Below are 57,671 nucleotides of genomic sequence, written 5' to 3'. Positions count from 1 at the left end.
ACCTTGAACTTTGTCTCTTTTTTGTATATTGATGGAATAAAATGGAAATTAACTGCGGAAATAATCTCTCTAATTTGTCTGTTTCGGTATAGAATAATTATATTTGCCACCGATACTATAATGACAGAAGAAGGGTTTATGAGGAGAATCGGAAGAATATTATGTTTGCTGCTGCTTTTTTTGTGGCAGTACAGTTCAATGTGCTCTGCTGAAGATCGTACGTTGGATAGTCTGTTGCATCGTGCGATTGCAGCTCCGTCTGTTGACACCTATTCTGCAGTATGTCGGTTCTGTTATGTGAATGGCAATCATGCTGATATACTTTCTTCCTATGCCGATTCCCTACATTCATTGGGGTTGCGTACCCGATCTGTGCGTTGTTTCTTGGAATATTATGCTTGGAAAAGTGAGGCTCACTTTCTACAAGCCGATTACGAGCGAGGTTATGCTTTAAAGCGTAAAGCTATTGCTCTTGCTGAACGTATTGGTGAACGTCGTTGGTTGGTAGAATCAGTATCCGACTTGGCTTATTATTTTAATATTGATGCTCATTATGATTCGGCGCGTTATTATCTGAGCAAAGGGCTGGCTGCTGCTCGCGGAATATCTGAATTGGGAGAAACTTATCGGACGATGCTTACAAACTACGCCAGTTCTTTTTTATATGAAGGGCAGACCGATTCAGCTTTGGTCTATACTGAACGGGCCCGTATGGCTTCTGAAGTTGCGGGTGATACTGCCATGTTGATTGAGAACCTCAATCAGTTGGGGACTCTTTATCGCCGTCAGCGTAAGTTGGCAGAATGTTTAAGCCATTTTGAAGAGGCGCTTCGTTTGTGTGAGGCACAGAACAACTATAGAACAGCTGCTTATATCTATGGTAACCTTTCTACTGTGTACAGTGAGTGGAAGCAGTATGATGAAGCGGTGATCATGTCCCAAAAGGCATTGGAATATGCCAATCGGCTTGGAAACGATCATATGAAAGGTACTTGTCTGGTGAATCTTGGGATTGTGAAATGCTCCATCAAAGGTCGTGAACGGGAGGGAATAGCACATCTTCTTCAGGCGGCAGCTTTGCTTGAGAAGATTAATAATCGCCGTCGCTTGTGTGAAGCATATAGTTTCCTGGCCAATATTTATGTTCAAATTGGAAAGGAGGATATTGCAGCCGGTTATTTGCAGAAACTCGATCGTTTGACATCTGAAATGCATACAGATGTCGAGTTTTATCGTTACTATCGTGTGAAAGGAGTGGTGCTGCAAAGTCAGGGGCATTATGCTGAAGCTATTTCTTATTATAAAAAGTTGGTTGAAATGCTTAATGCCGGCTACCGTGACACACAGGATTATAAACTTTATGCTGATTTGTCCAGCTGTTATCGAGCCATACATAGGGAAGAAGACGCTTTACAGAATCTTCAGAAAGCCTATGCATTGCGCGATTCCATGTTTCAGGAAGAGAATACCAGTCGTTTGACGTATTTCTCGGTCAAATACGGAATGAAAGAAAAAGAACTGGAAATTTTGCGTCTTGAGCAGATGCGTGCAGAAGAACATGCCCGTTCTTTGGAACGTCGTATTATTTTCGGTACTGCTATGGGGGTATTGTTGATTGTACTGGTCTTTCTGCTTTATACCCGACAGCGGCAACGTACTAAAATGGCTCGTTTGGCTCAGGCTGTCGGGCAAAAGGAACAACAATTCCTCGCTCTTCAACAAGAAACTGAGCAGCGTCTTACCCGGCGATATATTGATGGACTTGAAAGTGAACGAACGCGTATTGCTACCGAACTGCACGATGATGTTTGTAACAACCTGCTGGCGCTCAGTATGGAGGTTCGTTCTTCTGAAGCTGCTGCTACCGGAGTTTTCGATCGTCAGTTGGGACTACTTGAAGAAACCCGACAACGTCTGCGTACGATTTCTCATGAGTTGATGCCTCCCGTCTTTCAATACGCAACACTTCATGAGATGCTTGACGATTATGTACACCATCTCCAGTTGCCTGCGACACTTTCCATATCTTATGAAGCTACTGATGGAGTTGATTGGACTTTGTTGCCGCAGGCTTTGAGTTTTGAGTTTTATCGTATTGTGCAGGAAGCGGTGGGAAATGCAGTGAAGCATGCGTCTGCAACGATGATTCGTGTGCGTCTTGCTCTCGAACAACAAGTGGTTTCTATAGAGGTTGCAGATGATGGTTGTGGTTTCGATGCTTCTCGGCGTAGCAAAGGAATCGGTTTGCGTAATATAGCCCAGCGGGTACAGGCCATTGGTGGAACCTTGACCGTCAATACGGCACTTGGAGCGGGTACGAAAATTCATGTATGTGTTAGTTTGGATAATTTTGAAAATTAACTGTTATGGAAGAGAAGAGTGTTGCGGAAATTCTTGTCGTTGACGATCATAGCCTGATACTCGAGGGAATTTGTCGTGTGTTAAATCGCATACCTGGAGTTTGTGTAGCCGATGCTGTGACATCAGGAACGAAAGCGTCCGCACTGATAGCCAAGCGTGACTACGATCTTTACATCCTGGATGTAAGCATGCCGGATATGTCAGGCTTTGATCTCATTGCATTGATACGTCAGTTGAATGCCGATGCCCGCATTATAATCAATACCATGCATGAGGAAGTTTGGATGGTCAATCGGTTGGCTAAAAGTGGTGTGAATGCTATTCTACTGAAAAGTGTGGACAGTAGTGAGATGGAAGCGGCTGTATTGCGAGTCTTGGAAGGAGAAAGTTATACTTGTGCTCGTTTTGAGTCGATTCGCCAGCAACTTCATCGCAGTTCAGCACGGATGCATGCTAAGGATAAACCTACCAATCGTGAACTTGAAGTATTGAGGGCCATTGCACAGGGGATGAGTACGCTTGAAATAGCTTCCAGTTTAAATGTGACAGAGAATACAGTAGAGACTTTTCGTCGTCGGCTTATCAACAAATTTGACGCGAAAAATAGTATTGATTTGGTTATGAAAGCAGTAGCTTCCGGTTGGATTGACATCCATTGAGCTTTTTTTATACTCTTTTTTATACTGTCACGGTTTCCCGTGATTTTTGTTTGGAAGCTATCGTGTATATTTGTTGCGAATTGAAGAATTGTTCCCCAAAGAAGGAACAGTTGCATATATGTCGCGATGATATAGTCAATTCTATTAACTGGTTTTAGTTGGAACAGGCGGCCGGAGTTTTTCCCGACCGCCTTTTTTATCCTTCAATGTTTTGTATTTCAACCTCTCTTACTTTGCGGAACAGATCAGAAGCGAAAATGAAGTTGTTCAGCCGTTCATTGGTCGATGTAAAGATGTCGTCCTTACTACCTTCCCATTCCTTGTGTCCCTGATAAATATAGATAATTTTTTCACCGATACCCATTACTGAGTTCATGTCGTGGGTATTGATGAGGGTGGTCATATTGTATTCACGGGTGATGTCCTGAATCAGCCCGTCAATCACAAGCGAAGTTTTCGGATCCAGACCGGAGTTTGGCTCGTCACAGAACAGATATTGTGGATTCAATGCGATAGCACGGGCTATGGCTACACGTTTTTGCATACCACCGCTTATCTCACCGGGAAATTTGTCTTTGGCTTCTGTCAGATTGACGCGGTCCAGGCAGAACATGGCACGGCGTGTCCGTTCGCGCAGGGTATCATTGCTGAACATGTTCAGAGGAAACATTACATTCTCCAATACTGTCATGGAATCGAATAGGGCAGCACTTTGGAATATCATTCCCATTTCTCTCCGCAGGGCTTTTTTCTCTTTTTTGTCCATTACCAGGAAATTGCGGTTATCATAGAGCAACTCGCCCCGTTCAGGAGTCAACAACCCTACAATACACTTCATCAGTACCGTTTTTCCCGATCCGCTTTGACCGATAATCAGGTTGGTTTTACCGTTTTCAAAAGTGGCGCTGATGTCGGTCAGTACGTCTTTCCCTTCGAATGACTTGCAGAGTCCTTTCAGTTCTATCATATTCTTTGATTTAATATTCAATAAAGATGGCTTAGCCCATCAGCAGTTGGGTCAGTATCAGGTCGGCAAAAAGAATCAGTACACTGCTGGTTACTACCGAGTCGGTCGAGGCTTTGCCTACCTCGATAGAACCGCCGTCTACCGTATAACCGAAAAAGGCCGATACACTGGCAATGATGAAGGCAAAAAACAAGGATTTGATGATACCGCACCAAATAAACCATTCAACAAACATGTATTGCAGACCATATTCCAAATCTGTTGCAGTCATGATGCCGCCAAACCAGCAGGTACCGAAAGCACCGATGATGCCGGAGAAGATGCTGAATATTACCAATAGCGGAATGGTTGTGACCATTGCAAAGATTTTAGGCAGTATCAGATAACTGGCAGAGTTCACACCCATAATCTCCAGTGCGTCAATCTGCTGTGTGACACGCATACTGCCCAATTCGGAAGCGATGTTCGATCCTACCTTACCAGCTAGAATCAGACACATGATGGACGAAGAAAACTCCAGTAACAGGATCTCGCGTGTCACATATCCTACTGTCCATCTTGGCATCCAAGGACTTTCGATATTCAGCTTGATTTGGATAGTGATGACGGCGCCGATGAAGAACGATATCAGCAGTACGATACCGATGGAGTTTACGCCCAGCTTTTCTATTTCGTTGAGGTATTGGCGGAAGAACATGCGCATGCGTTCGGGACGTGAGAATGTGCGTCCCATCAGCATGAAGTATCTTCCAACCGTTCTTAGAGCCTTTATCATAATCTAATAAGTATTTGTGTGCAAATGTACGGCTTTATCTTTTATTTTTGTTACATTTGCGGCAAATTAACGCAAGTATGGAAGAGAAGAAGATGGTGCTTCGCACGGAAGATCTGGTGAAGAAATACGGGAAACGTACCGTAGTGAGTCATGTTTCGTTCGATGTCAAGCAGGGCGAAATCGTCGGATTGCTGGGACCGAATGGAGCAGGTAAGACAACGTCGTTCTATATGACGGTTGGATTGATTACGCCGAATGAAGGACGCATTTTTCTCGATGACCTTGACATTACCAATTATCCTGTCTACAAACGTGCGCAGACGGGAATCGGTTATTTGGCACAAGAGGCTTCCGTATTCCGCCAGATGAGTGTGGAAGACAACATTGCTTCTGTTCTTGAAATGACCAACAAACCCTTGGATTATCAGAAGGACAAGTTGGAAAGCCTGATTGCCGAGTTTCGTCTTCAGAAAGTGCGTAAGAACAAGGGTAACCAACTTTCGGGAGGTGAGAGGCGTCGTACGGAGATTGCCCGTTGCCTGGCCATTGACCCCAAGTTCATCATGCTGGACGAACCTTTTGCCGGTGTAGACCCCATTGCGGTGGAAGACATCCAGCAGATTGTCTGGAAACTGAAGGACAGGAACATCGGTATTCTGATTACCGACCATAATGTACAGGAGACGCTGAGTATTACCAGTCGCGCCTATTTGCTTTTCGAAGGAAAGATTCTGTTCCAAGGTACACCCGAAGAACTGGCCGAGAATCAGATTGTACGTGAGAAGTATTTGAGTAACAGTTTTGTATTGCGTCGGAAAGATTTTATGGTGTAACTATGTTTTTAATGCCGTTCTACGGTGCTTTTTAGACCTTATACGATTGGATGATACTGATGAAAAGACTTTGGTTTCTGATATTTTTTTCTATAATGTCCCGTTTGCTGTGTGGTAATGTTTATTTCAAGCATCTGGGCAAGAGCGACGGCCTTTCGCAAATTTCAGTCGTTTCCATCTGTCAGGACGAACTGGGGCGTATGTGGTTTGGTACACTCGAAGGTTTGAGTTGTTACGATGGCAATGGAATGACCGTTTATAAACCTTCTTTGATAAGAGATAATAGTTTCCTGGGAAATGAAGTGCACAATCTGGTCAGTGGGCAGGGAAATGTCTTTTTTACGTCCGATGGTAATTTGGTCCGCTATGACGTACGGCAGGAAACTTTCCATGATTTGCGGCTCAAAGTCTCTTGTTTGTTCTCTGATGGTCATAATGTTTGGACGGCTGTTCGTGACAGTATTTTTCGTTGGAAAGCTTCGGAAAATTGCTTCTCATTCATTTACCGCATGCCTGCAGGTTATTCTGTTACAAATCTTTATGCAGGAAAGGATGGTTGTCTTTGGATAGGAACCATGTCCGGCTTGTTTCGAGTGTCTGATAGAGATAAGCAGCCGGTTTGTGTCTTGCCTGGAGTAAAAGTCTATTCTCTTTATCTTGACAGTAAGAATCGTATGTGGGTTGCAGCTTTTCGTGAAGGGATGTATGTGGTAGAAGCTGATTCAGGTGGCGGGTGGACGGTTCAGGATGATTTTTCTCTTTCCAGCAACGATGTCCGTTGTTTTGTGGAAGACGGTGAAGGAAGTATTTGGATCGGTACCTTTAATGGTTTGAATAAAATTAGTCAGGATGGTCAGCTAACGTGTTATCGGAAAGATATGGCACCCGGTGCTTTGAAACATTCGTCTATTTTTTCTTTGTACAAGGACAAACAGGCTACTATTTGGGTAGGAACCTATTACGGAGGCGTACATTATTTTCACCCGGAGGCTGATCTTTTCAGACATTATTCCGAAAATGTTGATGGTGGCGAAGGGGTAAGTTTTCCTTATGTTGGTAATATGGTGGAAGATAAACGGGGTAATGTATGGATTTGTACCGAAGGGGGAGGCTTGAATTGTTGGGACAAGCAAACAGATTCTTTCACACATTATTTGTCCGGAAAGAATGGAAGTCCGTTTTTCCCAAACTTGAAATGTATCGTTTACGATCCGGATTTGGATTGTCTTTATGTTGGTACGCACAAGCAAGGTTTTTTGAGCTTTGACATTCAAACAGGGCAGGTAAAGGATTTTTCAGATTTTCAAAAGAATGGTGTTTCGTTTGCAGAAATAATATTGTACGGCGATAGTTTGCTTTTGTTGTCCGACAGAGGGGTGTGGATGAAATCGAGAACAAATGATGATGTACCACACTATTTTAGTTCTGGTATTGCAGAAACCATGAGAGGAGGAGTGGCTATGTTTATGGATGAATTGTCTCGTTTGTGGATAGCCCGTCGGGGAGATGTCGTTCGGATTGATATGAAACATCCTCAGGATAAACGTATTTATGAATTGGGACAGAATGGTTTGGGTAAGTTTATGGTATCTAAAATGGCGGAGTCGGCTGACGGAACTCTGTTCTTGGGGACAACAGGTTCGGGATTGTATCGTTATGACAGAAATGCTGACCGTTTTGAGCATTGTCCCATCGCAGGTGCCGATTATATCTATAACATGCGTTTTCATGCTTCCGGCTATCTGATTCTGTTGACAGACCGTGGTGTCCTTTGCTATCATCCCCAGACGGGTGATATGAAGATACTCGATGCGGAAAACCAATTGCATTTGTCGGCCGTAAACGACGGCTGTGGCTTGCTTGTATGTCGCGATGGTGAAGTGCTGGTAGGAGGTTCGGAAGGCATGACAGCCTTTGCCTTTTCTTCGTTGTTCGAGCCTTTGCCCGAGCATAATCTGTATTTTTCGTCTCTTTCTGTCAACGGAAAGCTCATGACAGCCCATGACAAAGAAGGAGTTTTACCGGTTGCCTTGCCTTTCGTTTCGGAGTTGCATCTGGCATACGACGAGAACAACATTTCCATTTCGTTTGCCTCGAACAGCTATATCGACAACTCCGATCGGGAAATTTTTGAGTATTGTCTGGAGGGATTCGACCGGAAGTGGAATACAACTTATAGTAACACACTGTTCTATACCAATCTCGATCCGGGCAGATATATACTGAAGGTGCGCGAGAAGAAGTTGAGCGAACGTGACAAAGTTCATACTATTGAATTGCCACTGGTCGTTCATTCGCCTTGGTGGGCTACGTGGTGGGCCTATACATTGTACGTAGCCTTGTTTGTATGGATTGTCAGTTTCCTTGTTCGCAACTGGATGGCTCGTGTACACTTGCGGGCTTCTTTGGCTCAGGAAAAGATGGAAAAAGAAAAGAATGAGGAACTGATTCAGGCCAAACTTCAGTTTTTTGCCAATATCTCTCATGAGTTCCGTACACCGCTGACGCTGATTATATCGCAGCTGGAAGCCTTGTTACACTCGTCGGGGCTTTCTCCGTTTGTACGCACCCGCTTGCAGAAGGTTTATAAGAATACTTTCCAGTTCCGTGAACTGATTTCCGAATTGCTGGACTTCAGGAAGATGGAGCGTGGTAAACTGACGCTGCATGTCGGGCAGGCGGATCTTGTAGAGTATTTGGAACGGATATGCGATGATTTCCAGCCGCAAGCTCAGTTACAGCATATCTGTTTGGCTTTCCATTCGGATGTCTCTGAACAGTTCTGTTGGTATGACAGCCGCCAGTTGAGGAAGGTTGTTTCCAACCTGCTGTCCAACGCTCTGAAATATACGCCTGCCGACGGCAAGGTGGAATTGCAGTTGGTAGATGCAGGGGAATGTATCGAAATCAAGGTACTGGATAGTGGAGAAGGAATTCCTCAAGAGTCCATTCCTTTCATCTTCGACCGTTTCTATCAGGTGAATGCCGAAGTGTCGTCACCCGGTAGCGGCATCGGACTTGCTTTGGCCAAAGGCATTGTGGAGCTTCATCACGGAACGATTGGTGTGAAGAGCGCTGTGGAATATGGTAGCGTCTTTACAGTAACCTTGCCCAAAGAGAACCCTTTCCTGCGCGACGATAATGTGGTTTGGGATGCTGCGGAGCCGGAAACGGCAGACGGGTTGTCTGTCTGTTATGAAACGCAGGAAGCCGATGAGGCGGTTCTGCCTTCAGGCGGAGTGTCTGAAGAGTCGGCCGGTGAAGCTCGGGAGTGTGTCCTGTTGGTTGAAGACAACGAGGAATTGTTGCAGATACTGACCGACTTGCTGTCACCGCTCTATCGGGTCATTATTGCAATGGACGGTAAGGCCGGATACGACAAGGTGGTGGACGAAGCTCCCGATTTGGTTGTGAGCGATGTGATGATGCCTGTCATGTCGGGTACGGAGATGTGTATGAAAATCAAGAACAACTTCGACCTCTGCCATATACCGGTCATTCTGCTTACGGCCATGACTTCAGACAACAGCAAGATGGAAGGCATGCAATGCGGAGCCGATGACTATATCGAAAAACCGTTCAACAACAAACTGTTGTTGGGACGGATTGCCAATCTGTTGCGCAACCGGAAGTTGCTGAAGAAGAAGTTTGGTACGGCTGTTCCCGAACCGGTTGGCGTTGCCGAACCCGATGTACCGGCGTTGGCGTTGACACCGATAGATTCGGAGTTCTTGGCCCGTTTGGATGAGATTGTCAGGAATCATTTGTCCGAACCCGAGTTCGATGTCAACCAGTTGGCCCGTGAGTTGGGTGTCAGCCGCAGTTCGCTTTATAATAAGTTGAAAGCCCTGAGTTTTGTCACTCCGAATGAATATATCCTGAATGCACGCCTGAAGGTGGCTGCCGATTTGTTGAAACAAAATCCGGAAATGCAGATTACGGAGATTGCCTATCAAGTTGGTTTCAACTCCCTTCGGTATTTCCGCCATTGTTTCAAGGCTTCGTTCAACCGCACGCCGCAGGAGTACAGGCAGGGCTGAAGACTGCCTTGCCTCAGATTCTGCTCTTTTTCAGGAGAGACGTATTTACCAAAATGACATTTTGTATTTTCTATCGGCTGAGAATCGCGTATTTCGAGGCGCAGGGAGAGGAGTTGCAAAAGAATGAAGACGGAATGAACTTATACGCTTGTATTCAATGGAATAGCGAAATCCTTACAAATAAAATAGAGGGGAAAGTGGGTGGAAAAGTCGTTTTTCTTCGTGAAAAAGTTGTTTCTCCCCCATAAAAAGGCCGTTATTGGTTGGGAGCATACGTTCTTTTCCTCGAAAACATACGTCTTTTTGTGAGAAAACATACATTCTTCCGGCAGAAAACATACGTTCTTCTGCCGGGATTCCTGCTTTTTGTCGTCAGAATGTGCGCTTCAGGCGGGATATAAGTGCCTTGAAAGGTCTGTTTGGCGGCCTGTTTGCAACTTTTGGAAAGGAGGGTCTGTCAGCCGAACCAGTATTTTGCTGTCGTTTTGCCGCCTTTCGGGACAAAACGACAGCAAATGGTCGGGCGGTTTTCTTTGGACACGTCTGCGTCAGTGTGTCCTCGGTCAGTCTTTCAGGATGGTTTTGGCTCTTTGCTCGAAGGCTTCCAATACCTCGGGCGAGAGCTGTGCCTGCTTCTTCCAGGAGGCTTCGCCGTAGACGCCGGCTGCCGAACTGTCGAAGGGGCGGAACTTGATTTTGCGTATGTTGCGCTTTGAAGCAAAGCTATAGTCATCGTTCTGCGGGTCCTTGAAAAGCGGGTCGGCACAGATGGAATGGGGCTCTTTACTTTTCTTCCATTCTTTAAAACTTTGTTTTCCGAACGTGGGACTTCCGTTCAGATGCCAGTACAGGTTGTAATCCATGTCCGTCCGTCCCTTTTCCCATGCTCCCGAGAGAGTGGCACCGCGCTCTTGCAGGATGATGTTGTGCCTGAAGTGGAACGACAAATGCTCTTCGGGACGGGTATATTGTGCCTGGAAGTAGTGGCCGAACGCAAAGATGTTGTTCTCTATGCGGTTCTCCTTACCGTAGTGCTGGTGGAAACCTCCGCTTTTGCAGCGGTAAACGAGGTTGTTGGTCATGGTGACACCCGTCGATCCTTCGTCCGTGTAGAGCCCCCATCCGCCGTAGTCGTAGGTCAGCACGTCGTGTATCACGTTGTGGGTGATAACGGTTCCCTCCGATTCGCCAAGGGTATAGACGGCTCCCATGTCCGACAGCTCACCCCAGCCGATGTGGTGGATGTGGTTGTAGGCTATCAGGTTGCGTACGGCCGGGTTGGTCAGCTCCTTTTGCAGGTATTCCACTTCCCCCCGCAGGTTGACGTGCATGGTCCAGAGCAGCGGCGACTGGTTGTATCCCCATACCCATCCCACGGAGATGCCCGAATAATACAGGTCGGCTATTTCGTTGTGGGTCACACGGTTGTCACTGCTGTGGAAAATGGCAACGCCCACACCGCAGGGCAGCTCGCGTCCTGCATGTACGATAATGTTGTTGTCCACCGTGTTGTGGCTGCTTATCATTGTAGGGTCGTCCCTGAAGTAAGGTTCCCCTATTTTGATGCCGCCGGCTCCCAGGTCGGACAGCAGGCAGTGCTCTATCCGGTTGTGGTGGCATGCCTGTCTGAACCAGATGCCGTATCCGCCGGTATGGCTCACTTCACAGTTGTACAGGCTGATATTCTCCGCGTAGTCGAACGAGAGGGCGGCTTCTACCGGTGCGGCGGCCTGAAAAGGATCTTCGCCCTGTTCAGGCATGTTGTGCAGGGTGTGGCTGAAGACGATGTTCCGGAACGACACGCCTTTTACCACTCCTTGCTTGCTCCCCTTGACAGTGACAAGTTGGGAGAGCAGAGGAATGAAGCATTCGGCCGTTTCCATCTGTTCTTCCGGCCGGGGCATGTAGTAGAGATATCCCTCCTTTCGGTCTAGAAACCACTCTCCGGGCATGTCGAGGGCGGCCATATAGTCGTACATGACGTATCTTGAACCTTTACGGATGGGATTCCAGGGCCGCATGCCTTTGCCTTGCATGTAGATGAAGGCCGAATCCGGTTCCACATACGTTGCCTTTTGCAGGGTGATGTCCCATTTGTGGTAGAAACGGAACTTGAGGTGCGACAGCTCGTCCGTCTGCTTACCCTTTATCGTTTTCCAGTCTTCCGGCCGGAAGTTTATGCGTTGCACGGCATAGTCGGCATAGCGCACTCCGGGGGTGAACTGTGTTTCCGAAGTCCCGTCCACGTAGTACCAGCCGTCGTTCGGCGTACGGGCCAGCACGGCTCGGGTTCCGTTGACGTACAGCTGTTCGAAGTTGGTTCCATATTGCACCACTTCCGGAATGTATGCTCTGTAGAGCTTGTCTCCGTATTTTTCCCATCCGCCGACTGTGATACCACCTGAAAAGACGGGTTTGGCTTGCGGATTGTCTGCCAGAATGACGACAGGTCTGGAGTTGGCTTGTTCAATCCGGAACGGGGCTTTCATGTGGTACGTTCCTTCCATCACTCTGATGAACAGAGTGTCGTCTGCGGCTTTTCCTGTCAGCCGGTTCTCTATGGCCTTGTTCAGGGAGTAGTAGGGCGATTCTGCCGTACCTTTTCCCAGGTCGTTTCCTGCGGGCGACAGGTAGACCGTTTCGTCCGCTTGCATGCCTGTGTGGATGGACAGGCACAGGCAGAGGGTTGTGATTGTCTTTTTCATTTTATTTTTCCTTGGAGTTGGATGATATTGATCTATCTATATAAAGGTGGAACTGGTCATTTCAGATTTTTATCCAATAGTATCTCACCGTTTTTCCCGATGACCTTGATATGGATGTTGCCGTCGGCAAGGTCAAGACGGGTGGCACACATGGCTCCTTGTTCCAGTACAGGGCATTGGTTGCCAGATTCTTCAGGTTCATGATAGAAGAAACGGTGGGTGTGCCCTGCCACAATCAGGTCGATGCCGGCACGGTTCAGTATGGGCAGGAACTTCCGGCTTGCGTCTTGGCAACCTTTCCAGGTAGTTCCCTTTTCCCAATCCTTGTCGACTACCAGTGGAAAGTGCGAAATGACAATTCTGTATTTGGCTTTCTTGAACTCCTTGCTTTTTACGACTTTTTCCAGCCAGCGGGCTTGTTCACTGCGATAATTGTCAAAGTCCGTCAGTCCGGCATAGACCGGATGATTGTCAGATTTGTCTTCACCCGTGTCGAGCATGATGACCATGACGTCTCCCATCAGGTAACTGCCGTATATCTTGCCGTTCTGTTTGGGGAAGAAGGAAGGGAAGATACGGGCCATGTTTCCGCGTGTTTCGTGGTTGCCCCGCACGAACTCAAACGGAATGGAGGTGGCAAACATTTCTACGCTAGTATCGATGAACGATGTGAACGGATGTTCACCGTTTTCGGTCATGTAGTTCATCATGTCGCCGGCATAGAAGAACGAAGTACAGGTTTTATAGTCACATCGTTCCAACAGGTTTTTCAACAGCTTCGGGTTGCTGTGCATGTCACTGGTAATGAAGATGGAGCCCCCTTTCTGTTTCGGGTCAATGGTACGGAATGTATACCAGGGTGAGGCGATACTGTCTCCAAACACCACCTTGTATGGCTGGAATGATTTGATTTCCTTGGCATGTATGCGGTATTGGTAGGTCGTATTGGGTTGCAGCTCTTCGGCCCTGATGGCAAAGAAGGTTGCATCTGCCTGTTTCAGTCCATGCTGTGAACCGGCATAGTTGTTTGAATCTTCTTCACCTTCCTTTTTGAGCTCAATGAACGAGAATGAGGGCTGGGACGTCTGGAAGGCAAATGTCGCTCCGTCGGTCGTCACTTCCTGCAGGTAGGGGCCATGGGCTATTTCAAGGAATGGGCGACTACTCATGCGTACTTTGATGGTGGCATCTGGCTGGTCAAAGGTACAGTTGGCCTCGAGTATGGTTGTATTCCGTATCGGATATTCCTTGGGCGAAGTGTTCTGTGCCGGTCGCGATGTGAAAGTGGCATTCGTTGGTGAAACGATTTGTATATAAAAATGTTTGCCGTTATGGGTCAGATGTGCTTTATTGCCATTGGTCTCGACAGTTGCCTTTGTAATGACCGACCATGATACGGTTGATTGAGTATCAGAAAGCTTGATCTCATCTTTTACTTCTACGGTTTGGTCATCGGTCAGAGTAAATGTACGGAACACGGATTCGGCCTGGTTTTTATACAAGGAAGTCATGTCCAGTTTTGCGTATGGTTGGTCGATATCTGTTTTTTCCTCACAAACAAAGGCTTTTCCAGCTGCATATTGTACCTGATGGTTGATACTGATGGTGTTGTGTGACAGGTTGTTATTGCGAAAGTATTTCCAGCGTTGTCCTCCCGGTTTGTAGTCCCAAAAGCCAGGCAGGTTGTAATCGTCAGAACCCAAATCGTCTGTCCAGCGTACACCTTCACTTTCCAGTACGAATGTACCGCAGTCCATCTGTTGGTGTGCCTGCATGGGTTCTCCACCTTTGGCTGTAAGGAAAATGGAGCCTTGTACATTTCGTTTGCCATTGACTACAATGATGTCATTGATGCTGTTGTGATACACTTCCAGTTTGGGCAGTGCAGCCAGTGGATTAGGATGTGTATTGTCGTACCAGGGCAGTGAAAGATAGAATAATTGGTGTAGCGGTTGTTGTTGCCGGATAGTTTTTTTGATTTCCCCCCGATACCATTCGGCCACTTCCGATTGATGGTATAGTTTGCTGAAAAGGAAAAATGCAGGTGTGTTGAGGGCTTCTTCGTGGGCATTGGCGAAATTGAATATCCGTCCGGTCGGCGAAAGGGTGCGCTTGTAGTAGAGTGCTGTATGTTCGATACCGGGCAGTTGTCCGATTTTTCCTTTATCGCCTCCATTGTCGGTTACTGCCTTCAGATAGAGTGACAAATAACTGGCTGTATATCCCCAATAGGAGGGGCCTTCGTAACATACACCGTCCGGTGCAAAATGTTTCAGGCAGTTGGGCATGAAACGGGCGGCATTTTCCAGAATGGTACGGGCCTCTTGAGGATAATCCTCGGCTACAGCCAGTGCTCCCAGCACCATGCCGGTGTTGCACACTACGTTCCAGTTCGTCTCACGTTTGGCCCAGCTGCCCGGTCCCCCCTTCTCATATTCTTGCAATACTCTGGAAATAGCATTCTTGTAAATGCTTTTTTTGACCAGCTTTTTGGTGCTGGCAGGCAAGGCTGTATAGAGCCAGTCGTAAGCAATTGCTACTGCAGTTGTCATTTCTGCGGTGTCCAGATAGTGTTTGGGATCCCAGTTTGGATAATTGCAGACCCATTGCAATGTTTGTTCTGCTGCATTCAGGTACTTTTTCTCTCCATAAAGGCGGTAGGCCAATGCCAGTATCCCCAACCGTTCTACGTAGGCTCTGGATGTATATAGCATGTTACCGTACCTGTTCATTTCGTAAGGAATTTGTGCCAGCGTAATAAGTGAGTCTGCTCTATTTTTCAGGAAACGGGCCAATTCCTGAGCTTCTTGATTCTCCTTGATGAGCTTTCTGACTTGAATTTCTTCATTGGAGGTAAACAGCAGGCGCGGATGTTGGGGAATCCAGTCGTTCTGTGCGTACGTGGGATATGTGTAAGACAGTGTGATGAACAGGAATAATAGGATACTTTGTATTATGCCGGGCTTTATTGCCCGTCTGTAATATGTCTTGTTCTTTTCATGTAGATTGTTCATAGGTCTTCTGAATTATGTTAGTCCGTCAACAATGTGAGATTTTTTTCCGGCTTAGGATACTTTTTCCCGGCAACGTATTGTTTGGTCTCTTCAATCATCTTGGGAGTGATGTCAAACTTGTAGTTTGCGTAGTCGCCTACTTCGAATGTACCGGTCACGAAGAATCCCCACGCTTCGAAGAAATCTGTAAGGTCAGTCTTCAGCAGGTCGCATGATACTTTGATGAATTCATACATGTTGTTGATGGATGCATTGCCTCGTCCTTTGTCGGGATGGTTGCGCATGTATTCCATCAGGTCAGCATAAAAGTCTGCGTATCCCTTTTCCTGTGCATACAGATGAAGCTGCCAGAAGGGTACCAGCTTTTCAAACGGGTCCTTCACACACATGATGAACGGCTTCTCTGTGGCTTCGATTATGTTTTTGCGGGCGTTTTCGTAATTCTTGCTTTGGCTTAACCGGCTGGGCTTTCCGGCTTTGGTTGCCACGTACATCGTGAAGAGGTTGTTGCTTACCTCTGTCATGCCTCCCCAAGTGAGTTGCGGGCTCATCTGCATAACATGCCCTATTTCGTGGTTTACACCCCAGTCGCTGTAAATGTTCGGGCCGAGAGCCGATTTCATGGTACTTTCATTACCCAAAAAGGCAACGCCGTCACCGTCTCGGAACATGAAATAGTTGAAGTTGACACGTGCCAGAATACGTTTGGGAGGGATTCGGTTGTATTTCACAGCTCCATTGAAGGTATACTGCTGTTCCATGATCTTATCGTAGGCTTCGGCCAGTTCCTTCCCGTCTTCATATCTGAACTTCTTAAGGAATTCTATCGGATAGGCCAGCTGCATGTAGCGTGTCTTTACATCCATAACGGGACTTACAGCCTGGTCCAACAGACGTTTCCAGTCTTCATTGCTCTGTGTGGCTGCGTCAAAGTATCCGTTGGCTTTTCCCGTTACGAAATGGATGGTAACAGCGGGTGCGGTTTCAGGATCGTCGGCAAAATAGTCGAGATATACATTACCGGCCTTTTCTACATAAATGACGTTGACTCCTTCGTGCAGGGCTATGGTTTGTTTCTTCAGTCCCCATCCTTCCGGATCTTTGGTCGCTTCAAATCCAGGAGTCGGTTGTCTCATCCAGTTCGGGATAAGCAGACTTATGTCACGTCCGTGTAGGTCGCCCACCAGTACCACATTTTCTCCTTGCTCGAGGTATACTCCGGTGATGTTCTCATAACGGCTGTATCCGTTATAAAGTTTGAGAGATTTCTCCAATACTTTGTTTGAAGGAATGGGTTTGTAACTGTTCAGTAGATATCGGGATTGATAGGTGCCGGCCTGCAGCTGTTCGGCCAGTTGTTTCATCAGCGGACTTCTGAATCCTTTCAGTTTTTTGGTCTTGAAGCCTTCTGCCAGCTCCGAAGCGGTCCAGTCGCTGAAGAAATCCAAGTCTTCTGTGATGGCTTGGGTGGAATACGAGGGCGTTTGCCCGAAAACGGTAGTACCGATGCAACACAGTGCAGCCACGGTCCATGTCTTTAGTGTTTTCATGCCTTTTTTGAATTTTTGTTTATGCTTGTAATCTACTTGTTTGAGTTCTTCAAATATAGCCTTTAGGGAACGTTTGTTCCCTAAAGGTGAATATTATTTATTTTTATTTCATATTTGATAGTTTCCTTTTGTACAAAGGTACGTCTGTCGCTGTAATTCCACGGGAAAAGTAGTGTAAAATAAGGTACGGAAAGATGTACATTCATTCTTTTAACGTTGCAGGTGGTCGCATGTGTTTTCTTAAATCCTATGGAGCGTACCTGTAATGATGTGTTCTTCTAATATGGTTGTAAATCAGATGTTTAACATTTGTAGTATAGACGTTTTATCCCCTTTTGGACGATTGTGTACCCTCTGTCTTGAATGTTAAAAGTGATAGAACGTAAGATTGTGTACCTTGAAAAATACTCCTTGTCCCCTTTGTATAAGAATGATTTTCCATCTTTGTGATAGAAAAATCGTAAAACGGTTGAAAGAGTGTTTTTTAATTCTTATTATATAGTAATAACTTAAAATTTAATGCTTATGTATCAACGGAAACAAAAACGTATGTTGCAAGGCTGTCTTTCCGGTCTGTTGGTAGGCGGAGCTTTATGTTTGTCGGTTGTTCCGACTTATGCTTCCGATCCGGTTGCTGCAATGGGAAGGAATTTGGCTGCAACAACTTATGCTGCACAGCAAAAAGGACATGAGATTACAGGTACAGTGACGGATGCCAAGACGGGCGAACCCCTGATTGGTGTGACTGTGATGGTGAAAGGAACTCAAACTGGTGTGACGACCAACGTTGATGGTCAGTTCAAGCTTTCCTGTAAAGAGGGAGATGTTCTTCAGGTTTCCTACATTGGTTATGAAACGAAAGAAGTGAAGGTCGGTGCTTTGAAGATGTACCTGATAGAATTGGGGGAATCATCCGAAATGCTCGAGGAAGTGGTGGTTACCGCATTCGGTGTTGGTCAGAAAAAAGCCAGTATGGTGGGATCGGTTAGCCAGGTACGCGCTGAAGAACTGCAGGTGCCTTCTTCCAGTTTGAGTTCATCGTTTGCCGGTCGTCTGGCGGGTGTGATTGCCGTACAACGTAGTGGTGAACCGGGTGCCGATGGAGCTGACTTCTGGATTCGTGGTAAGTCTACGTTTAGTGGTGCAACCGGCGCTTTGATTGTGCTGGATGGTGTGGAAATCAGTGCACAGGAATTGAATGCCCTTGATCCGGAAGCTATTGAAGGATTCTCCATTTTGAAAGATGCTACGGCGACCGCCTTGTATGGTACTCGTGGTGCCAACGGTGTAATGATTGTGACTACTAAAAATGGTAAGAATTTGGATAAACCGGTTATCAACTTCCGTTTGGAGGGAGCATTGACCCAGCTGACTAATGTACCGGAAACGGCTGATGGTGTGACTTATATGAAGATGTATAATGAATCTTTGAGTCGCCCAAATTCTTCCAATATTCCATATAGTGATGATAAAATCAACGGTACTGCCCAACATTTAAATCCTTATTTATATCCGGATGTGGATTGGTATGACGAGATGTTCAAGCGGAACGCGTTTTCACAGCGTGCCAACTTCAATATTCGTGGTGGTAGCAAGAAGATGGACTACTTTATGAGTGCCGGTATTAAACACAGTGACGGTAACTTGAACTCCATGAGTCAGGATTATTTTTCCTATAACAACAATGTGAGGGTTACGAACTACGACTTCATCAACAACCTGAATGTGTATGCCACTTCTACAACTAAATTATCGTTGGGCTTGAACCTTTCGGTACGCGACTGGAAAGGTCCGGCTATGGATGTGGATGATATTTTTGCTTTCAGTTTGATTTCCAATCCGGTTGATTTTCCGATTATGTATCCGGCCGGTACAGGTGGTGTAGTGACTGAAGATATTATGTGGGGTGCCAAGTCTGGTGGTCCGTATTCGATGGGCTTTAGAAATCCGATAGCAGAATATGTACGTGGTTATAAAACCAATATGCAAAGCATTGTAACAGCTAATTTTAAGATTGAACAGGATTTGGGCATGTTGCTGCCAGGGTTGAAGTTCAATGGTTTGTTCTCTTACAAAAACAAGAATATTACGACCGTAACCCGTACCAGTGCTTACAATGGTTATGAAGTAGATTCGTATGATCCTGAAACGATGGATTATACATTAAGAAGAATCGGTAATGAGCAGAATACGGCTATCAGTACGACTGGAGGACATGGTGGCGAACGTAATATGTATCTTCAGGCTATGTTGGACTACAATCATACGTTCAATGATGTACATGCTCTGAACGTGATGTTCCTCTTTAACCGCCAGCAGTATGATACCAATATTCCCAGCGACCTCTTTTCTTCCTTGCCCAAACGTAAGCAGGGTATTGCCGGCCGTATTTCTTATGCATTTGACAACCGTTACCTGGCTGAGGTGAACTTCGGTTACAACGGTTCCGAGAACTTTGCTCCTGATAATCGTTATGGTTTCTTCCCATCGTTTGCATTAGGCTACAGCATCTCGGAAGAAGATTTTTGGGAACCGATCCGTCCGGTGGTATCCAACCTGAAAATTCGTGGTTCATGGGGATTGGTGGGTAACGACGATACCAGTTCAAGTGCAGGTCGTTTTGCGTATTTGGAAGATATATCATTGTCTGGTGGACCCAGTTATACAACTGGCATCAAGCAGAATATAACATTGAGTGGCCCGAAATGGAAACGTTATTATAATGCCCAATTGGGTTGGGAAGTCGGTGAAAAGTGGAATGTAGGTATGGACTTGCAGTTGTTCAATGCTTTTAACTTGACGTTCGATGTCTTCAAGGAAACCCGTCGCGATATTTTCCTTTCCCGTTCGGGTACAATCCCCGAATTCTTGGGTATGGCAGGAGCGGCAGTTTATGGTAACTTGGGTAAAATGAAGAACGAAGGTGTGGATTTTGCCATTGACTATAACAAGCAGGTGAACAAAGACCTGACCATTTCGTTCAAGGGTACCTTCACATACGCTCACAATACCATTCTGGAGCGTGATGAACCTCCTTTCCGTGAGTATCCCAACTTGTCTACTATCGGGCATTCTGATGGACAATATTTGCTTTACATAGCCAATGGACTCTTCCCGGACGAAGAAACCATTAAGAATAATCCGTCGCAGACTTTAGGTTTTACTCCTCAGCCGGGTGACATCTGGTATAAGAATTTGCCTAACTATAAAGGTGAATATGATGATGTTATAGACAGCAATGACCGCATGTATGTAGGCAATCCGAAGGATCCTGAAATCGTCTACGGTTTCGGTCCGTCCATCAAGTGGAAAAATTGGGATTTTTCCTGCTTCTTCCAGGGGGCAGCTAAGACAAGCATTCTGATGTCCGGCTTCCATCCGTTCGGTTCGCAGACTATCAACGGTCTGTTCCAGTGGATTGCCGATGACCATTGGAGCCCTGACAATCCGAATCCCAATGCAGCCTATCCGCGTCTGACGCAGATTGACAACCCGAACAATACAGCTTCATCTACATTCTGGTTGCGCAACGGTGCTTTCTTGAAGTTGAAGAATGCGGAAATCGGTTATACGTATAAAGGCTGGCGTTTCTACGTGAGTGGCAGTAACTTGCTGACCTTCTCGCCTTTCGACTATTGGGATCCGGAAATGGGTAGCGGTAGTGGTCTGAAGTACCCCACCCAGCGTGTGATTAATTTTGGTGTTCAAGTAACCTTTAACAACAAATAAGCAGAACTATGAAGAAAAATATATTGAAATTGATGATGGTCATGGCTTTGGCCGGGCAATTTACATCGTGTGGCTATCTGGACATTGTACCCGATGAACGGGCGGAAGAGTCAGATACTTGGAAAACACCCAGTGCGGTGAAGGGTTATCTTTATTCATGTTATGGCTATATGCCTGCGATGCGTGCATTCGGTGGCTCATATTGGCATCCGGAGGAGATGACTGCGGTAACAAAAGAATTGTGGACTGAATTCAAGTATGGTCTTTATAGTCCTTCCAGTATTGGTAATACTTCTACCACATGGGCTACTATTTGGAACGGTATTCGTCAGTGTTATAAGTTTAAAGAATCGTTAGATAATGTCTTTTCGACAGATATCAGTCAGGAAACTCTTACAACCTATCGTGCCGAGGCCGATTTTTTGATTGGTTACTTTCACTTCCTGTCGCTCCGTTCCTACGGACCGACCATGATTATTCGTGGGGTCATCGATCAGAATACACCTATTTCGGAATTCCCCGAGCGTAGCAGTTACGATGAAGTGGTGCAGTTTATCAATGATAAGTTGGATGAAGCTATTCCCAATCTTCCTAATACGTGGAGTGGTGACGACTATGGACGCGTGACCCGCTTACAGGCATTGGCACTGAAGTCGCGTATGTATCTGTATGCCGCCTCTCCGTTATTCAACGGAAATTCGGAGATGTATGCCGATTTCAAGAGTCCGGTAGACGGTCGTCCGCTGATTGCCCAGGAATATAGTCAGGACAAGTGGCAAAAAGCAGCTGATGCTTCCCTCTACGCCATTCAGGAACTGGAAAAAGCAGGTTTCCATCTGTATGGGGATGCTGAGGCGGGTACTCCGTCGGATGACAAACCCGGTCTGCCCAATGCGGCCCAGCGTCGTTTGCGTTACAACATTCTGGACTTCAACAACAACCCGGAAATTATATGGTGTGATACCCGTAAGGATGAGTATTATGGCATCCAGCGTCGTACGGCTCCCCGTATCAATTCTGGTAGCTATAAAAATATGATGAGTATGGTTATTTGTCCTACTTTACAGTCGGTAGAGCGTTTCTATACCAAGAATGGATTGCCGATGGAGATGGACAAGACATTCAACTATGACGGACGTTACGAATATATAGATGCTCCTATTAATAACGATGGTAACAATTACGACGGTGGTGTATCGGCAGGTAAGGTAATGCGTCTCTGTACGGAGCGTGAACCACGTTTCTATGCTTGGGTTACTTATCATAATGGTTTCTTTGAGTTTGGACGCTACGAGGATAAAGATCCGGGTAACGGTGATCCGGCCAAGCGCGCCATTAAAGTACAAGTGTTGAAGAATGATCCTCATGGCCGTGGTAACCGTACGGATGCCGAATATTCCATTTCCGGTTTTGGTAATAAGAAGTGGGCATTCCCTTCATATCAGGGTGCTCTGATTGAATGTCCGATGGCACAGTTCCGTCTGGCTGAGGTTTACTTGAACTATGCCGAGGCGTTGGTAGAACTGAACAAACTGGATGAGGCTAAAGTTTACCTTGATAAAATACGTGACCGTGCCGGTATTCCTTCGGTAGATGATGCTTGGGACAATTATTCTACTAATCCCGGTTATCAGAATACGCAGGAAGGTATGCGTCAGATTGTACGTCAGGAACGCATCAACGAGCTGTACTTCGAAGGACATCTCTTCTTCGACTACCGCCGTTGGAAAGTGGCTGAGGAGTTCGTCGGTATGCCAGACCGTGGTTTGAATACCAATGCTACAACGGTAGAAGAATTTACTCCGATGGACCTGCCCCTGCAGCGTAGCTTCCACAAAGGACAGTATCTGATGCCGATTCCGCAGAGCGAAATCAACAAGGCTCCGCAGTTGGTTCAGAACCCGTATTATTGATACCCTTAGACAGAATGCAAGAGAGGCTGAAGTCTGAATTTCAGCCTCTTCTTCTTTCTGTAGTTCTATACTATCTACTTTTTATTATCTGATTATCATGAAAAGACTTCTTTATCTGCTCCCCTTGTTTTTATTGACGTTGTTGCCTGTAGACGTTGTGGCTCAGGAGCCTGTTGACCTCCGGACGCAGTTGGATACCTATTTTGCAGACCCCCTTTGCACCCGTCTGCGTCCTGAAGTCAATACGCAGACGCTGAGCGGCCTGGAAGAGGGCCTGGTGCGCCGTCTGGTGGAGGCAACTCTTTCGGGCAAGTATTCCACACGTTATCGGGTCGGAACGTTCGAGGCTTACCGTACTCTCCGGAGTCTGGCAAAAGAATTGAAAACCAGCGGGTACGATCCGTACGAAAATCCTACCGGTATCTATTTCAAACAGGGTGAGAAGGTAGTGCTGCTGGTGGAAGGCATCGGTGAAGACCCGGTGGAGCTGGTCATCAAGAGCTTCGGCAAGCCGCAATATGAAGGGGAAGGATATCCCCAAAGTTCTTACCGGCTGACCAACGGCCTGAATGTGATTGAGACCCGGAACCGTGGCAACGGTTACGTGTCCTACTATACGGACAATTATCGTTCGGCACCCAAGGTACGGATTCATTTTGTCCTGGCTACGGAAAACGGCTATTTTGACCTGGGGCGCGGTGATGACAACGCGGACTGGAAGACATTGCTGGCTGCCGCCCAAAGTGATATTGTGGACATCGTTACGCCGCGCATCCATGTGGCGGCACCCGTTGAGGCCCTGAAGGCCAACTGTCCGGACGACGGTGTACGGCTGGCCCGGATTTACGATGATGTAGTGGCTTTGGAACATCGGGTGATGGGACTCCAGCTGTTCGGCCGTGAACCCAAGAACCATCAGTTTGCCCGTCCTGTCAAGGGAGGTATTTATGCCGACGGCATCGGTGCAGCCATCTGGCACGACGGTTTCGGCAGTTGGGCCAATCCCGACAAGTTCGGCTACTGGGGTTTTGCCCATGAACTGGGACACGTCAATCAGGTGCGTCCCGGTATGAAGTGGGGTGGTACGGGCGAGGTTACCAACAACATCTATTCGGCTTGGGTAAACTTCAAGTTCGACAACCTGCCCAATCTGGAGAAACGCCTCAAGGGTATCGGCGAATACAAGAATCTGAACGGAGGCCGTTTCCAGTGCTATCTGGAGGAAGGCGTACGGCAGGGCAAGAACTGGATGACGCAGGAAGGCCCCGACTATTTCGGCTCGGCTCTGAAGGACTATACCGTACAGGACGAGGACTACGACGGCCGCAAGCTGGGAGAAGTGACTGTGCCTTGGAAGAACTACGACCACTTTGTCCGTGTCGTTCCCCTGTGGCAGTTGTTGCTCTATACGGAAGAGGCGGGCAAGTCGCCCGATGCGTATGGCAAGGTGATGGAAGGCATCCGTACCTTCCCCGATGAAGAGAAACTGACCGACGGGCAGCTGCAGATCAAGTTCATGCGCAGTTTCTGCGACTCCACCCGCATCAACTTCCTGCCGTTCTTCGAGAAGGCGGGTATGCTGAAACCCTACAACCACTACTTCCGCGACTATGGCGACTATTGGCTGAAGATAAGTCAGCAGATGATTGACGAACTGAAGGAGTATATCGCCGCCAAGGGCTATCCGGAGGCCGACGGGATGCTCAACTACATCAACTGCTACAACTGGCAGGTATTCCGCGACCGGGCCCGGCTGGTGAAGAACAAGGTGGGCACCGGATGCTGCGAACACGGCACGCTGGTATGCGTCGAGAACGCGGCGTGGAAAAACGTCGTCGGCTATGAGACTTATGACAAGCGTGGCCGCCTGCTCCGCATCAGTATGCTAGGCCTGGGATGTACGGAGCCCGGCAAGACACAGACCTATACCGAAGTGCTCTGGCCCGAAGGCTCGGCCTACATCATGGCTGTGGGTTACGACGGGCGGCGTGTGAAGTGTTACAAAAAGAAATGACCAGTAGACAAATTTACTAGGAAAGGTTAGGACGAATATCGCTTGCCGACTCCTTCTCTTGTCAACTGCGGCTATAAAATAAAAGAACATTGGAATGGGTAAATATAGAGTAAGATATAAAAATATGACTAAATATATCTTTATTGTGTATCTATTATTGGTTACTTGTGAGGTTAGTGGATGTTTGTCTTCACATTTGTTACCTCAAATGACCAGAACTTTAAAAAGTGCTTCGGTAAGAACGGTTGGAGATACATTGATTGTTTCGACAGGTCGTGTGGAACGTAGATGGGTGTTGGATTATCAGGGACTTCGAACTGTTTCCTTAAAAGATTTGTCTTTAGGTAAAGAATGGTGTAGGCCAGACTCGATGGTGGGGGCGGATTGGGATTTACCTGGTGCTATAAATCGAACAACGAAAGCGGAATTCGTTTCTCAGGAAATTCGAAGAGCAGATGATGATGGTTTTATAAATGATTATCTGGAAGTTGTTACCTGTTTCCGATATGACTCGGCACGGTTGGAATTACAACATATTGTGTGGGTATTCCCCAATGCGTCTGGAGTTCGAACCCAGCTGAGAGTTAGAGCTTTGAAGGGATTTTGTGCGAAAGGACTTCCTCAAGGTGAAACGACTCGGAATTATTTTGGAAATACAATGGTTGTACCAAGTGCTCGCACTGAATACCTGCCATTAGATTATAGTATTCAGAACCGACGTAGATATTGGGGATATTACAATGATCCAGGAACGCGTCATGACCAAAGTAAGGATATGTTGCGGGAAGAAATAGTGGAAGGTTATCCTTTGTTTCAGAATGAAGATATTCACTGGGCCAGTGGAGTAAGTACTGAATATGGAAAAGATGGATGGGAAGGTGTAATTACAGTGAAAGAGTCGCATAAGTGTGTGAATCAACAGGGGCATTATACAGGTAGTTTTTATGCAGGGCCTCAAGGATTGTCGGTTACAGGTTGGGGATTGACTCCCAGTGAGATTGTGGAAGACCGTTTTCGTGAGTGTTGGGCTACTTGGACTATTGTGTTTTCTGGTGGTAATGATGGCATGCAGTTAGCCTTGAAAAGTTTTGATCGCATTCGTTATCCTGTTTTCCCGAAACGGGACATCATGATTATCAATGATACATGGGGACCGGCTAATCCTGGAGGAGCCCAGTTTGCCAAAGAAGACTATCTGTTGAAAGAAATACCTTTATTGGCAGAATTAGGAATCGATGTACTTCGGATTGATGATGGGTGGCAAATTAACCCTTGGGGGGGAGAAAAGGAGGTTTTTCTGCCAAGTTATCCAGACAAGTGGAAGAATATAACGGAAGCTTGTAGAAGAAATGGTTTGAAACTCGGATTATGGGTCGCTATACAGCGGGCTAAGCAGGACGATCTGTTGAAGAACTTAAGAGAGGCGCAAGTCGTGACGTGGAAAGTCGATTTTGACCGTCTGAAAGACAGGACTTCGTTTGAAAATCGATTTAAAAATATACGACAGATTATGAAATCAGCATGGATGGAGACACAATTCTCATTTTGTCCGGAATATGCAGATCCCCGATATGGTTGGTATTATGCAAAAGAATATGGTAGCATCTATTTTCAAAATATTCAGGAAGCTTTGCCTGAACATTTGATTATGGTGCCTTATCATGTATTGAGACAACATTGGCTGATGTGTAAGTATTTTAATAGTAATAAGTTACAAGTGTTGTTACAGAACCCAAAGAGAGTCGATAATCGGTACAGTGATGCTCCACTGCATCGACATGATTATTGTTTCGCTATGGGTTTACCCTTTATTCCTGTATTTTTTCAAAGTGCTCAATACTTGGATGAGGAAGGTAGATATGAATTGAAAAAATTAATTTCGATTTATAGGGAATATAGGGAAAAAATGTTCCAATGTTATACCTTCCCGGTTGGGGAAACACCGTCGAATGGGAGTTGGTCCGGTTTTCAGATGATTGATGAAGATATGTCGGAAGGCTTTTTCTTATTGTTTAGAGAATTGTATAATGCGGAATCAGAGAAAGTGATACAGATGAAATTTTTGGCGGGTAAATCTTTGAAAATAGAGAATCTGAGAACCGGTAGGCGTGAAGAAAAGGTCGTCGATGCTGAGGGAAATGTTCGTTTCTCAATACCGGATGCTGCAGATTTCTTGTTCTTAAGATTTCGGGTGATTAAGTAATTGCCTGTTATAATATTTTGTTTATAATAATATAAAGTAAGACTGGATTGAATGGAATAGTAAAAGGATTACAGTTACAGGATTTTTGTGAAGGTGAGCACCGTTTTGAAAAAAGCCTGGTGTCTTTTTGTATCATACTTTTTTATCCGTGAAAATATGATCGTGGATTGATAATACGATAGTATGTCGGTATGTTAATAACCGATCGCTTTTTAATTAACTTAAAAACAAAAATTTATGAAAAACAACCTCATGAAACGCGGAGCCGTTTCGCTGTTTGCAGCAGCGGCTCTTTTCGGCAGCAGTTTGCTCGTGCAGTCCTGCTGGGATGAAAACGAGTGGGAAGGTATTCCCAACGGTCCTTTTCTTCAGATTGAAGAAACGTCTCTGAACTTCGACTCCCCGGCCACTGAGTATCAGATGACGGTGAAATGCAATGAAGACTACGTCGTGGGTTTCGGCGGCGGGTTGGATACCTGGTGTACTGCCACGAAAGACGAGATGGGCGACCTGACCCTGAGTATCGCCGAAAACCCGGACAAGGACGTGCGCCGCGGCGAACTCTACATCCAGGCCGTGTCGCAGACCGATACCATCCCCGTAGCCCAGTTGGGATGGGGAAAGGCTATTCTCGTTTCCGTCTCGACGGTGAACGTCGAGGAAGCCGGCGGTGAGTTCGACCTCGCGGTGACGGCCAATACGGAATACACCTTCGACTTCAACGGCTGCGACTGGGTGGCAGAAGTGCCTTCCGTCACAACCCGTGCACACGAGACGGTGACCACGAACCACCGCTTTGCTGTCAATCCCAACAAGGGGGAGGCACGCAGTGCAACGGTAAAAGTAAGCGATGTGACCCCAGACTCGGGTATTGAAGGAACTTCGTTCACTGTCAGCCAGAAAGGGCTGGGAAGTTACGAGCCTGAAGCTCCCGAAGTAGGGAATGACATCAAACTGGCAGCCAGCAGCGTGACGGGTGACGGTGGCGAACGTCCGAACAATGTATACGGCAACATGATAGATGGCGACTCTGAAACCTTCTGGCAAAGCAACTGGACGGCACCCAAATTCCCCTGCTACATCGAATTCACTTTCGACGAACCGCAGGAGATGGATTACATTCTTTATTATCCCAGCTATAAAAGCCATTTCAAGAACATCGAAGTTCAAGTCTATTCCGATGTCAACGTAACCCGGAGCGCAGACTACCGTACTGTCTTTGCCGGTGAATTGGCCAAGGCTTCCGGAGCGACACGCATTGACTTTCAGGAATCGCAGGCCGGAGTGACCAAGGTGAAGATTACCATCACCGATACCTATGATGCCGGCGAGGCCCGCTGTACTGAAATGGAATTCTACAAGAAAGATCCTTCCAGCTTCGATTATACCACCCTCTTCGCCAATCCGTCCTGCACGGAACTGAAGGCTGGGCTTACCGAAGCCGAGATTCTGGCCTGCCCGCATTCGTTCTACAAGAAACTGGCCTGGTACATGTACAACGGCAAGTACCCCCGTGAATTCCGCATCGCCGACTTCAAGGCCTATCCCCATCCCGACGTACAGGCCAAGGAAAACAAGACCAGTACCTACAGCCTGCTGGACAACCCGACGGGCATTTCGGTGGCGGCCGACGAAAATCTGGTAGTAATGGCCGACCTGAAGGGACGCGAGTCCGTCAATATCCGTGTGCAGAACTTGGATACGCCGGGAGCCGACGGCTTTGGAGGCGAGGAATATACGTTGAAAGACGGCATCAATACACTCCGGATGAAGGAGAAAGGTCTGGTCTACGTGATGTATCATACGGCCGACTATGAAACAGCCCCAGCCATTACGCTGCACTTCGCTTCGGGCAAGGTGAACGGTTATTTCGATAGCCAGAATCCTGCGCACGAAGGTCGTTGGAACGAATTGCTCGGCGCTTCGGTAGACAAATATTTCGACGTGCTGGGCAAGTATGCCCATCTGACCTTCCCCACGGCAAAGTTCCAAAACAACACCAAGGACGGTAAGGCACTGATTGACTGGTACGACCAGCTGGTGTATCGTGAGCAGGAATTCCAGGGGCTGGAGAAGTATGGCAAGATGTTCAAGAACCGCATGTACTTCAACGTGATGTATACCTCATATATGTACTCTACCAGCTACCGCACTTCATACAACGAATCGACGCTGGATGCATTGACCAACGAATCTGGATTGAACGCCAACTGCTGGGGGCCTGCCCATGAAGTGGGACACAGCAACCAGACCCGTCCGGGCTTGAAGTGGATTGGTACGACGGAAGTGACCAACAACATCCTCTCCCAGTATATCCAGACCACCGTATGCGGCGAACCTTCGCGTCTGGATGTGAAGGACAACTATACTTCGGCCTGGAACTATATCGTTGTTCCTGGTGCTCCGCATGCCACGGGTGCCGATGCGGCCGGTGGTGAGACTCCTTTCTGTAAGGTGGTGCCTTTCTGGCAGCTGGAACTCTACTTTGGCAAGGTACTGGGACGCACGCCCATGCAACAACCCGACCACGGTGGCTTCTATTCCGACGTGTATGAATACGTCCGTACACAACCCGACCAGCCTACGGCGGGAGCCCAGCAGTTGGAGTTTGTCTACAACTGCTGCCTGAACGGACAGGCTAATCTGCTTGACTTCTTCAGCAAGTGGGGATTCCTGACACCGATTGATGCGGAAATCAGTGATTATGGAACAGAACAGATGACCATCACGCAGGCCGACATCGACAACCTGAAATCGCGTGTGGAGGCTTTGGGCTTCAGCAAACCCGATGTGGCGTTGGAGTATATCACCGATCCGCTGGTGGACAGCTATAAGAACAAGTCGGCCATGGTGACGGGCACCGCTGCACGCAACGGCAACGTGGTGACCCTGAACGGCTGGAAGCATGTAGCAGCCTTTGAGGTAAAGGATGCTGCCGGCAAGTTGGTCTATGTGGCCAGAGGTGTGGCTGCAGACGGAGCCACCCGTGAATTCACCCTGCCAACAGATTGGCAGAGCGGATATACGGTAGAAGCGGTAGCTGTGGATGGCAAGAGGAATAAGGTAGGTTTTTGAGTTAAAAACGCTATCGTTGACTATTTCTCCCCCATAAAGGGATGATTTATCCTACCGGACAGGCAAGATGCCTATAGATTTGCAACAGAAAAATCAATATACAAAATCAAAATAAACGAAACATGAATGTGAAAAAACAGTTGATTACGGCATTTTGCCTGTCCTGCCTTTTGGCTCCGGTGGCCCATGCGCAGGACTCGGAGAAGGCTTTTATTAAAGAGAACATGAACTTTGCAGCCGAGCAATACCGGCTGATGTTGAAAACGCCTGCGCAGGGTAAGGATGGAAAGGGAGTGATGCCCCATAGTATGAGGAAGGATGGTACCGTCTCCAAGGGCAGTATTTACCTGTGGACGTCGGGGTTCTTTCCCGGTTCTCTGTGGTACATCTCCGAGTATATCGGCGATCGGGCGTTGCAGGATTCCGCATTGGTTTATACTCAAAAGATGGAACCGATCAAAACCTTTACGGACAACCACGACATCGGTTTCATGATGTATTGCAGTTATGGTAACGCCAACCGTTTCGAACCGAAGCCGGAATACAAAGACATTTTGTTGGAATCGGCCCGTTCGCTTTGCACGCGTTTTCGCCCGAAGGCCGGTGTTATCCAGTCGTGGAACGGCTTCCGTTCCTGGCACGGTGACAAGGTATACGACTTTCCCGTCATCATCGACAATATGATGAATCTGGAGTTACTTTTCTATGCTTCCCGCGTGACGGGCGACGACACGTTCCGCAAGGTGGCCGTCAGCCATGCCGAGAACACGATGAAGAATCAGGTACGCGATGACTACAGTTGTTTCCACATCGTTTATTACGACAAGGAAACGGGCAAACCTATCAAGGGAGAGACTTCGCAGGGCTACAGTGACAATTCTGCCTGGAGCCGCGGGCAGGCGTGGGGTATCTATGGCTTTACACTCTGTTACCGTGAAACGAAGGACAAACGTTTCCTGAAGACGGCGCAACGTATGGCCGATTTCTATCTGGATCATCCCAATCTGCCGTCGGACAAGGTGGCTTGGTGGGACTTCAATGCCAACCAGCCGGGGTATGTGCCGGGCATCCGTTCCAATGCCAACAACGTAGTGACGAACTATCGTGACGCCTCAGCTGCCGCTTGTACCGCTTCGGCATTGTTGGAACTGAGTACATATGTCAAGGGCAGTGAGAGTGCCAAGTATCTGGAAGGCGCCAAGGCAATTCTCCATTCGTTGGGCAGCAAGAAATATCGGGCCGAGCTGGGCAAGAATGCCGACTTCATTCTGATGCACAGCACGGGAGCCATTCCTCAGAACTCCGAAATAGATGTTCCGCTGACTTATGCCGACTATTATTTCTTGGAGGCTCTGCACCGCTATGACAAACTACTGGACGGCAAACCACTGTTCTGAATCTGATTTTAAATCTGAATCTCTAAATTTCACCACAGGTTACACTACCTTTATTTATTTTATTGGGAATTGTGTGGCCTGTGGTGATTCTTTTACTGTATATTTGTGAACTGAAAAATATTAATTGACAATTGAAATCAAAATGAAAAAGTTGAATTATTGGATGATAGTACTTGCAGCAGTGTGTTTGATACCTGCATGTTCGTTGCAAGCGCGTGAAAAGAAAAACAAAAAGTCAGAAACCGAACAGACTACCGGTGCACAGGATCGTGAACAATGGGTGAAGTGGTTGTGGAAGATATCCTATCCTGTTATCCATAATTTAGCAGAAGGAACCTTGCACCAGAATATGCCGATAGAGACCGTAAATGGAAATCCGGCTGGCTATGACGAAATAACTCATCTGGAAGCTGTGGGGCGTACATTGGCCGGTGTGGCTCCCTGGCTGGCTTTGCCCGATGATGATACGGAGGAAGGCAAGCTGCGCAAGCAGATGCGCGAGGAGGTTTTGAAGGGATTGAAGAATGCGGTTGACCCCAATTCGCCTGACAAGCTGAACTTTACGAAACAGGCTCAGCCCATTGTGGATGCTGCCTACCTGGTACATGCTTTCTTGCGTGCTCCCAAAGCTTTGTGGGAACCGCTGGACAAGGTGACCAAACAACGCTATATCGATTCGTTCAAGGCATTGCGCGACCGTACGGGTGCCTATAACAACTGGTTACTTTTTACCGGCTTGACCGAAGCCTTCCTGATGCAGCAGGGCGAAAGAGCTGACCAGTTCCGTCTGCGTGTATCGAAGAACAAGATACAGGAATGGTACGTGGGCGACGGTTGGTACAGCGACGGAAGCAAGTTCAGCATGGACTACTACAATTCGTATGTGCTGAACCCCATGATGGTGGCTATGATGGAGACACTGGTTCCTTTCCGCTGGGCCAGCCAGAAGGAATACGAACAGGCTTTGAGCCGCATGGTGCGTCATGCCGAGTTCTGTGAACGTATCATCGGTCCGGACGGCACGTATCCGGCTTTCGGACGTTCGGTGACTTACCGCACGGCTGCTTTCCAGTCATTGGCCGACGTGGCGTTGCGCGGAAAACTGCCCAGCTTTATCAAGCCGGCTCAGGTACGTTGTGCCCTGACTGCGGTACATCGCAATATGTACGAAGGCAATCAGAACTTTGACAAGGACGGTTGGCTTGTGTTGGGCTTCAACGGCCATCAGCCCGAAGTGGCCGATGGATATACATCAACCGGCAGTCTCTATATGGCCACATTGAGCTTCCTGCCTCTGGGGCTTCCTGCCGACAATCCATTCTGGACCGACGAGCCGGCCGACTGGACTACCAAGAAGGCTTGGAAGGGTGAGAAGATACGCAAGGATTATAAAGTGGAGTATTAACGAAGGCAGTATTCTTCTATAGGGTATTGTACAATAGGTGTCAATACCCTATCTTTGGATAAGGCAGGCTGCACCTCGGTGGTAAAAAGCTGAAAACAATATTTTCATCTTTTGTACTTCTCTCGGTTTGCACTATCTTTGCATCATTATAAACAATGTTTGAACACCATGAAGAATAAGTTGTTGTTATCTGCATTTATTGGAGCTCTTTCGTTCGGAACTCTTTCCGCGCAGGATTTCCATTTGCAACCTACTCCCCAAGTGTATGAAACTCTCCAGGATAGCATAGCCCTGCCTGGAACTTACAGTCTTTCGGCCGATACCGAAGGGCTGGCTGCCGATGCCGTCCGTCTGCTGGGTACGCTGTTGCCTGACTGCCAAGCCAAAGCTGCTTTCCGGATAACGGTAGGTGTCAAGGGCGACAAGGCAGTACGCAAGTATGCCCGTCGGATACCGTCCAAGGCTGAAGGCTATTACCTGAAGATAGACAAGAATGAAATTGTAATTGCCGGTGCCGACGCACGCGGCGCCTATTACGGTGTACAGACGCTGGCACAGCTGTTGACCTTGCCCAAATTGCCGCTGGCCGAGATTACCGATTATCCTGACGTTCCCTATCGTGGAGTGGTCGAGGGGTTCTACGGTACCCCCTGGAGTCATGAGGCCCGTCTGCGGCAATTGGATTTTTATGGTCGCAACAAGATGAATGTGTATCTGTACGGCCCGAAGAATGATCCGTATCACAGTACTCCGAACTGGCGTAAACCTTATCCGGAGCGCGAAGCTGCCCAACTGAAGGAGTTGGTAGACAAGGCCCGCGAGAACAATGTTATCTTCTATTGGGCCATCCATCCGGGGCAGGACATCCAGTGGAATGAGGAAGACCGCCAGAACTTGCTGAACAAATTCGAAAAGATGTATCAGCTGGGAGTACGCGGCTTTGCCGTGTTCTTTGATGATATCTCGGGCGAGGGTACCCGAGCCGACAAGCAGGCCGACCTGCTGAACTATCTGGACGACCATTTCGTAAAAGTGAAAGGCGACGTGGAACCGCTCATTATGTGTCCCACGGAGTACAACAAGGCCTGGTCCAACGTGAAAGGCGGCTATCTGACTACATTGGGCGAGAAACTGAACGAAGGCATTCAGATAATGTGGACGGGTAACAGCGTAATTGCCACCATCGACCATGCGACGATGGACTTCATCAACCCGCTCCTGAAACGAAAGGCCTATATCTGGTGGAACTTTCCCGTGTCTGACTACGTACGCGACCATCTGCTCATGGGCCCTGTCTATGGCAATGCGCTCGACATCAAGGACGAGATGGAAGGCTTCGTGTCCAATCCCATGGAGCATGCCGAAGCGTCCAAAATCGCTTTGTACAGCGTGGCCGATTATGCCTGGAACTTGTCCGATTACGACAGCGACGCTTCTTGGCGGCGTGCCATCAAGGATCTGATGCCACGTCATGCCGCTTATCTGGAAACCTTTGCCGCCCATAATTCCGACTTGGGGGCCAATGGACACCGCTTCCGTCGTGACGAGTCGGTTGCCATCCAGCCGGCCTTGGAAACATTGCGTTCTACTTACGAGAAGCAGCATACGGTCGATGAAGCGGCCTGGCGTCAGGTCAGCGAGGAGTGCCGGAAGATTGTTACTGCTGCCGATGTGCTGTCAGTTTCTCAGGAGAACCAGCCGTTGGTAGCCGAAATGCAGCCTTGGTTGATGCAGTTCAAGCTGGTGGGACAATACGGCGAGGCCGTTCTGCAGATGATGCGTGGGGCTGCAACCGACAGACAGGAATTTGAAACAGCCTATGAACATGCCAAGGCATTGCAGCGCATGATGTATAAAGTGGATACCACCTACAACCAGAATCCCTATCAGCCGGGTGTGAAGAGTGGCAGCAAGGTATTGCTTCCCACTTTCTATGCCTTGTTCGAGTCGAGTGTAGGTGTTTACAACCAGACGCATCGGGCGGCTTTGGATACACGTGCTGTCTATATGCCCTACAGTTGGAGTAGCGATGTTGCTCAGTTGGCTGCTTTGCCGGTGGTACGTAAGGGAAAGAAAGGCAACGTGTCGCCGTCCAACGAAGTGATCCGTTGGCAGGCAGGAGGTGAAGCTCTGTTGACCATGGACCAGTTACGTACCTTGAAGTACCTCACTGTTGATTTCGGTACGGCCGATGCGCCGAAGCTCATCCGGCTGGAGGTGACTGCCGATGGGCAGAATTGGGAAGAAATCGCTCTTCAACCCGCCAACGGAAAGACTCGTTTCAAGGTGGATGTTGATGGCCGTAGTGTCCTGAAAATCCGTCTGACCAATGTGACCGGTCAGGAACAGAAGGTTTACTTCAAGCAGTTCAGTCTGGAGGAAAAGTAATCGTGTCGCTATTGTCATACTGATGTCTGAGGGTGCCGACGAGTGGAAGTAGCTTTTGGAAGAGTATGAAATTTTAACGCCTGGATATATTTCCATTATATCTAGGCGTTATATTGTTGTGGCGTGATCTCGAAGAACTCTAGATCTCACATCCTTATTCTCGTTTTGTAGAGGTATGATTATTCCTTTTTTGTGGCTTGCAAAAATACGCCGGTTCTCTGTTGGGTTGACTTGTCTCTTGTTTTCCCCATTCAGTGTTGGGTGTGTCCGATAAAGTCAGTTCCAGTTCTCCCCCTTTTATAATGTCATAATAATCAATGTGGCATTGAAGATGAGGCTTACCGTTCAATGTAGCGTTTTGGATGTACGGACTATTCTTGGTTTGCCTTTTTACGCGGATGGTGAAAACTTGGTCGTCTTTTACCCGGATGCGTATTTCGTCGAATAGAGGCGTACTCAGTTCCATCCGAGTGTCACCCGGACATATGGGGTGGAGACCAATCGAGGCTAATACATACCAAGCCGACATCTGACCTACATCTTCGTTGCCGACCAATCCCTTCACCTCGTTCTTGTAAGCGTTGAGGCAGATGAAATGGGTCCAGTATTGGGTCTTCCAAGGTTGTCCCAGTCGGTTGTAAAGGAAAGGAACGTGGTGAACCGGCTCGTTGGCATGGTTGTAATACTGATTCCATAAGAAATGTGAGGGTGTGTGAGCGAACATATAATCTAATTCTTCCAGTGCTTTCTCTCGTCCACCCATCAACTCGGCCAATCCGTCTATATCGTGGGGAACAAACCATCCTTGCTGGAACGGATTCGACTCTGTGCAACCATATCCTTCTGTGAGTCGTCCCTTTGCAGGCCAAGGCAGAAACTGACCCTGTTCATCTTTGGGGCGGAAACTTTGGTGCTCGGTGTCGTAGATGTTCCGGTAGGATTGTGCCAGTTCACGGTAATGTTGTTCTTCTTGTGTCTTACCCAAGTCTTTGGCCCATTCGGCCATGCACCATTCTGTATAGGCGTATTCCAGGGTCTTGGATATGGAGTGGGGGACGTATCCATGAGGAGCATTGCCGTTCATTCGTGAAGTGCGGTCGGCATATTGCCAGGCTTTCTCCACATCGTAGTCCCGAATGCCTTTGCGGTATGCATCCACCAAGACGGAGATGGCAGGATTGCCTACCATACATCCGGTGTAAGCATTCAGAAATTCCCAGCGTTCCAAGTAATCTTTTCCACTTTCTTCAGCCAGTGTAATCAGTGAGTTCAGCAGGTCGTTCACTACATCTGGCCGGATGAGGGTCAGCAGGGGCATTTCGCTGCGGAATACGTCCCATCCACTGAAAATGGTACGTTTGTGAAAACTGTGGCTGCGGTGGATCTGCTTGTCGCCACCTGGATACTCGCCATTCACATCGGCAAAGAGTCTTGGATCCAGCATCGTGCGATACAGGGCCGTATAAAAAATGTGTTTCAGGTTTTCGTCTTGGGTGTCTATTTCGATTCGGGACAATGCTTCGTTCCAGGCTTGGTAATTGGCGTGTCGGATGCGTTCAAAATTCCAGTCTGCGATATCGGTTTCCAGATTGAGACGGGCGTTTGCTTCGCTTACAAAAGAGATGCCTGCTTTCATTAAGACTTCTTCTCCTTCTTGGGTCTCGAATTCGCTGAAGAAACCGATATGTTTCCCTTGGAAGGAAGATACCTGCTTGTGAATTTCAGCTTGGGAGACTATTTGCTGGAAAGCATCGGATTCTATAAATTCTCTTTTCCGGGATTGTCCCTCCGGAATGGCGGCCGACCATACTCCATAGTTCTGTAAAGGTTTGGAGAATTGGGCATAAAAGTAGACGGTATAGTCGGCCTTTCCGTCTCCGTTTCCCCAGCCTCCACCTTCGGGTGGGCAAATCATTTTGCCGCTGATGGTGTGGTCGTCAACGACTTTCACTTCCTGCCAGGTGGAAGTTCCTCCTACCCTTCGTGCCAGGTCTATCTGGATACGGGCATTTTTGCACTTCGGATAAGTGAAACGAAGTATGCCGGCATGTTGGGTGACAGTCGCTTCCGCTTGTATTTGGTAGTCTGATAGTTTTACCGAATAATAACCGGCTTTTGCCTGTTCTGATTTTTTGTCGTAACGCGACCGATAACCCGCATCCGGATTGCTGAGCTTCCCTGAGTTGGTATGCATAGGCCCGGTGGTCGGCATAACGAGGAAATTGCCCAGGTCGCCATACCATCCGATACCGCTCATCTGTGTGAAGGCAAATCCTTCTATGCTCTCGTGTTCATAACTGTATCCCGGCCCATTGTCGCCTCCGGTGATTGTATTGGGGCTTAATTGTACCAGTCCGAATGGATAGGTGGCTCCGGGAATGGTTTTTCCCAGACCATGGCTGGCACCGGCCTCCCGGATGTTTGTACTTGCACCGATAAACGGATTGACATAGTAGGCTGCTTCCTTTTCGTGGTCCGAAGCCGCGGAGGCAAATAGGACCGTATACTTGAGGCAAAGCCATAAGATAATTAGCGCTTTCTTCATTTCTGTTGTTCTTAGTTAATAGCTTGATTTTTGTCGTAACTATCTACTTTAGCGCGCTAACTATTAACATTAGCGCGCTAACTATGGACTTTACGGTATCTCTTTTTAGGATTGGGAGGAGGCTGTTTACTCCCATTCCGGTACATCCTGATGATAGAGGTGCTCGACAAAGAAATCGTGTATGCGCCTCATTTCGTATGTACCTCCCAATGAATGGCCGCGGTTGGGCAGATAGAGCTGTTCGAAAGGCTTGTTGGCGTTGACCAGTGCGTTGACTACCTGGAGTGTGGAAGCCGGGTCTACATTGTCATCCAGTTCGCCGTTCACCAGCAGCAGTTTCCCTTTCAGACGCCAGGCGTTGTCTACATTCGAACTCCGGCTGTAGGATTCGTCGATAGGATAGCCCATCCATTGTTCGTTCCACCACATCTTGTCCATACGGTTGTCGTGGCATCCGCACAGCGCTACTGCCACCTTGTAGAAATCGTTGTGGAAAAGCAGGGCGCTCAAGGCATTCTGCCCGCCGGCCGACCATCCGAAGATGCCTACCCGGTTCAGGTCCATGTAGGGATAGCGTCGGGCCGCTTCCTTCATCCAGGCAATCCGGTCGGGGAAACCGGCATCCTTCAGGTTCTTCCAGCAGACGTCGTGGAAGGCTTTCGAACGGTTGGCCGTTCCCATGCCGTCGATCATGACCACGATGAATCCCAGTTCGCAGAGCCGGTAGCCGGCAAAGTTGCGTACAATGAAGGACTTGGGCACATGGGAATCGTGCGGACCGGCGTAGATATATTCGATGACCGGATAACTGCGTGACGGGTCGAAGTTGGAAGGCCGCAGAATGGTACCCCATATATCCGTTTTCCCGTCCCTTCCTTTGGCCGAGAAGACTTCGGGCATCGTCCAGCCCTCTGCTTTCAGTCCGCTGATGTCGGCTTCCTGTACGTCTCCTGTCTGTTTCCCGTCTTCCGTGCGCCTTGTGAGGCTCTTGTAGGGCATGTCGGGACGCGAGTAGCAGTCGGTCATATACTGGAAGTCGGGCGAGAAGGATACTTCATGATTGCCGTTTTCGGGTGTCAGGTCGGTGAATCCGCTGCCGTCCAGCCGTATCTTGCAGTAGTGGATGTTATAGGGGTCCTCACCCTTATACAAGCCTGAGGCTTTGAAGTAGACGGTTTGGCCGGGTTCGTCTACCTTGACCACTTCTCTTACGACCCATTCTCCTTTCGTCAGCTGGCGGAGGACATTACCCTGGTTGTCCAGCAGGTAGAGATGCCTCCAGCCGTCTCTCTCGGATATCCACAGCATTTCTTTCCCGTCGTTCAGGTCGTGACGGAACAGGCGGTTGTAATAGATGAATGTCTTCGAACGTTCGTCGGCCAGGTGGGTAATCTGCCCGTTTTGGGCATTCACTTCGGCCACAATGTAGCGTTGGTGGCCACGCTGGTTATATTCGAAGGTGAAGGCCCGGCTGTCTGCCCGCCATCCCGTCAGGCGGAGGCTGTACGGGTTTTCGTAAAGCCGGGTGTCCAGAGGAATGGCTTTTCTCTGTTCCACATCGAAGAGTACGGGCAGGCTGACTGGCAGTACATCTCCCGGCTTGTCGTAGCGTATCCATTTCAGCGAAGGCTGCAACTGGTCTTTGGGGCTGGAGCTGGTCAGGGGAATGTGTCGGCCCGGCGCCTGGCGGGTGCGGAGCGTTACCAGTTTGCGGGAGTCGGGCGACCATGAAATGTCGGCCGAGTAGTAGAGATCCTTGATACCGTCTGTCGTCAACGGATATTCTTTCCCGTCGGCCACGGTGCGGAGGTAGAGGTTGCAGTCCTTGATGTAGGCATCCATCTTGCCGTCGGGCGAAAGGATGCCTTTTGCCGCATTGTTTTCTGCCGGTCGGCCGGATGGGTTACCCGGTATCTGTTCGCTCAGCCTGTTTCTGGAAATCAGGTAGCCGTATGGCTTGTCGCCGTATCGGAACAACAGACTGTCTTTGCGCACCTCTTCCCGTTGCAGGCCGAGATTATAAGGCTGTATTTCCTTTTGGACCAGTTTGCTCAGCGCTTTGGCCAGTCGGACGGGGTCGAACAATCGTGTTTTCTTGCCGGAGGAGGCGTCTGTCCTGTAATAGACTGTTCCCTGCCGTTCTTTATTCTTGTACCAGAATTCATGTCCGTCTCCTATCCAATGGGGGCGGATGGCATCGTTGTAGACAGTGGGCGCATGAAAGAACAGCGAGTCTGCTCTCCGGTAGTCGTTTGAGGTCACTTGCCCGCAGACGGGTACAACTACCCCAGTTGTGCAGCAGAACAATATAATCTGTATCAGTCTTGAATAAGTGTTATGCATGGCATTATTTGATGTGTGATGGATTGATTTCGTGATAAACCTGGCGTGCCGTTTCAACGGGATCGCCCTGGGCTGTTTGCGGATAGGGGTTGTGCTTCAATGTCCAGGCCTCTTCCAACGCATAGAAGTCGATGGCAGCCGGCGTCTGGCCGTTCAGCTTGGCTTCCAGATAATCGAAATAGGTTTTCCAGCGCAGGTAGTAGAAGTCTTTCAGCAGTCCGCTCCATTCCTTGTGGGCATAGTCCCGCAGACCTCCCGCATCGGCTGCCCGACGGTTGCCCCAGGTGGTAATCTGTACGCGGGCGTTCCACTCCAGCCAGTCTTTTTCGGCCTCTGTATCGCCCATGTTCCGTGCCATTCCTGTCCATTGGCCCAGGCAGAACTCATCGCGGGTGGCCAGCAGACGGTCCTGCAGTTCTATCAGGCGGAGGAAACGGTCGGAAGCAGCTTTGAACAGATTCTTCTCTCCGGCGCGGTAGGCACTTGTCACGACGGAATAGACCAACCGTCCCTTTTCAGCTACGGCCTGGCGCACGATGTCTATCAGGTCGTATTCAAAGTTGTTGTTGCTTTTGAAGCGAGGGGCGGCTTCCACCATCAGCCGGGCGGCTTCCATTACATCTTCCGGTTTGTAGTAATCTTTCATTTCCGACCAGCTGGAAGCCTGATAGGCCTTGAGCGAAGGACGTGCACAGAAGATGGATTCGTGCGTACCCTGCTGGGTGGAGGCCGGCGGGCAGTTGTAGATACTGTTGCGCAGCAGTTCCCAGGCCTGCTCTATTTGCGGGTCGCTCTTGCCGTAGCGTGCGCGGATGTATTCTTTCAGCCATGTGTCGCTGGTGAAGGGCACGTTACGCCAGGGCAGCTCGCTGATGAGTTCGTACATCACCGGATTGTTCTCTATTCCTTCCATCGTCAGACCTACGCCTTTCAGCGTCTGGCCGAAGCGGCTGTCGCGTGCCTTGTAGAATTCGTCGATGACGTGCGACATCTTGCCGTGCAACCCCACATTGCCGCCATAGTTGAGCAGCATGCAGTACAGCCAGTCATGCGCTCCGAAACCGTTCTTCCTGTACCATGTCGAGGCCGGGTCGCCCCATTGCGGACGGCTTTCCGAATACAGGTCGAGCACAATCAGGTCGCCTGCGGGCAGGTTGGCTATCATTTGTTCGTAGGGGCAACGTTGCCAGGCTTGGGCTACCCATACCGCTTTCGGGTTGGCCCGCTTCATGGCGGCGTGGATTGCTTTTCCGGCCGCATCAAGGTCTACCCCTGCCACACTGCCTCCTTCGTGGAAGGGGTCCATGCTGTAGTAGTTGGCTTTGCCGTAAAGTTTGGTCAGCTCTTCGTAATAGAGGTCGGCTATGCGTTGGAACTGGGTGTCGGTAGGCTGCAGGATGGCCGGACGCCGGTAACCGCACCACAGTCCCGGTTCGGCTACATCCAGCCCGAGCTTTTCCTTGGCATTGTTGGGCACCATGCCCGAGTAACCGGGCAGAACGGGCTCTATGCCGAACTCCCGCATGCGTTTGAGTATTTTTTTCTGCAGTTCTTCCTGCTGTTTGTACCAGTGGGGAGTATTGGGACCTCCCCAGGCTTCCAGGTTGTTCATCAGCCACCAGGCCTGGAAAGCCGGTCCGGCCACGAAACTGTTCACCTCGTCCGTGCTGTAGCCCAGCCGGGTAAGTACGTTCCGCCAGACACTGGCTGTACCCGTGATGGCCAGAGGCAGGTTGATGCCATGCAGGGCCATCCAGTCAATCTCCTGCTCCCACCGTTTCCAGTCCCAGAAAGCCATGGAATAGGAGTGGGTACAGTAGTTCAGGTAGTAGCGGTGTTTCAGTGGCGTTTCGTGCCGTTCCTTTTTCGTGACGGCAGGCAATACGTCAGGCAGTTCGGCCTGCATGTTGTTCCAGGTCAGGTGGATACCGGCATGATACTTCAGATACCAGTGTATGCCCGTGGCAATGCTGATAGAGTTGTTACCTCGGACTACGACCTTTTCCCCTTTCTGGTCGAGTTCGAAGAAGTCGGTATCCGATTTCACGTATTCGATGGCAAACTTGCGGGAGGCACCTGCATCGATGCGTTCCAGCAGGCCTTTGACGGGAGTTCCTCCCCGGCTGGTCAATGCCAGAAGAAACAGCCCGATCAGTGTAAGTGTCAGTTTTTGCATAAGACTTTCTGTTTTTCAGGTTTGTATGTGGAGGAATGATTCTGCTCAGCGGGTCAGGTTGAATACTTCTCCGGCTTTCATTTCTTTCTCGACCACTTTACGGGTAAAGGGGTTGAAGACTTTCAGCAGGCCACCTTTTTCTGATGTAATGCGGATGCTTTCCGTTTCGCCGTTACGGTAGGTGGCGCTGACGAGGAAGGCACCCATGGCCCTCAGGTTACGGAAGGAGGCATTCTGCCAGGTCACCGGCAGGGCAGGAAATACCCGTATGATGCCGGTGTGGCTTTGCAGGAGCATCTCCTGTATGGCCGATGCACAGGCAAAGTTACCCTCCAGCGTAAAGGGACGGTATGTGAGGCCGGAATATCCTTTTTTCAGCTGGTCACCGTTCAGGTGGAAGCTGTTGGGCGAGCAGAAGGCTTTGGCAAAGATATGAAGCGAACGTGCGGCGGCATCACCGTCGAAGACACGGGCCTGCAGATTGGCCAGCCAGCTGTACGTATAGCCGCACCAGCCTTGCGGACCCATTTCCTGGAAGTGATGGATGGAGCGTTCGATGAGCTGCCGTGCCTTTTTCCCTTGCGATGCGTCAATCAGGCCCATGGGATGGATGGCCAGCAGATGCGACAGATGGCGGTGGGAGTATGTGAGCGGGTAGCCGGGAGCGATGGTCAGGCCGGTACAATCGACATCCAGATCGGGCCATTCGGCAAGCTGTTGTTTCCAGTGTGCGGCTTCTTCGTTCAACTGCAGATGTTCGGCCATTTCGCCGGCTGCCTGAAGGGTGAAGCGGATACAGGCCAGGTCGTAGTTGGTGGTTTGCTTGAACCAGGCTTCCAGACGGTTGTCGTTGATCTCGGGCGAGCTGGACAGAGGCAACTGTCGTTTCCCGTTCGAATCTTTCACGGAAATGTTCTCAAAATAGCGTGCCGCTTCCTTTACCCAGGGGTAAGCTCTTTCGCGCAGGAAGGTGTCGTCGGCCGAGTATTTCCATTGCAGGTAGAAGTGCTGTGCCAGCCACCCCGATGCAGTAGGTTGGTGGGAGTATGGATTCCATCCGCCCAGGTTCTTGCCGTCCAGGGTCGAGATGCAGGGCACGTTCAGGCCTTCCACGCCAAAGAACTGGCGGGTATAGGCCTCGCTGTTCTCCTTGATTTGCCAGAGCCAGTCGGTGAAGACGGCCGATTCTTCCAGGTGGTTGGCCGCATAGCCCGGCCAGTAGCTCAGCTGGGTGTTGAGGTCGTTGTGGAAATCACCTCTCCAGGGTGGTGTCTGCCCGTTGTCGGCCGTCCATACGGCCTGCAGGCAGATGGGGGGTGCATCCTTGCGCGAGGCAGCGCCGAATTTGTACATCTCCAGATACCATTGCCGCTCCAGCAGCGGGTCGTCGGGCAGGCTGAGGCTGCACTGTTCCCAGTAGTTTTTCCACCAGCCTGTATGCTCGTGCAGGGCGGTGGCAAAGTCTTTGGCGTAGCTCTTCATCTGTTTGGAGGCCGGTGTGGCTTCGCTGTAGGGTGTGCCCTCTGTGGTGAGGCAGAAGGTTCCCTCTAATGTCTGTGCGTCAGGCTGTTTCCAGCGAACGTCTATTTCGTAAGCCACGTCGCCGTAGGCTTTCTGCCGGTAAGTGATATGCCCGTCTTTGGCGGTTATTCTTCCTTTCTTATATCCCAGCCGTGCCAGTGAGTTATGCTCGATTTTTACGTCTTGGGGCGCTTCGTAGGCAGGAGTCACCAGTTGCACTTCGGGCATCTGCGGCAGGTGTGTAAAGCGAAAGTGCCCCACCTTGTCGGCAGCGTTGGTGAAGATCTGTGCGGTTGCACCATTTTCCCACGTGATGGTGCATACGGCGGTATGTACATCCAGTTCGGCGCTTTTCACGCTGCCCAAGCCGGCGATGGGAATTTCGATGGCGCCTGCGGGAATCTTGGTGGGTGCGATGTCTTTGCTGGTACGGTCGTCAATGATACGGTGTACGGGAGCGATGTCTTTCTTCTCCACAGCTTCGCACACGAAGCGGAAGGTATAGTCGGGACCCGAGAATTCCTTGACGGGGCGCAGGTCCCACAAGTCGGCACGGTCGAGTGCCAGACGTAGTTTGTCGCCTTTCTGCCAGACGAGTGCTCCCATGATGCCGTTGCCCAGCGGGATACCTTCGTCCCATACTTGCGGAAGCCGGGCGAAGTGCAGGCCGTGGACCGCAGCCGGTCTGTCTGTGGGTTGGGATACTGCGGCGGGTGTTATAGAGAATAAGCCGCCGGTTGTCGGAGCTGCATGGAGCTGCCCCAAGCTCGTGGCCAGAAGCACGAGCAAGCCGATGTTTCTTGTTTTTTTCATGGATAAATTTGAATGTGACGCAAATATAGTGCTTTTGTGGAAGAGCAAAATGAAAAAACTGTTATTTTTGTGGCATGAAAAACTTGAATGTATAACTGATGAAACGCTTATTTCTTATTTTTCTGTCATTTTGCTGTTATGCCCTTGTGCAGGCCCAGCCGCCGTTGGCATACGACTTTCCCGAGAATCCGCAGAGTGCCTGCTACGGGCAGGATGCGGCGAAGTGTTACCGGCTGATCGAGAACCAGGCCCGTTACCTGCTTTCCATCGTCAGGCCCTGGCACGGTGACAACCGTTACAAACTGCTGACCGCCACGAAGGGTGGCGAAGAACACATCACGCGGCCCAACACGGGGGCGATAGCTATCTTCTGCTTCCTCCATCGCTTTGGCGATTATTCGGAACGTGAGGTGGGGGTGTCGCGTCAGGTGCTGCTCAACGACTACATCATCCCGATGATGCGCTATGTGCTGTCGGTACACAAGACCGGCGACAAGACGTTCGACGACGGCAAACAGTGGGGACGGAGCTGGCAGTCGGCCCACTGGACGCATCAGCTGGGGCAGGGAGCCATGTCGGTGTGGAACGTCCTTCCCGAAGAAATCCGTGCGGGCGTGCTGCGGGTGGTGCGTGCCGAAGCCGACGAAATAGCTTCGAAGAATCCTCCCTATAACCTGACGGTGGACAGCAAGTCGGAAGAAAATGCCTGGAATGCCGGTGCCCTGTCGGCCGCGCTGATGCTGATGCCCGGCGACGCTCGGGTACCTGTGTGGCAGGAGGCTTTGCAGCGCTGGCTCCTGTCGGCCTATCTCTGTCCGAACGATGCGGATAAAGAGATTTTGATTGACGGCCGGCCACTGAAAGACCAGTTCGAAGGGGCCAATATCTACAACGATTATACCCTGGAAAACCACGGGCTGGTACACCCCGACTATATGACGGCCTGCACGCTGAAGGGCGAGGTGATGATCGACTTCCTGGCCACCGGCCGTCCGATGCCCGATGCCTGCATGTACAACATCGACCACATCTACGAGCAGCTGAAGATACTTCTGCTGCCTTCCGGAGGGTTTGTCTATCCCACGGGGCAGGATTGGGCCATCTTCCGTCATTGCGACTGGACCAATATGCACGCCTTCTGCCTTTACTATATACAACGATCCGGAGGCCCTGCACTGGCTGCGGGTCACGCTGGACGTCATCGACCGCATGCAGCGCAGGCATGCCGACGGGCGCATCTATGCTCCTCACGAGAATGATTTCCCTTCGTCGCAGACGTTGTGCGGGCTGGGGCTGGCTGATACCTGGAAGATGTTGATGCTGGCCAAGCCGGTGACCGAGGCACAACCCCGTCCCACGGTAGCCAAGATTTATCCCGACGGCAAGTTCTTCATCCGCAAGACGGGAACGGCGGTCCATACGGTGGCCTGGGGTAAGAAGATACAGTTCCAGGCTCTGTCGCAGTCGAAGGACCCGCTGGTGGCTCCCGACTGGCAGAACGGAGTGGGCTTCATCCGTCTGAAGGGTGAAAAGCGCAGCCTCCCGCTGAACCTGAAGGGCGTGGAGATTGATACCCTGGCAGTCGGATATACCTTCCGCCTGCACGTGGAGCACGGCGATGCCGTTCGGGCCGACTATACCGTCACTTCGCTGGAAAACGGCGACTTGCAGATTTCGGAGAAGCTGGTAGCCATGCGCGACGTGACGACCGAGGCTATCGAAACCCAGACCATCGGTATCCTGAACCACCAAGGCTGGATAGAGGAGAAGGGCTACCGTATGCTCAATAACGAAGGGACGGAGGTGTGTATGGAGTCCATGTCGGGCGTCCGCAGGGCGGTGCAAGGCAAGGAGGTATCGGTAGACCACCGGCTGACGGTACGTTCGGAAAAGCCGTTGCAGGGCTCCTATACCTGTACCGACCAGTGGAAGGCGTCCAAGCAGCTCGACCGCCTGGTGCTGAACGAACAGAACGGAGAACACAGCTGGCGACGGGGAGAGGTCATCCACGAGAATACGGTGACGCTGTCGTATACCGCCGCCGACTGACGCATTTTACGGCATGTTTCGGCTGCTTGTCCGATACGCCAGCCGGTGACTGTCCATGAAGTCCTGTATCCGTCCGAACAGGTTTCTGACTTCGGCGGGTGTGAAGAAATCAGTCTGCACGCCGAATTCCTGATAAAAATATCGTGGGAGGTCTGTGAGCCTGATGCCCTGTCGGTGGGCAAAGCTCCAGGCCTCCTCTTTTTCTACCGTGATTTGCCGTAGGCTCTTCGTCTGCCTCCGGTCGTTTTCGTACTCCATCTGTACGACAAAGCGGCCCGTGTCGTCGAAGCCGGTCAGGATGGCCGCGTAGTTGTCGAAGTCGGCATGGGTTTCTATAATGAGTTCTTCCAGTGTCAGCATAGTCAATTGATTTTGGGGTATTTGCTGCAAAAATAGCGAAAGGCGAGAGGAGAGGCAAATGAAAAACACAGTTTTTCAATTTGACTATGCCGAGCTGCCTCCTATTTTATCGAAAAATGAAGGTGTGCCAAAATAGAAGTATCTTCAACTCTCCTCCTTCTGGAAGGAGGGGAGTTAAATAGCCTCACCTCATTTTGACACAACCCCTATTTTATCTAAAGATAGCGAAAGGCGAGGGCAGAACGTTTTTTATATGCCAAGCCAGGTATCGCCTTTTTAATTAAGATAAAATCTTTGCTTTTGAGTAAAGATATTTTATCGTTATTTTCTATCTCCTTCCGTTCGCTGTTTAAAAGTTGCCCAAATGCTTCATGGGGAATGTTTCAAACATTCGGGGGGTATGTTTGAAACATTCGACCCTTATGTTTGAAACATAGGCCCCTTGAGGTTGAAACCCGGAGTTTGGCAACTTGTGGCATGCTTGTGGAAGAAATATTTCAAATGTAAAGAATTCAGATATCTTTCTCTTGAAATAGACAGGAGGGTGGTGGCGTTTTGGCGAGAATTCGTATCTTTGCATCTGTTGCAGGCTGACGGATGGTGCGGGGAGTACATCGGACGTCCGTAATAACGATAAACTTTTGAAGAACGATGAAAAATAGAATTACAGAACTTTTTGGAATACAATATCCTGTCATTGCAGGAGGAATGGTGTGGTGCAGCGGTTGGCGGCTGGCCTCGGCTGTCAGTAATGCTGGCGGACTGGGACTGATTGGTGCCGGTTCGATGAACGCCGATTTGCTGCGTGAACACATCCGGAAGTGCAAGGCTGCGACCGACAAGCCGTTTGGTGTGAATGTCCCCCTGCTGTACAAGCATGCCGAGGCCATGATGGAAGTCATCATGGAAGAAAAAGTGCCCGTGGTGTTCACGTCGGCCGGAAGCCCGAAGACGTGGACGGGCAAGCTGCACGCGGCCGGAATAAAGGTCGCCCATGTTGTGGCCAGCACAAAGTTTGCCCTGAAGTGTCAGGAAGCGGGCGTAGATGCCGTGGTGGCTGAGGGCTTCGAGGCCGGAGGACACAACGGAAAGGAAGAAACGACGACGATGGTACTTGTACCCCATGTCAGGCAGCACATAGACCTGCCTTTGATTGCCGCCGGCGGAATAGGTACGGGAGCCGGCATGCTGGCCGCTTTTGCGCTGGGAGCAGAGGGCGTGCAGATAGGTACCCGTTTTGCGCTGACCCGTGAAAGCTCGGCCAGCGACCGTTTCAAGGACTTGTGTGCCGGTCTGCAGGAAGGCGATACGATGCTGTCCTTGAAGAAAGTGGTGCCGACCCGACTCATAAAGAACGAATTTTTCCGCAGGGTGGAAGAAGCGGAAAACAGGGGCGCTTCTGCCGAGGAAATGAAGGAAATACTGGGTTTTGGCAGGGCGAAAAAGGGCATTTTTGAAGGAGACCTGGACGAAGGGGAACTTGAAATCGGGCAAGTGGCGTATCTGGTACGGGACATTCCTACGGTGCAGGAAGTTTTTGACAGCCTGATGGCGGAGTACAGGGAACGGCTGGGCAGCCTGGCCGGAATGTAGTCCGCTGGCGACGGTTCCGGGAATCTGTGAAAAGCTTGCCTTAAAAATAATTTGCACCCCGTTTTTTTGATAATTGAAAGAATAACGCTAATTTTGCGCACTCATTTTGAGATTTTGGAATATAGTATAAATCAAATAAATAATTTGTTACGATGAACGTTTCATTGCAAAACATTGACAAGGTGAGCGCGCTGCTTACCGTAAAGCTTGAGAAAGCTGACTACCAGGAGAAGGTAGACAAGGCCCTGAAGTCTTTCCGTCAGAAAGCTCAGATGCCCGGTTTCCGTAAAGGTATGGTTCCGATGAGCCTCGTGAAGAAGATGTATGGCAAGTCGGCATTGGCTGAGGAAGTGAACAAGTTGCTTTCTGAAACTGTATACAAGTATATACAAGACAATAAGGTGAACATCCTGGGTGAGCCTCTGCCCAACGAGGACAAGCAGCCCGTCATCGACTTCGATACGCAGGAAGAGTTCGAATTCCTGTTCGACATCGCACTGGCTCCCGAATTCAAGGCTGAAGTGAGCGCTGACGACAAGATTGACTACTACGACATCGAAGTGACCGACGAAATGGTGGACAACCAGGTGAAGTCTTACACACAGCGTAACGGCAAGTACGACAAGGTAGATGTTTATGCCGACAACGACATGCTGAAAGGTCTGCTGGCCGAGCTCGACGAGCAGGGCAACACGAAGGAAGGCGGCATTCAGGTAGAAGGTGCCGTGATGATGCCTTCTTATATGAAGAACGACGAGCAGAAGGCCATCTTCGCCAACGCCAAGGTGAACGACGTGCTCGTATTCAACCCCCACACCGCTTGGGACGGCAATCCTGCCGAACTGGCTTCGCTGCTGAAGATTGACAAGGAAGCAGCTGCCGAAGTGAAGTCCAACTTCAGCTATCAGGTAGAGGAAATCACCCGTTTCGTGCCCGGTGACCTGAACCAGGAAATCTTCGACCAGGTATTCGGCGAAGGTGTGGTGAAGACGGAAGAAGAATTCCGTGCCAAAGTGAAAGAAGCTATCGCCAAGCAGTTTGTGGCCGACAGCGACTACAAGTTCCTCATCGACCTGCGCAAGGTAATGATGGAAAAGGTTGGCAAGCTGGAGTTCCCCGACGCATTGCTGAAGCGTGTGATGCTGGCCAACAACGCCGATAAGGGTGAGAAGTTCGTGGAAGAAAACTACGACAAGAGCATCGAAGAGCTGACCTGGCACCTCATCAAGGAACAGTTGGTAAAAGCCAATGACATCAAGGTTGAGCAGGATGACATCACCAACATGGCCAAGGAATCGACCCGTGCACAGTTTGCCATGTACGGCATGCTGAACGTACCCGACGAACTGCTGGAAAACTATGCCAAGGAAATGCTGAAGAAGAAAGAAAGCATCGAAGGCCTCGTGAACCGCGTGATTGAGACGAAACTGGCTGCTGCCGTGAAGCCTCAGGTTACACTGGAACACAAGAGCATTTCGGCTGCCGACTTCAACAAGATGTTCGAATAAAACAGCTGCGGGCTGCAGGGAATGACGGGAACTCGTTTCCCACATGTCGCTTGTAGCTTGTCACTCGTCACTATAAACGGGGATGTCTGAAAAACTTTTCAAACATCCCCGTTTTTTTTGTGTCTCTCTATTCTTTTTTGTTTCTTTGCACCCGCAATTATAATAAGTAGTAAAGATTATGGATGATTTTAGAAAGTATGCCACCAAGCATTTGGGAATGAACAGCCTTGTGCTGGACGATGTGATCAAGTCGCAGGCCGGTTATCTGAACCCCTATATCTTGGAAGAACGCCAGCTCAACGTAACCCAGCTTGATGTGTTTTCCCGTCTGATGATGGACCGTATCATCTTCTTGGGTACACAGATTGACGATTATACGGCCAATACCCTCCAGGCACAGTTGCTCTACCTGGATTCGGTAGACCCGGGCAAGGACATCTCTATCTATATCAATTCGCCGGGCGGCTCGGTATATGCCGGCCTGGGCATCTATGACACGATGCAGTTCATCACCAGCGATGTGGCTACTATCTGTACAGGCATGGCAGCCAGTATGGCAGCTGTACTGCTGGTAGCCGGAGCCGAAGGCAAACGTTCGGCCCTGACTCATTCGCGCGTCATGATCCATCAGCCGATGGGAGGTGCGCAGGGACAGGCTTCGGATATCGAAATCACGGCCCGTGAGATTCAGAAGTTGAAAAAGGAACTCTATACCATCATTGCCGACCATTCGCATACGCCTTTCGATAAAGTGTGGGCCGACTCCGACCGCGACTATTGGATGACCGCTCAGGAGGCGAAGGAATATGGTATGGTAGACGAAGTGTTGATTAGGAAATAAGTATGGCTGATTCAAGAAGAACAAAGAACAGATGCAGCTTTTGTGGGCGGTCTGAAGATGAAGTGGGACTCCTGATTACGGGAATGAACGGCTTCATCTGCGACAGCTGTGCCATGCAGGCTTACGAGATAACGCAGGAGGCCCTGGAGAACAAACGCAAGGACGGTACCAGCAAACTGAACCTGAAGGAACTGCCCAAGCCGATGGAAATCAAGGCTTTCCTCGACCAGTATGTCATCGGGCAGGACGATGCCAAGCGCTTCTTGTCTGTTTCGGTGTACAATCACTACAAACGTCTGTTGCAGAAAGACAGCGGCGATGATGTGGAGATTGAAAAGTCGAACATCATCATGGTGGGCAGTACGGGTACGGGAAAAACCCTGCTGGCGCGTACCATCGCCAAGCTGCTGCATGTGCCTTTTACCATTGTAGACGCTACGGTGCTTACGGAGGCCGGTTATGTGGGCGAGGACATTGAAAGCATCCTGACCCGCCTGCTTCAGGTAGCCGACTACAATGTGCCCGAGGCTGAACGGGGCATTGTGTTCATCGATGAAATCGACAAGATTGCCCGCAAGGGTGACAATCCCTCCATCACGCGCGATGTGAGCGGAGAGGGTGTGCAGCAGGGATTGCTGAAGCTGCTCGAAGGGTCGGTGGTCAACGTTCCTCCCCAGGGCGGACGCAAGCATCCCGAGCAGAAGATGATACCGGTCAACACCAAGAATATCCTCTTCATTTGCGGCGGAGCGTTCGACGGCATCGAGAAGAAGATTGCCCAGCGCTTGAATACGCATGTCGTGGGATATAGCGCTGTGCGCAATACGGCTACTGTCGACAAGAACAACCTGATGCAGTACATCGCTCCTCAGGATTTGAAGTCTTTCGGTCTGATTCCTGAAATTATCGGCCGTCTGCCGGTGCTCACCTATCTGAACCCGTTGGACCGTACGGCTCTGCGATCCATCCTGACTGAACCCAAGAACTCCATCATCAAGCAGTATGTCAAACTCTTTGAGATGGACGGCGTGAAGCTGGAGTTTGAGGAGGCCGTATTCGAGTATATCGTAGACAAGGCAGTCGAGTACAAGCTCGGCGCGCGCGGTCTGCGTTCTATCGTCGAAACCATCATGATGGATGCCATGTACGAGATTCCTTCCGAGAAGAAGGATACTTTCGTGGTGACGCTCGACTATGCCAAACATCAGCTCGAGAAAGCCAATGTGGCCCGCCTGCAGAACGCCTGAGCATGAAATAGAACGAATATTGCCTGTTTTAGTGTTTTTTCTGAAAAATATTCAGTGCATTTTGCTTGAAAATTGAGAAGTTGTTTATAACTTTGTTAGGACTCTTGCGGGAATAATGTCCGCCAAGGGTTTGTGAACAAGTTGGAGATTGATAAAAAGAACGCTTAATAAACAACAATCTAATTGAAGGACATGGCTGAGAAGAAGATTAATTTGCAGGAACAACTGAAGAAATACTTCGGGTTCGACACGTTCAAGGGAAATCAAGAGGCAATCATCCAGAATCTGTTGGATGGGAACGATACGTTTGTACTGATGCCTACCGGTGGAGGTAAGTCATTGTGCTATCAGCTGCCTTCGCTGCTGATGGAGGGGACGGCTATCGTCATATCGCCGCTGATTGCTCTGATGAAGAACCAGGTGGACGCCATGCGCAACTTCAGTGAAGAAGACGGAGTGGCCCACTTTATCAATTCTTCTTTGAACAAGACAGCCATCGATCAGGTGAAGTCGGATATATTGAGCGGAAAAACCAAGCTGCTGTATGTGGCGCCCGAGTCGCTGACGAAGGAGGAATATGTGGAGTTCCTGAAGACGGTCAAGATCTCTTTCTATGCCGTGGACGAAGCGCACTGTATTTCGGAATGGGGGCATGACTTCCGGCCTGAGTACCGTCGTATACGTCCTATTATCAATGAAATAGGAAAGGCTCCGCTGATTGCTCTGACAGCAACGGCTACGCCCAAGGTGCAACACGATATCCAGAAGAATCTGGGAATGACGGATGCGAAAGTCTTCAAATCGTCGTTCAACCGGCCCAATCTTTATTATGAGGTACGCCCGAAGACGGCTAATATCGACAAGGATATCATCAAGTTCATCAAGAACAATCCGGAAAAGTCGGGCATCATCTACTGTCTGAGCCGGAAAAAGGTTGAGGAGCTGGCGGAAGTGTTGCAGGCCAACGGCATCAACGCCCGTCCGTATCATGCCGGTATGGACTCGGCTACCCGGTCGCAGAATCAGGATGACTTCCTGATGGAGAAAATCGATGTCATCGTGGCAACGATAGCCTTTGGTATGGGTATCGACAAGCCTGATGTGCGTTTCGTTATCCATTACGATATCCCCAAGAGTCTGGAAGGATATTACCAGGAAACCGGGCGTGCAGGACGCGACGGAGGAGAAGGACAGTGCATAACGTTCTATACAAACAAAGATTTGCAGAAACTGGAGAAGTTTATGCAGGGAAAACCTGTGGCAGAACAGGAAATTGGCAAGCAGCTTCTGCAGGAAACGGCTGCCTATGCCGAATCTTCTGTATGTCGCCGCAAGACGCTGTTGCATTATTTCGGCGAAGAGTATACGGAAGATAATTGTGGTAATTGTGACAATTGTTTAAATCCTAAGAAACAAGTGGAAGCTCAAGACTTATTGTGTACTGTGATTGAAACGGTTCTCGCTGTCAAGGAGAACTTCAAATCCGATTATATTATAGATGTCATTCAAGGCCGTGAAACTTCGGAAGTGCAGGCGCATCTGCATGAAGACCTCGAAGTGTTCGGCTCGGGAATGGGCGAAGAAGACAAGACATGGAATGCGGTAATCCGCCAGGCACTGATTGCCGGATACCTCACCAAGGATGTGGAAAACTACGGCTTGCTGAAGGTGTCGGATGCAGGACGGAAATTCCTGAAGCATCCCAAGTCGTTCAAGATAACGGAAGACAATGACTTTGACGAAGTGGAAGAAGAGGCACCGGCGCGTGGCGGAGGAGCCTGTGCGGTAGACCCCGTGTTGTACTCGATGCTGAAGGACTTGCGCAAAAAGTTGTCCAAGCATCTGGAAGTGCCTCCGTATGTCATATTCCAGGATCCTTCGCTGGAAGCGATGGCTACCATTTATCCCATTACGCTGGAAGAATTGCAGAATATTCCGGGTGTGGGAGCCGGAAAGGCCAAACGTTATGGTGAGGAATTCTGCAAGCTCATCAAACGTCATTGCGAGGAGAACGAAATTGAGCGTCCGGAAGACTTGCGTGTGCGTACCGTTGCTAACAAGTCGAAGATGAAGGTGGCTATCATTCAGGCCATCGACCGCAAGGTGGCGTTGGACGACATTGCCGTGTCAAAAGGCATTGAGTTCGACGAACTGCTCGACGAAATCGAGGCAATTGTCTATTCGGGTACCAAGCTGAATATCGACTACTTCCTGGATGAAATCATGGATGAGGACCACATGCTGGATATCTATGACTACTTCAAGGAGTCGACGACAGACAATATTGACGATGCGCTCGAAGAATTGGGTGATGACTATACGGAGGAAGAGGTACGCCTGGTTCGCATCAAGTTTATATCGGAAATGGCGAACTAACCCCTCTTTTCTGCGCTAAAAAAAGAAAATTTATTGCGTGCGAATATGCGAAAATGGAATAAAAAACGTATATTTGCACGCAATAAATTTTTTACGCCATATGTCATTTATTGCTGATAAAATTGTTATGGACGGATTGACGTACGACGACGTACTGCTGATCCCCGCTTATTCTGAAGTACTTCCCAAGACTGTCGAGCTCTCGACCAAGTTTTCAAGAAACATCGAGTTGAAAATTCCTTTTGTAACGGCTGCAATGGACACGGTTACAGAAGCAAAAATGGCTATCGCCATTGCCCGAGAAGGAGGCATTGGAGTGATCCACAAGAATATGTCCATTGAGGAACAGGCACGTCAGGTGGCTATCGTGAAGCGTGCGGAAAACGGTATGATTTACGATCCTGTGACAATCAAGAGAGGCTCTACTGTAGCCGATGCGCTGGGGCTGATGGCAGAATACAAGATTGGTGGTATTCCTGTGGTGGACGATGAGGGCCATCTGGTAGGTATTGTTACCAACCGTGACCTGCGTTTTGAAAAGGACCACAGCAAGCGTATCGATGAGGTGATGACGAAGGAGAACATCGTTACAACCAACCAGACGACCGATCTGGAGGCTGCTGCGCAGATTCTGCAGGAACATAAGATTGAGAAATTGCCGGTAGTCGATAAAGACAACAAGCTGGTGGGCTTGATCACCTATAAGGACATAACAAAGGCTAAAGACAAACCGATGGCTTGCAAGGATGCCAAAGGCCGCTTGCGCGTAGCTGCCGGTGTGGGTGTGACAGTCGATACACTGGATCGTATGAAAGCTTTGGTGGAAGCCGGTGCCGATGCCATTGTCATCGATACGGCTCACGGTCATTCCAAATACGTGATTGAAAAATTGAAGGAAGCCAAGAAAGCTTTCCCTGACATTGATATTGTAGTAGGTAATGTCGCAACTGGCGAGGCTGCCAAGATGTTGGTGGAAGCCGGTGCCGATGCTGTGAAAGTAGGTATCGGTCCGGGTTCAATCTGTACGACGCGTGTGGTAGCCGGAGTCGGTGTTCCCCAGCTGTCGGCTGTATATGATGTAGCCAAGGCGTTGGAAGGTACGGGTGTGCCTTTGATTGCCGACGGTGGTTTGCGTTATTCGGGCGATGTGGTGAAAGCATTAGCCGCAGGTGGTTACAGCGTGATGATTGGTTCGTTGGTAGCCGGAACGGAAGAATCTCCCGGTGACACAATTATCTTTAACGGCCGTAAGTTCAAGTCTTATCGTGGCATGGGATCGTTGGAAGCAATGGAGAACGGGTCGAAGGACCGCTATTTCCAAAGCACTACCACCGATGTCAAGAAGCTGGTTCCCGAAGGTATTGCAGCCCGTGTTCCTTATAAAGGTACGTTGTACGAGGTTATCTACCAGTTGGTAGGTGGTTTGCGTGCCGGTATGGGATATTGTGGCGCTGCCAACATCGAGCAGTTGCACAATGCCAAGTTTACCCGCATTACCAATGCCGGTGTACTCGAAAGCCATCCGCACGATGTGGCCATTACCAGTGAGGCACCTAATTACAGCCGTCCTGAATAATAAAGCATGCAGAGGTTGAGGAAGTTCCGGAGGGGCCTCTTCACCTCTGAAGATAAAAATAGGAGAAGACACGGATGATACGTTGTTTCGCATGTTTCTCTACAGGTAAACTTGTGATGACGTGTCATCCGTGTTGTCTTTTTGATTGTATGGAATGAAAAGGAGAACATGATGGGAAAGTGGGGTTGGTTGTGTGTGTGGTGCCTTTTGTCTTTGCGGATGGGAGCGCAAGACAACAGTACGTTGTTGCGGATTGACGGTGAGCCGGTAAATGTTTCGGAATACAGGTCGTTTGTTGCCGGAAAAACTGCTGCCGGGTCGGGAATTGATGATTTCATCGATTTCAAGTTGAAAGCGTTGGCCGGTCGGAAGGCAGGGATGGACACATTGCCGCAAATCCGGCAGGCATTGGAGCTTTGCAAAAAGCGTTGTCTGGCAGATTGCATGATAGACAACCATAAGGCCGATTCGGCTGCACGGGCCTATTACGGGATGTTGAAGACGGGGAAATTCGTCGGAAAGGTTCGGGTATGTCAGATTTTCAAGTCTCTTCCCCAAAATGTCTCGTCCAGATGCTTGGAACGGGTAGAGAGTGAAATGGATTCACTTTATCAGGCGTTGGAAAGCGGCCGGATTGATTTTGAGACGTGTGTTCGCAACAGTTCCGAGGATAAGTCTGTTTTCTGGGTGGAATATCTGCAGATGCCTGCCGAATTTGAGGAGGTGGTCTTTACATTGCCCGAGGGGCGGATATCCTGTCCTTTTTTTACACCTCAGGGCCTACATATCGTGAAGGTGTTGGAACGGAAGGAATTGCCGGCTTTTGAACAGCTGAAAGGCAGGTTGGCAGAAAGAGTTGTGCAGAGCAAATGGAATGAAGTGACATCGGCAAGGGTGGAGCGGTTGAAAAAGAAGTTTGGCTATAAAGTCGACAAGGATGGTGTAGCCGACTTGATGCGGAACGGGAAAACCGTCAAGGCGTTGTTCGTTCTGGATGGCAGGACTTATTCCGGAAAAGAATTTGCCTGGTTTGCCGCTTCGCATCCGGCTTCTCTTCGTTGGCAGTTGGAGAATTTTGTGAAGAAAACGGTGCTGGATTATGAAAGCCGCCAGTTGTTGACAACGTCGCCTGAGTTCGCGTCGGATATATACTTTTATCGCGACAGCCTTTTGGGGGCGGAGATGGAACGTCGGGAATTCGGCGAACGGATTCTGTTGGATACGGTTGGTGTAGAACATTTTTTTGAAACCCATCGAAAGCAATATCATTGGTCACATTCCCGCTATGACGGTATCGTTCTGCACTGCAGGTCGAAACGTATAGCCAAACGGGTACGGAAGTTCCTGAAAAAGTTGCCGTCTGATGAATGGATGGAAGCAATTCGTTTGGGAGTGAATGCCGGTGACTCAGCTGATGTCATTGCCCAGCGGGGATTGTTTGCCAAAGGTGACAATCCGTATGTGGACGAACATGTGTTCAAAGGCCGTGAGGCTTCTCCGATGGAAGGCTTTCCTTATGTGGCCCTGGTAGGAGAAAAAATCAAGGGGCCGCTTCGTTGGCAGGATGTTGGCGGGCAGTTGTGGACGGATTATTACCACTACCGGGAACAAGGCTGGTTACACAGGCTGCGCCAGATGTTTAAGGTTGAAATTAACCAAGAGGTTTTAAAAACCGTTAATAATCACTGATGCAAC

31 protein-coding genes and 1 pseudogene are annotated in these 57,671 nt (G+C 49.3%); 22 read left to right on the top strand and 10 right to left on the bottom strand.

Translation table 11 applies throughout. The features are described 5' to 3' along the window. The first annotated feature begins 120 nt into the window (after positions 1 to 120). Entirely contained in the window at positions 121 to 2,361 is a 2,241-nt protein-coding gene (locus RDO88_RS10745) for a tetratricopeptide repeat protein (RefSeq protein WP_307759369.1), read from the top strand. 5 nt (positions 2,362 to 2,366) lie between these two features. Further along, on the top strand, positions 2,367 to 3,020 hold the full coding sequence (locus RDO88_RS10740; protein WP_307759368.1) for a response regulator: 654 nt from the start codon (positions 2,367 to 2,369) through the stop codon (positions 3,018 to 3,020). A 196-nt stretch (positions 3,021 to 3,216) separates the two neighbouring features. Here the strand turns inward: RDO88_RS10740 and RDO88_RS10735 are convergent, their stop codons facing one another. Together RDO88_RS10735 and RDO88_RS10730 are read right to left on the bottom strand one after the other, a co-directional pair. Next, complete coding sequence (locus tag RDO88_RS10735; protein ID WP_307759367.1) at positions 3,217 to 3,987, bottom strand: ATP-binding cassette domain-containing protein; 771 nt, start codon at positions 3,985 to 3,987, stop codon at positions 3,217 to 3,219. 31 nt (positions 3,988 to 4,018) lie between these two features. Continuing rightward, entirely contained in the window at positions 4,019 to 4,762 is a 744-nt protein-coding gene (locus RDO88_RS10730; RefSeq protein WP_307759366.1) for an ABC transporter permease, read from the bottom strand. 77 nt (positions 4,763 to 4,839) lie between these two features. Here RDO88_RS10730 and lptB point away from each other — a divergent pair, with 77 nt between their 5' ends. The 3 genes and pseudogenes from lptB to RDO88_RS10710 all read left to right on the top strand — a co-directional run bounded on the left by lptB (position 4,840) and on the right by RDO88_RS10710 (position 9,635). Continuing rightward, on the top strand, positions 4,840 to 5,595 hold the full coding sequence (gene lptB / locus RDO88_RS10725) for an LPS export ABC transporter ATP-binding protein (protein WP_307759365.1): 756 nt from the start codon (positions 4,840 to 4,842) through the stop codon (positions 5,593 to 5,595). A gap of 50 nt (positions 5,596 to 5,645) precedes the next feature. Next, positions 5,646 to 6,413, top strand: a pseudogene (locus RDO88_RS13560) (two-component regulator propeller domain-containing protein); the annotation flags it as partial. 624 nt (positions 6,414 to 7,037) lie between these two features. Next, on the top strand, positions 7,038 to 9,635 hold the full coding sequence (locus RDO88_RS10710) for an ATP-binding protein (RefSeq protein ID WP_307759375.1): 2,598 nt from the start codon (positions 7,038 to 7,040) through the stop codon (positions 9,633 to 9,635). A 563-nt stretch (positions 9,636 to 10,198) separates the two neighbouring features. On the opposite strand, the gene RDO88_RS10705 is transcribed toward RDO88_RS10710, so the two are convergent. Genes RDO88_RS10705 through RDO88_RS10695 form a run of 3 tightly spaced genes read right to left on the bottom strand, consistent with a single transcriptional unit; the run spans position 10,199 to position 16,904 of the window. After that, a complete protein-coding gene (locus RDO88_RS10705) occupies positions 10,199 to 12,340 on the bottom strand; it encodes a right-handed parallel beta-helix repeat-containing protein (protein WP_307759363.1) in 2,142 nt (713 codons plus the stop codon). 56 nt (positions 12,341 to 12,396) lie between these two features. Further along, on the bottom strand, positions 12,397 to 15,354 hold the full coding sequence (locus RDO88_RS10700; protein ID WP_307759362.1) for a metallophosphoesterase: 2,958 nt from the start codon (positions 15,352 to 15,354) through the stop codon (positions 12,397 to 12,399). Between the two features lie 17 nt (positions 15,355 to 15,371). After that, positions 15,372 to 16,904, bottom strand: a complete 1,533-nt coding sequence (locus RDO88_RS10695; RefSeq protein WP_307759361.1) for a M60 family metallopeptidase — start codon at positions 16,902 to 16,904, stop codon at positions 15,372 to 15,374. Positions 16,905 to 17,453: 549 nt separating this feature from the next. Between RDO88_RS10695 and RDO88_RS10690 the strand changes: the two genes are divergently transcribed. The 8 genes from RDO88_RS10690 to RDO88_RS10655 all read left to right on the top strand — a co-directional run bounded on the left by RDO88_RS10690 (position 17,454) and on the right by RDO88_RS10655 (position 35,028). Then, positions 17,454 to 20,633 carry a SusC/RagA family TonB-linked outer membrane protein gene (locus RDO88_RS10690; RefSeq protein WP_307759360.1) on the top strand — a complete coding sequence of 1,060 codons (3,180 nt, stop codon included), beginning with the start codon at positions 17,454 to 17,456 and terminating at the stop codon, positions 20,631 to 20,633. Between the two features lie 8 nt (positions 20,634 to 20,641). Next, on the top strand, positions 20,642 to 22,546 hold the full coding sequence (locus tag RDO88_RS10685; protein WP_307759359.1) for a RagB/SusD family nutrient uptake outer membrane protein: 1,905 nt from the start codon (positions 20,642 to 20,644) through the stop codon (positions 22,544 to 22,546). A 97-nt stretch (positions 22,547 to 22,643) separates the two neighbouring features. Then, on the top strand, positions 22,644 to 24,560 hold the full coding sequence (locus RDO88_RS10680) for a M60 family metallopeptidase (RefSeq protein ID WP_307759358.1): 1,917 nt from the start codon (positions 22,644 to 22,646) through the stop codon (positions 24,558 to 24,560). A 94-nt stretch (positions 24,561 to 24,654) separates the two neighbouring features. Next, on the top strand, positions 24,655 to 26,763 hold the full coding sequence (locus tag RDO88_RS10675) for a hypothetical protein (RefSeq protein ID WP_307759357.1): 2,109 nt from the start codon (positions 24,655 to 24,657) through the stop codon (positions 26,761 to 26,763). Positions 26,764 to 27,000: 237 nt separating this feature from the next. Continuing rightward, positions 27,001 to 29,838 carry a M60 family metallopeptidase gene (locus RDO88_RS10670; RefSeq protein WP_307759356.1) on the top strand — a complete coding sequence of 946 codons (2,838 nt, stop codon included), beginning with the start codon at positions 27,001 to 27,003 and terminating at the stop codon, positions 29,836 to 29,838. Positions 29,839 to 29,960: 122 nt separating this feature from the next. Beyond that, a complete protein-coding gene (locus RDO88_RS10665; RefSeq protein WP_374043939.1) occupies positions 29,961 to 31,235 on the top strand; it encodes a glycoside hydrolase family 88 protein in 1,275 nt (424 codons plus the stop codon). Between the two features lie 142 nt (positions 31,236 to 31,377). Next, on the top strand, positions 31,378 to 32,640 hold the full coding sequence (locus RDO88_RS10660) for a DUF2264 domain-containing protein (protein WP_307759355.1): 1,263 nt from the start codon (positions 31,378 to 31,380) through the stop codon (positions 32,638 to 32,640). A gap of 168 nt (positions 32,641 to 32,808) precedes the next feature. Next, positions 32,809 to 35,028, top strand: a complete 2,220-nt coding sequence (locus tag RDO88_RS10655; protein WP_307759354.1) for a beta-N-acetylglucosaminidase — start codon at positions 32,809 to 32,811, stop codon at positions 35,026 to 35,028. 154 nt (positions 35,029 to 35,182) lie between these two features. On the opposite strand, the gene RDO88_RS10650 is transcribed toward RDO88_RS10655, so the two are convergent. The 4 genes from RDO88_RS10650 to RDO88_RS10635 form a co-directional block, all read right to left on the bottom strand. Beyond that, positions 35,183 to 37,573, bottom strand: a complete 2,391-nt coding sequence (locus RDO88_RS10650) for a GH92 family glycosyl hydrolase (protein WP_307759353.1) — start codon at positions 37,571 to 37,573, stop codon at positions 35,183 to 35,185. A gap of 126 nt (positions 37,574 to 37,699) precedes the next feature. Next, complete coding sequence (locus RDO88_RS10645) at positions 37,700 to 39,916, bottom strand: DPP IV N-terminal domain-containing protein (protein WP_307759352.1); 2,217 nt, start codon at positions 39,914 to 39,916, stop codon at positions 37,700 to 37,702. Positions 39,917 to 39,920: 4 nt separating this feature from the next. After that, on the bottom strand, positions 39,921 to 42,092 hold the full coding sequence (locus RDO88_RS10640; protein ID WP_307759351.1) for an alpha-N-acetylglucosaminidase TIM-barrel domain-containing protein: 2,172 nt from the start codon (positions 42,090 to 42,092) through the stop codon (positions 39,921 to 39,923). A 45-nt stretch (positions 42,093 to 42,137) separates the two neighbouring features. Further along, the gene (locus tag RDO88_RS10635) at positions 42,138 to 44,426 is read right to left on the bottom strand and encodes a glycoside hydrolase family 95-like protein (RefSeq protein WP_307759350.1); all 2,289 of its coding nucleotides are present in this window, start codon (positions 44,424 to 44,426) and stop codon (positions 42,138 to 42,140) included. Between the two features lie 98 nt (positions 44,427 to 44,524). Here RDO88_RS10635 and RDO88_RS10630 point away from each other — a divergent pair, with 98 nt between their 5' ends. Together RDO88_RS10630 and RDO88_RS10625 are read left to right on the top strand one after the other, a co-directional pair. Then, positions 44,525 to 45,685, top strand: coding sequence for a hypothetical protein (locus tag RDO88_RS10630; protein ID WP_307759349.1), 1,161 nt, complete (start codon positions 44,525 to 44,527; stop codon positions 45,683 to 45,685). Continuing rightward, positions 45,636 to 46,475, top strand: coding sequence for a hypothetical protein (locus RDO88_RS10625; RefSeq protein ID WP_307759348.1), 840 nt, complete (start codon positions 45,636 to 45,638; stop codon positions 46,473 to 46,475). Before RDO88_RS10630 ends, RDO88_RS10625 begins: the two co-directional genes overlap by 50 nt. A 6-nt stretch (positions 46,476 to 46,481) precedes the next feature. On the opposite strand, the gene RDO88_RS10620 is transcribed toward RDO88_RS10625, so the two are convergent. Then, positions 46,482 to 46,835, bottom strand: coding sequence for a hypothetical protein (locus tag RDO88_RS10620; RefSeq protein WP_307759347.1), 354 nt, complete (start codon positions 46,833 to 46,835; stop codon positions 46,482 to 46,484). Between the two features lie 651 nt (positions 46,836 to 47,486). Here RDO88_RS10620 and RDO88_RS10615 point away from each other — a divergent pair. The 7 genes from RDO88_RS10615 (at position 47,487) to RDO88_RS10585 (ending at position 57,665) form a co-directional block, all read left to right on the top strand. Further along, a complete protein-coding gene (locus RDO88_RS10615; RefSeq protein ID WP_307759346.1) occupies positions 47,487 to 48,428 on the top strand; it encodes a nitronate monooxygenase in 942 nt (313 codons plus the stop codon). A 152-nt stretch (positions 48,429 to 48,580) separates the two neighbouring features. Further along, positions 48,581 to 49,936: a trigger factor gene (tig, locus tag RDO88_RS10610; RefSeq protein WP_307759345.1), complete on the top strand. Its 1,356-nt coding sequence runs from the start codon at positions 48,581 to 48,583 to the stop codon at positions 49,934 to 49,936. A gap of 178 nt (positions 49,937 to 50,114) precedes the next feature. Beyond that, positions 50,115 to 50,777, top strand: a complete 663-nt coding sequence (gene clpP / locus RDO88_RS10605; protein ID WP_307759344.1) for an ATP-dependent Clp endopeptidase proteolytic subunit ClpP — start codon at positions 50,115 to 50,117, stop codon at positions 50,775 to 50,777. A 2-nt stretch (positions 50,778 to 50,779) separates the two neighbouring features. Then, positions 50,780 to 52,024 carry an ATP-dependent Clp protease ATP-binding subunit ClpX gene (gene clpX / locus RDO88_RS10600; protein ID WP_307759343.1) on the top strand — a complete coding sequence of 415 codons (1,245 nt, stop codon included), beginning with the start codon at positions 50,780 to 50,782 and terminating at the stop codon, positions 52,022 to 52,024. Positions 52,025 to 52,216: 192 nt separating this feature from the next. Then, the gene (gene recQ, locus RDO88_RS10595) at positions 52,217 to 54,400 is read left to right on the top strand and encodes a DNA helicase RecQ (protein ID WP_307759342.1); all 2,184 of its coding nucleotides are present in this window, start codon (positions 52,217 to 52,219) and stop codon (positions 54,398 to 54,400) included. A 100-nt stretch (positions 54,401 to 54,500) separates the two neighbouring features. Next, positions 54,501 to 55,976: an IMP dehydrogenase gene (gene guaB / locus RDO88_RS10590; RefSeq protein ID WP_307759341.1), complete on the top strand. Its 1,476-nt coding sequence runs from the start codon at positions 54,501 to 54,503 to the stop codon at positions 55,974 to 55,976. Between the two features lie 168 nt (positions 55,977 to 56,144). After that, the gene (locus RDO88_RS10585; protein ID WP_307759340.1) at positions 56,145 to 57,665 is read left to right on the top strand and encodes a peptidylprolyl isomerase; all 1,521 of its coding nucleotides are present in this window, start codon (positions 56,145 to 56,147) and stop codon (positions 57,663 to 57,665) included. Positions 57,666 to 57,671 lie beyond the last annotated feature (6 nt).

It is taken from the genome of uncultured Mediterranea sp. (assembly GCF_902493215.1).
Classification (GTDB): domain Bacteria; phylum Bacteroidota; class Bacteroidia; order Bacteroidales; family Bacteroidaceae; genus Bacteroides.
The sequence above is the reverse complement of the archived record's forward strand: the minus strand, read 5'-3'. Positions and strand labels throughout refer to the sequence as shown.

Bases quoted from the DNA above. Each gene is read 5' to 3' on its own strand.
- RDO88_RS10745 (WP_307759369.1), top strand. From the start codon at position 121: ATGACAGAAGAAGGGTTTATGAGGAGAATCGGAAGAATATTATGTTTG.
- RDO88_RS10740 (WP_307759368.1), top strand. From the start codon at position 2,367: ATGGAAGAGAAGAGTGTTGCGGAAATTCTTGTCGTTGACGATCATAGC.
- RDO88_RS10735 (WP_307759367.1), bottom strand. From the start codon at position 3,987: ATGATAGAACTGAAAGGACTCTGCAAGTCATTCGAAGGGAAAGACGTA.
- RDO88_RS10730 (WP_307759366.1), bottom strand. From the start codon at position 4,762: ATGATAAAGGCTCTAAGAACGGTTGGAAGATACTTCATGCTGATGGGA.
- lptB (WP_307759365.1), top strand. From the start codon at position 4,840: ATGGAAGAGAAGAAGATGGTGCTTCGCACGGAAGATCTGGTGAAGAAA.
- RDO88_RS10710 (WP_307759375.1), top strand. From the start codon at position 7,038: ATGAGAGGAGGAGTGGCTATGTTTATGGATGAATTGTCTCGTTTGTGG.
- RDO88_RS10705 (WP_307759363.1), bottom strand. From the start codon at position 12,340: ATGAAAAAGACAATCACAACCCTCTGCCTGTGCCTGTCCATCCACACA.
- RDO88_RS10700 (WP_307759362.1), bottom strand. From the start codon at position 15,354: ATGAACAATCTACATGAAAAGAACAAGACATATTACAGACGGGCAATA.
- RDO88_RS10695 (WP_307759361.1), bottom strand. From the start codon at position 16,904: ATGAAAACACTAAAGACATGGACCGTGGCTGCACTGTGTTGCATCGGT.
- RDO88_RS10690 (WP_307759360.1), top strand. From the start codon at position 17,454: ATGTTGCAAGGCTGTCTTTCCGGTCTGTTGGTAGGCGGAGCTTTATGT.
- RDO88_RS10685 (WP_307759359.1), top strand. From the start codon at position 20,642: ATGAAGAAAAATATATTGAAATTGATGATGGTCATGGCTTTGGCCGGG.
- RDO88_RS10680 (WP_307759358.1), top strand. From the start codon at position 22,644: ATGAAAAGACTTCTTTATCTGCTCCCCTTGTTTTTATTGACGTTGTTG.
- RDO88_RS10675 (WP_307759357.1), top strand. From the start codon at position 24,655: ATGGGTAAATATAGAGTAAGATATAAAAATATGACTAAATATATCTTT.
- RDO88_RS10670 (WP_307759356.1), top strand. From the start codon at position 27,001: ATGAAAAACAACCTCATGAAACGCGGAGCCGTTTCGCTGTTTGCAGCA.
- RDO88_RS10665 (WP_374043939.1), top strand. From the start codon at position 29,961: ATGAATGTGAAAAAACAGTTGATTACGGCATTTTGCCTGTCCTGCCTT.
- RDO88_RS10660 (WP_307759355.1), top strand. From the start codon at position 31,378: ATGAAAAAGTTGAATTATTGGATGATAGTACTTGCAGCAGTGTGTTTG.
- RDO88_RS10655 (WP_307759354.1), top strand. From the start codon at position 32,809: ATGAAGAATAAGTTGTTGTTATCTGCATTTATTGGAGCTCTTTCGTTC.
- RDO88_RS10650 (WP_307759353.1), bottom strand. From the start codon at position 37,573: ATGAAGAAAGCGCTAATTATCTTATGGCTTTGCCTCAAGTATACGGTC.
- RDO88_RS10645 (WP_307759352.1), bottom strand. From the start codon at position 39,916: ATGCATAACACTTATTCAAGACTGATACAGATTATATTGTTCTGCTGC.
- RDO88_RS10640 (WP_307759351.1), bottom strand. From the start codon at position 42,092: ATGCAAAAACTGACACTTACACTGATCGGGCTGTTTCTTCTGGCATTG.
- RDO88_RS10635 (WP_307759350.1), bottom strand. From the start codon at position 44,426: ATGAAAAAAACAAGAAACATCGGCTTGCTCGTGCTTCTGGCCACGAGC.
- RDO88_RS10630 (WP_307759349.1), top strand. From the start codon at position 44,525: ATGAAACGCTTATTTCTTATTTTTCTGTCATTTTGCTGTTATGCCCTT.
- RDO88_RS10625 (WP_307759348.1), top strand. From the start codon at position 45,636: ATGCAGCGCAGGCATGCCGACGGGCGCATCTATGCTCCTCACGAGAAT.
- RDO88_RS10620 (WP_307759347.1), bottom strand. From the start codon at position 46,835: ATGCTGACACTGGAAGAACTCATTATAGAAACCCATGCCGACTTCGAC.
- RDO88_RS10615 (WP_307759346.1), top strand. From the start codon at position 47,487: ATGAAAAATAGAATTACAGAACTTTTTGGAATACAATATCCTGTCATT.
- tig (WP_307759345.1), top strand. From the start codon at position 48,581: ATGAACGTTTCATTGCAAAACATTGACAAGGTGAGCGCGCTGCTTACC.
- clpP (WP_307759344.1), top strand. From the start codon at position 50,115: ATGGATGATTTTAGAAAGTATGCCACCAAGCATTTGGGAATGAACAGC.
- clpX (WP_307759343.1), top strand. From the start codon at position 50,780: ATGGCTGATTCAAGAAGAACAAAGAACAGATGCAGCTTTTGTGGGCGG.
- recQ (WP_307759342.1), top strand. From the start codon at position 52,217: ATGGCTGAGAAGAAGATTAATTTGCAGGAACAACTGAAGAAATACTTC.
- guaB (WP_307759341.1), top strand. From the start codon at position 54,501: ATGTCATTTATTGCTGATAAAATTGTTATGGACGGATTGACGTACGAC.
- RDO88_RS10585 (WP_307759340.1), top strand. From the start codon at position 56,145: ATGATGGGAAAGTGGGGTTGGTTGTGTGTGTGGTGCCTTTTGTCTTTG.